The sequence below is a fragment of the Mesorhizobium sp. B4-1-3 genome (genome assembly GCF_006439355.1).
Lineage (GTDB): Bacteria > Pseudomonadota > Alphaproteobacteria > Rhizobiales > Rhizobiaceae > Mesorhizobium.
The window spans coordinates 1-56,013 of sequence record NZ_VFTG01000009.1 but is presented as its reverse complement, the minus strand read 5'-3'; the positions used below and the strand labels follow the sequence as shown (position 1 = coordinate 56,013).

General features: G+C 65.3%; 53 protein-coding genes, 1 tRNA gene and 1 pseudogene (1 of these 55 only partly in view). 16 read left to right on the top strand and 39 right to left on the bottom strand.

The annotated features are described in order from the left end of the window. Window positions 1-10 carry the 5' portion of a hypothetical protein gene (locus FJW06_RS14035; protein ID WP_246674608.1) on the bottom strand. 428 nt of this gene lie to the left of the window's left edge, so only the first 10 of its 438 coding nucleotides appear in the window; it begins with the start codon at window positions 8-10; the stop codon falls past the left edge of the window. Window positions 11-229: 219 nt separating this feature from the next. Here FJW06_RS14035 and FJW06_RS14030 point away from each other — a divergent pair, with 219 nt between their 5' ends. Both FJW06_RS14030 and FJW06_RS14025 read left to right on the top strand, forming a co-directional pair. After that, window positions 230-670 carry a hypothetical protein gene (locus tag FJW06_RS14030; RefSeq protein ID WP_140752610.1) on the top strand — a complete coding sequence of 147 codons (441 nt, stop codon included), beginning with the start codon at window positions 230-232 and terminating at the stop codon, window positions 668-670. Continuing rightward, window positions 667-2,829, top strand: a complete 2,163-nt coding sequence (locus FJW06_RS14025) for a phosphatidylserine/phosphatidylglycerophosphate/cardiolipin synthase family protein (protein ID WP_140752608.1) — start codon at window positions 667-669, stop codon at window positions 2,827-2,829. Before FJW06_RS14030 ends, FJW06_RS14025 begins: the two co-directional genes overlap by 4 nt. Window positions 2,830-2,993: 164 nt before the next feature. Here FJW06_RS14025 and FJW06_RS14020 read toward each other — a convergent pair whose 3' ends face one another. The 10 genes from FJW06_RS14020 to rsfS form a co-directional block, all read right to left on the bottom strand. Further along, entirely contained in the window at window positions 2,994-4,340 is a 1,347-nt protein-coding gene (locus tag FJW06_RS14020) for a D-amino acid dehydrogenase (protein WP_348644033.1), read from the bottom strand. Continuing rightward, entirely contained in the window at window positions 4,279-4,809 is a 531-nt protein-coding gene (locus FJW06_RS14015) for a nucleoside-diphosphate kinase (RefSeq protein ID WP_140752604.1), read from the bottom strand. Before FJW06_RS14015 ends, FJW06_RS14020 begins: the two co-directional genes overlap by 62 nt. Then, a complete protein-coding gene (rnk, locus tag FJW06_RS14010) occupies window positions 4,806-5,219 on the bottom strand; it encodes a nucleoside diphosphate kinase regulator (protein ID WP_140752602.1) in 414 nt (137 codons plus the stop codon). The genes FJW06_RS14015 and rnk overlap by 4 nt, the downstream gene beginning before the upstream one ends. A 270-nt stretch (window positions 5,220-5,489) precedes the next feature. Beyond that, window positions 5,490-6,641: an alanine racemase gene (gene alr / locus FJW06_RS14005; RefSeq protein WP_140752600.1), complete on the bottom strand. Its 1,152-nt coding sequence runs from the start codon at window positions 6,639-6,641 to the stop codon at window positions 5,490-5,492. A 229-nt stretch (window positions 6,642-6,870) separates the two neighbouring features. Continuing rightward, window positions 6,871-7,386: an RNA pyrophosphohydrolase gene (locus FJW06_RS14000; RefSeq protein WP_140752598.1), complete on the bottom strand. Its 516-nt coding sequence runs from the start codon at window positions 7,384-7,386 to the stop codon at window positions 6,871-6,873. Window positions 7,387-7,437: 51 nt separating this feature from the next. After that, on the bottom strand, window positions 7,438-8,631 hold the full coding sequence (locus FJW06_RS13995; protein ID WP_140752596.1) for a divergent polysaccharide deacetylase family protein: 1,194 nt from the start codon (window positions 8,629-8,631) through the stop codon (window positions 7,438-7,440). Between the two features lie 248 nt (window positions 8,632-8,879). Then, a complete protein-coding gene (locus FJW06_RS13990; RefSeq protein WP_181178289.1) occupies window positions 8,880-10,211 on the bottom strand; it encodes a S41 family peptidase in 1,332 nt (443 codons plus the stop codon). 1 nt (window position 10,212) lies between these two features. Beyond that, the gene (locus FJW06_RS13985; protein ID WP_140752594.1) at window positions 10,213-11,547 is read right to left on the bottom strand and encodes a murein hydrolase activator EnvC; all 1,335 of its coding nucleotides are present in this window, start codon (window positions 11,545-11,547) and stop codon (window positions 10,213-10,215) included. Between the two features lie 139 nt (window positions 11,548-11,686). Beyond that, window positions 11,687-12,169, bottom strand: coding sequence for a 23S rRNA (pseudouridine(1915)-N(3))-methyltransferase RlmH (gene rlmH, locus FJW06_RS13980; RefSeq protein WP_140752592.1), 483 nt, complete (start codon window positions 12,167-12,169; stop codon window positions 11,687-11,689). A 62-nt stretch (window positions 12,170-12,231) separates the two neighbouring features. Further along, complete coding sequence (gene rsfS, locus FJW06_RS13975) at window positions 12,232-12,609, bottom strand: ribosome silencing factor (protein WP_140752590.1); 378 nt, start codon at window positions 12,607-12,609, stop codon at window positions 12,232-12,234. 245 nt (window positions 12,610-12,854) lie between these two features. On the opposite strand from rsfS, the gene FJW06_RS13970 reads away from it, so the two are divergent. Then, entirely contained in the window at window positions 12,855-13,706 is an 852-nt protein-coding gene (locus FJW06_RS13970; RefSeq protein WP_140752588.1) for a mechanosensitive ion channel domain-containing protein, read from the top strand. A gap of 5 nt (window positions 13,707-13,711) precedes the next feature. Here the strand turns inward: FJW06_RS13970 and FJW06_RS13965 are convergent, their stop codons facing one another. The 5 genes from FJW06_RS13965 to obgE all read right to left on the bottom strand — a co-directional run bounded on the left by FJW06_RS13965 (window position 13,712) and on the right by obgE (window position 19,219). Beyond that, complete coding sequence (locus FJW06_RS13965) at window positions 13,712-14,995, bottom strand: MFS transporter (protein ID WP_140752586.1); 1,284 nt, start codon at window positions 14,993-14,995, stop codon at window positions 13,712-13,714. Window positions 14,996-15,055: 60 nt separating this feature from the next. Next, window positions 15,056-15,643: a nicotinate-nucleotide adenylyltransferase gene (locus tag FJW06_RS13960; RefSeq protein ID WP_140752844.1), complete on the bottom strand. Its 588-nt coding sequence runs from the start codon at window positions 15,641-15,643 to the stop codon at window positions 15,056-15,058. 84 nt (window positions 15,644-15,727) lie between these two features. Beyond that, complete coding sequence (locus tag FJW06_RS13955) at window positions 15,728-17,014, bottom strand: glutamate-5-semialdehyde dehydrogenase (protein ID WP_140752584.1); 1,287 nt, start codon at window positions 17,012-17,014, stop codon at window positions 15,728-15,730. A 31-nt stretch (window positions 17,015-17,045) separates the two neighbouring features. Further along, window positions 17,046-18,185 carry a glutamate 5-kinase gene (proB, locus tag FJW06_RS13950; protein WP_140752582.1) on the bottom strand — a complete coding sequence of 380 codons (1,140 nt, stop codon included), beginning with the start codon at window positions 18,183-18,185 and terminating at the stop codon, window positions 17,046-17,048. A gap of 5 nt (window positions 18,186-18,190) precedes the next feature. Then, entirely contained in the window at window positions 18,191-19,219 is a 1,029-nt protein-coding gene (gene obgE, locus FJW06_RS13945) for a GTPase ObgE (protein ID WP_140752580.1), read from the bottom strand. A gap of 142 nt (window positions 19,220-19,361) precedes the next feature. Here obgE and FJW06_RS13940 point away from each other — a divergent pair, with 142 nt between their 5' ends. Next, window positions 19,362-20,225, top strand: coding sequence for an endonuclease/exonuclease/phosphatase family protein (locus FJW06_RS13940; RefSeq protein WP_140752578.1), 864 nt, complete (start codon window positions 19,362-19,364; stop codon window positions 20,223-20,225). Between the two features lie 183 nt (window positions 20,226-20,408). Here the strand turns inward: FJW06_RS13940 and FJW06_RS13935 are convergent, their stop codons facing one another. From FJW06_RS13935 to FJW06_RS13925, 3 genes are all read right to left on the bottom strand, one after another. After that, the gene (locus tag FJW06_RS13935) at window positions 20,409-20,996 is read right to left on the bottom strand and encodes a GNAT family protein (protein ID WP_140752576.1); all 588 of its coding nucleotides are present in this window, start codon (window positions 20,994-20,996) and stop codon (window positions 20,409-20,411) included. 125 nt (window positions 20,997-21,121) lie between these two features. Continuing rightward, window positions 21,122-21,391 carry a 50S ribosomal protein L27 gene (rpmA, locus tag FJW06_RS13930; RefSeq protein ID WP_140752574.1) on the bottom strand — a complete coding sequence of 90 codons (270 nt, stop codon included), beginning with the start codon at window positions 21,389-21,391 and terminating at the stop codon, window positions 21,122-21,124. A gap of 100 nt (window positions 21,392-21,491) precedes the next feature. Beyond that, entirely contained in the window at window positions 21,492-22,193 is a 702-nt protein-coding gene (locus FJW06_RS13925) for a 50S ribosomal protein L21 (RefSeq protein WP_140752572.1), read from the bottom strand. A gap of 328 nt (window positions 22,194-22,521) precedes the next feature. Between FJW06_RS13925 and FJW06_RS13920 the strand changes: the two genes are divergently transcribed. Together FJW06_RS13920 and FJW06_RS13915 are read left to right on the top strand one after the other, a co-directional pair. Then, window positions 22,522-22,611, top strand: a tRNA-Ser gene (locus FJW06_RS13920). Window positions 22,612-22,773: 162 nt separating this feature from the next. Next, window positions 22,774-23,226 carry a hypothetical protein gene (locus FJW06_RS13915; protein ID WP_140752570.1) on the top strand — a complete coding sequence of 151 codons (453 nt, stop codon included), beginning with the start codon at window positions 22,774-22,776 and terminating at the stop codon, window positions 23,224-23,226. A gap of 27 nt (window positions 23,227-23,253) precedes the next feature. Here FJW06_RS13915 and FJW06_RS13910 read toward each other — a convergent pair whose 3' ends face one another. Genes FJW06_RS13910 through FJW06_RS13895 form a run of 4 tightly spaced genes read right to left on the bottom strand, consistent with a single transcriptional unit; the run spans window position 23,254 to window position 27,787 of the window. Next, the gene (locus FJW06_RS13910; protein WP_140752568.1) at window positions 23,254-24,135 is read right to left on the bottom strand and encodes an HlyD family secretion protein; all 882 of its coding nucleotides are present in this window, start codon (window positions 24,133-24,135) and stop codon (window positions 23,254-23,256) included. Next, window positions 24,132-24,341 carry a DUF1656 domain-containing protein gene (locus tag FJW06_RS13905; RefSeq protein ID WP_140752566.1) on the bottom strand — a complete coding sequence of 70 codons (210 nt, stop codon included), beginning with the start codon at window positions 24,339-24,341 and terminating at the stop codon, window positions 24,132-24,134. Before FJW06_RS13905 ends, FJW06_RS13910 begins: the two co-directional genes overlap by 4 nt. Before the next feature lie 5 nt (window positions 24,342-24,346). Then, entirely contained in the window at window positions 24,347-26,392 is a 2,046-nt protein-coding gene (locus FJW06_RS13900; RefSeq protein ID WP_140752564.1) for an FUSC family protein, read from the bottom strand. Between the two features lie 48 nt (window positions 26,393-26,440). Then, window positions 26,441-27,787, bottom strand: a complete 1,347-nt coding sequence (locus FJW06_RS13895; RefSeq protein ID WP_140752562.1) for an MFS transporter — start codon at window positions 27,785-27,787, stop codon at window positions 26,441-26,443. 268 nt (window positions 27,788-28,055) lie between these two features. On the opposite strand from FJW06_RS13895, the gene FJW06_RS13890 reads away from it, so the two are divergent. After that, window positions 28,056-28,394, top strand: coding sequence for a MarR family transcriptional regulator (locus FJW06_RS13890; protein WP_246674607.1), 339 nt, complete (start codon window positions 28,056-28,058; stop codon window positions 28,392-28,394). A 333-nt stretch (window positions 28,395-28,727) separates the two neighbouring features. Here the strand turns inward: FJW06_RS13890 and recQ are convergent, their stop codons facing one another. Next, window positions 28,728-30,572, bottom strand: coding sequence for a DNA helicase RecQ (gene recQ, locus FJW06_RS13880; protein WP_140752556.1), 1,845 nt, complete (start codon window positions 30,570-30,572; stop codon window positions 28,728-28,730). Between the two features lie 309 nt (window positions 30,573-30,881). On the opposite strand from recQ, the pseudogene FJW06_RS13875 reads away from it, so the two are divergent. Further along, window positions 30,882-31,504: pseudogene (locus FJW06_RS13875) on the top strand (LysE family translocator). A 6-nt stretch (window positions 31,505-31,510) separates the two neighbouring features. Here FJW06_RS13875 and FJW06_RS13870 read toward each other — a convergent pair. The 4 genes from FJW06_RS13870 to uxaC all read right to left on the bottom strand — a co-directional run bounded on the left by FJW06_RS13870 (window position 31,511) and on the right by uxaC (window position 35,100). Then, window positions 31,511-32,188 (bottom strand): sulfotransferase, encoded by a 678-nt coding sequence (locus FJW06_RS13870; RefSeq protein WP_348644036.1) that lies wholly within the window; start codon window positions 32,186-32,188, stop codon window positions 31,511-31,513. 305 nt (window positions 32,189-32,493) lie between these two features. After that, window positions 32,494-32,826: a cupin domain-containing protein gene (locus FJW06_RS13865; protein ID WP_140752552.1), complete on the bottom strand. Its 333-nt coding sequence runs from the start codon at window positions 32,824-32,826 to the stop codon at window positions 32,494-32,496. A 35-nt stretch (window positions 32,827-32,861) separates the two neighbouring features. Next, on the bottom strand, window positions 32,862-33,629 hold the full coding sequence (kduD, locus tag FJW06_RS13860) for a 2-dehydro-3-deoxy-D-gluconate 5-dehydrogenase KduD (protein ID WP_140752550.1): 768 nt from the start codon (window positions 33,627-33,629) through the stop codon (window positions 32,862-32,864). A 61-nt stretch (window positions 33,630-33,690) separates the two neighbouring features. Then, on the bottom strand, window positions 33,691-35,100 hold the full coding sequence (gene uxaC / locus FJW06_RS13855; protein WP_181178287.1) for a glucuronate isomerase: 1,410 nt from the start codon (window positions 35,098-35,100) through the stop codon (window positions 33,691-33,693). A gap of 182 nt (window positions 35,101-35,282) precedes the next feature. On the opposite strand from uxaC, the gene FJW06_RS13850 reads away from it, so the two are divergent. Beyond that, complete coding sequence (locus FJW06_RS13850; RefSeq protein WP_140752546.1) at window positions 35,283-36,770, top strand: mannitol dehydrogenase family protein; 1,488 nt, start codon at window positions 35,283-35,285, stop codon at window positions 36,768-36,770. Window positions 36,771-36,889: 119 nt separating this feature from the next. On the opposite strand, the gene FJW06_RS13845 is transcribed toward FJW06_RS13850, so the two are convergent. From FJW06_RS13845 to FJW06_RS13810, 8 genes are all read right to left on the bottom strand, one after another. After that, the gene (locus FJW06_RS13845) at window positions 36,890-37,297 is read right to left on the bottom strand and encodes a F0F1 ATP synthase subunit epsilon (protein WP_140634255.1); all 408 of its coding nucleotides are present in this window, start codon (window positions 37,295-37,297) and stop codon (window positions 36,890-36,892) included. Between the two features lie 109 nt (window positions 37,298-37,406). After that, entirely contained in the window at window positions 37,407-38,984 is a 1,578-nt protein-coding gene (atpD, locus tag FJW06_RS13840) for a F0F1 ATP synthase subunit beta (protein ID WP_140752544.1), read from the bottom strand. A gap of 68 nt (window positions 38,985-39,052) precedes the next feature. Continuing rightward, window positions 39,053-39,940 carry a F0F1 ATP synthase subunit gamma gene (locus FJW06_RS13835; RefSeq protein WP_140752542.1) on the bottom strand — a complete coding sequence of 296 codons (888 nt, stop codon included), beginning with the start codon at window positions 39,938-39,940 and terminating at the stop codon, window positions 39,053-39,055. A 29-nt stretch (window positions 39,941-39,969) separates the two neighbouring features. Further along, complete coding sequence (gene atpA / locus FJW06_RS13830) at window positions 39,970-41,499, bottom strand: F0F1 ATP synthase subunit alpha (RefSeq protein ID WP_140752540.1); 1,530 nt, start codon at window positions 41,497-41,499, stop codon at window positions 39,970-39,972. Beyond that, window positions 41,499-42,059, bottom strand: coding sequence for a F0F1 ATP synthase subunit delta (locus FJW06_RS13825; protein ID WP_140752538.1), 561 nt, complete (start codon window positions 42,057-42,059; stop codon window positions 41,499-41,501). Before FJW06_RS13825 ends, atpA begins: the two co-directional genes overlap by 1 nt. A 247-nt stretch (window positions 42,060-42,306) precedes the next feature. Further along, complete coding sequence (locus FJW06_RS13820) at window positions 42,307-42,702, bottom strand: DUF4345 family protein (protein ID WP_140752536.1); 396 nt, start codon at window positions 42,700-42,702, stop codon at window positions 42,307-42,309. 110 nt (window positions 42,703-42,812) lie between these two features. Further along, entirely contained in the window at window positions 42,813-43,508 is a 696-nt protein-coding gene (locus tag FJW06_RS13815) for an aspartate/glutamate racemase family protein (protein WP_140752534.1), read from the bottom strand. A gap of 32 nt (window positions 43,509-43,540) precedes the next feature. Further along, entirely contained in the window at window positions 43,541-45,724 is a 2,184-nt protein-coding gene (locus tag FJW06_RS13810; protein ID WP_140752532.1) for a primosomal protein N', read from the bottom strand. Between the two features lie 90 nt (window positions 45,725-45,814). Between FJW06_RS13810 and fsa the strand changes: the two genes are divergently transcribed. Beyond that, window positions 45,815-46,471: a fructose-6-phosphate aldolase gene (gene fsa, locus FJW06_RS13805; protein WP_041011097.1), complete on the top strand. Its 657-nt coding sequence runs from the start codon at window positions 45,815-45,817 to the stop codon at window positions 46,469-46,471. A 209-nt stretch (window positions 46,472-46,680) separates the two neighbouring features. On the opposite strand, the gene lptE is transcribed toward fsa, so the two are convergent. Next, window positions 46,681-47,262 (bottom strand): LPS assembly lipoprotein LptE, encoded by a 582-nt coding sequence (gene lptE / locus FJW06_RS13800; RefSeq protein WP_140752530.1) that lies wholly within the window; start codon window positions 47,260-47,262, stop codon window positions 46,681-46,683. Then, window positions 47,249-49,876 (bottom strand): leucine--tRNA ligase, encoded by a 2,628-nt coding sequence (gene leuS / locus FJW06_RS13795; protein ID WP_140752528.1) that lies wholly within the window; start codon window positions 49,874-49,876, stop codon window positions 47,249-47,251. Before leuS ends, lptE begins: the two co-directional genes overlap by 14 nt. 291 nt (window positions 49,877-50,167) lie before the next feature. On the opposite strand from leuS, the gene FJW06_RS13790 reads away from it, so the two are divergent. The 4 genes from FJW06_RS13790 (at window position 50,168) to FJW06_RS13775 (ending at window position 52,745) form a co-directional block, all read left to right on the top strand. Continuing rightward, window positions 50,168-50,830: a YggS family pyridoxal phosphate-dependent enzyme gene (locus FJW06_RS13790; RefSeq protein WP_140752526.1), complete on the top strand. Its 663-nt coding sequence runs from the start codon at window positions 50,168-50,170 to the stop codon at window positions 50,828-50,830. A gap of 86 nt (window positions 50,831-50,916) precedes the next feature. Further along, complete coding sequence (locus tag FJW06_RS13785) at window positions 50,917-51,171, top strand: type II toxin-antitoxin system Phd/YefM family antitoxin (RefSeq protein ID WP_140752524.1); 255 nt, start codon at window positions 50,917-50,919, stop codon at window positions 51,169-51,171. Further along, window positions 51,171-51,572: a type II toxin-antitoxin system VapC family toxin gene (locus tag FJW06_RS13780; RefSeq protein WP_140752521.1), complete on the top strand. Its 402-nt coding sequence runs from the start codon at window positions 51,171-51,173 to the stop codon at window positions 51,570-51,572. The genes FJW06_RS13785 and FJW06_RS13780 overlap by 1 nt, the downstream gene beginning before the upstream one ends. 123 nt (window positions 51,573-51,695) lie before the next feature. After that, window positions 51,696-52,745, top strand: a complete 1,050-nt coding sequence (locus FJW06_RS13775; RefSeq protein ID WP_140752519.1) for an aldo/keto reductase — start codon at window positions 51,696-51,698, stop codon at window positions 52,743-52,745. A gap of 51 nt (window positions 52,746-52,796) precedes the next feature. Here the strand turns inward: FJW06_RS13775 and FJW06_RS13770 are convergent, their stop codons facing one another. Beyond that, a complete protein-coding gene (locus FJW06_RS13770; protein WP_140752517.1) occupies window positions 52,797-53,702 on the bottom strand; it encodes a LysR family transcriptional regulator in 906 nt (301 codons plus the stop codon). A 179-nt stretch (window positions 53,703-53,881) separates the two neighbouring features. On the opposite strand from FJW06_RS13770, the gene FJW06_RS13765 reads away from it, so the two are divergent. Both FJW06_RS13765 and FJW06_RS13760 read left to right on the top strand, forming a co-directional pair. After that, the gene (locus tag FJW06_RS13765) at window positions 53,882-55,069 is read left to right on the top strand and encodes an MFS transporter (RefSeq protein ID WP_140752515.1); all 1,188 of its coding nucleotides are present in this window, start codon (window positions 53,882-53,884) and stop codon (window positions 55,067-55,069) included. 36 nt (window positions 55,070-55,105) lie between these two features. Next, the coding region (locus FJW06_RS13760; RefSeq protein ID WP_140752513.1) for an aldo/keto reductase at window positions 55,106-56,013 on the top strand (908 nt) is incomplete at its 3' end.

Genomic DNA, 56,013 nt, shown 5'->3' with positions numbered 1-56,013 from the left:
AAAGGAGCATTCGAAGGTCCCTCGCTGCCGCCGATCCTATCACAGGCAGTTGGTCGTCGCCGCCTTGCCTCCGCCACAAATTCAGCCACTGTGGCACCAGCGCGCCTGGCCATGTCGTGACCGGGCGCCAGAGCAATTCTAGGAATTGCGTCAGAACAAAGAGATAGAGCGGTTCGCCGTGAAACGGTGAAACGCTCTGGGGGACAATCTTCGGAACGCCGGCGGAGAAATGCGAGCCGTTCTTGCCATTCTGCCGCTGCTTTTCCTGTCGGACTGCGCCAATCCCTGGGCGAAGGTTCCGGAAGCGGAGCTGCCGAAGCCGATCCGCTATGCCATGTCGCGCCCGTCACCTTTCGTCATCGGCAATTATTGCGGCCCGGGCACGCGCACCGGCGATCTGTCGGCAAGGCCGGTCGACCGTCTCGATGCCGCGTGCCGGCTCCATGATGCCTGTTACATTGCAAGGCACGATCATTGCGACTGCGACGGCGCGCTTGTCGCCTCCGCCAGGAAGATCCGCGACGACCGGACGGCGCCGCGCAAAATGCGCAGCGAGGCCGAGTTGCTGATCGCCACTTTCGCGTTTCCCGTCTGCAGGATCTTTCCGCAGGGCTTCCTGCCGCCGCGCGATCCTGCCCAGCTCAAGGCCATGAACGGGGCGGCCGGATGAGCTTCAGACCGGCCCTCGCCAAGGCATTGCTTGGACTGGCGCTGGCGGCATTTGCCGGTTGCGCCGGCATGCCGGGGCATTCGGCCTGCGCCTTCTTCCCAAGCGACGAAGCTTGCGGCCATCTGCCCGTCTCGGCGGACAGCAGCGGCGCGGAGATCGCCGGAGCCCACTACGTCGCGAGCGACGGCGACAGCGCCTACGAGAAACAGTTCCAGGCGCTGCTCGCCCAAAGCCGCCTCGATGCGCTCGACCGCGCCAACGGCACCGGCCGCTTCGGCCGCGACTGGCGCGATGTCCAGAACAGCGGCTTTCATGCGACCTATCCGGCGCTGCAACGCTTGGCCAGACTGCTCGACGACACTGAATTCGCGCCGACACAAGGCAAGCCGGGCGAAGGCCGGTTCGCCGGCCGCTGGCGCATGTCGCGGCAGACGCTCTATCTCGATGCCGCCGCGCGGCCCTTGGCGCCCAAGACCTTCAGCTTCTCCGGCCTTGAGGCGCGCTCGGTCGAGATCGTGCTGCGCCAGGCCGGCCGACAGCCCGTCGACATCGCCGGCGCCTGCAACGGCCCGCTCGCGATCCGCGCATCGGGCCGATCCACCACGCTCGCCAAGGCCGCGCCATTCCATTTCAGCCTGCCGGCCGCCGAAACCTCGGTCAGCCTGTTTCCGGACCAAGCGCTGACCCGCTGCGATCTTCGCATCACCTCGACCCTGGCCCCGGCAGGCGCGCCGCTGACGCTGCTGCGGGAGGAGAGCGCCGATCCCTGGATAGCGTGGCTCGACAGCCGCTACGACCGCTGCCCGGTGCCCGACCCGGCGGGTATGGAGGAGCTCGACCGCGCCTTCTATGCCGGCCGCTGGCTGTCGCAGACCTGCGCGCTGCCATTGGGATCGCCGACCCTGCTGCGCAAATCGCGCGACGGCTTCAACGCGAAGGTCGAAGCCCTACTCGGCAAGACGCTGCCGGACAGCGCCTTCGACAAGGCTGATCCCGAGCTGCCGCTCGATTTCTCCAACGCGCCGAAACTCAGACTGATCTATCTGTCGTCGCTCGAGTTCAAGGCGGACTTCTCCGGCCGCATCATGGAGCGGCTGATCCGCCACCATGCGGCGCAGGGCGCCAAGGTGCGCATCCTGGTCACCGACGTGCTGGAGCGGGAGAAGGACGACGCCATGCTGCACCGGCTGGCGGCGGAATTCCCCAATGTCGAGTTGCAGGAATATCGCTGGCAGGCCGATCACGGCGCGCCGATCGACGAGCAGCTATCACAGCTGCACAAGACCCATCACATCAAGATGCTGGCGACGCTGGCCGAACAGCCCGGTCGCTCGCGCGTCATCATCGGCGGCCGCAACATCCATGACGGTTTTCTGTTCCACAAGCCGGTCGACCTGACCCGCTATCCGGAGCTTGAACAATACGGCAAGACCGACGGCTTCTCGCTGAACTACTATTCCAACTGGAGCGACTTCGACATCGAGATCGCCGACCCGGCGACCGTCGAGACGCTGGCCGCGCATCTGTCGACCATCTGGCTGCGCGATGCCGACACCAATCTGTCGCGGCCGTTCTCCATTCCGGTTCGCTCCATAGCTGCCCCGCGCGGCGTGGCGCGGCATTTCATTTCCGTGCCCTACGAGGACGGGCACGCGCTGGAGGCCTATTTCGTCGAACTGATCGACACCGCCGAGCAGCGCATCGAAATCGTCAATCCCTACCTCAACCTAACGCCCGACATCGCTCGGGCCTTCGACCGGGCGCTGGCCAGGGGCGTGAAGATCGATGTCGTCGGCCGCATCGACCTCAAAGGTGATATTGGCGGCCGGTTCCTCACCGCGCTCAACAAGCTGTTCGTCGAGAAATATGGCGACCGCATCAACATCCGCGAGTTCAAGGCGCCGGATGTCGTGCTGCATTCCAAGATCATGATGATCGACGAAAGGCTGGTCGCCATCTCGTCGGTCAACCTTAACAACCGCAGCTTCTTCCACGACTCGGAGAACGGCATGGTCGTGCTCGATCCGGCCTTCTATCGCCGCATGAAGCCGGTCTATGACGATTACCTCGCCCATTCGCGCCCGGTCGCCACCAATGTCACGATCGGCTGGGCCTACCGGCTGCTGTTCAGCGACAGCTGGGTCCGGGAGGCGTTCTGAACGCCGCCGCCCGACATAAATTAAGGTGTGTTGAGATTCAGGTCAGGCCGAGCCGAAAATGACGATCTGCGAGAACCGGAGCGGAGCGTACTTGAAATACGTGAGCACCGGAAGCGCAGGAGATCGGCATTTGCAGGCCGGCCTCACCTGAATATCAGCGCACCTTAAATGGGCTTCAGATACCGCTCCGGGCTCAGATCGCGCGCGTTGATCTCGGGCACCCGGTTGGACATGATGTCGGCCAGCACCTTGGCCGAGCCGCAGGCCATGGTCCAGCCGAGCGTGCCGTGACCGGTGTTGAGGTAGAGGTTGGCGACCTCGCTCAGTCCGACCAAGGGCGGCCCGTCCGGCGTCATCGGCCGCAAGCCGCACCAGAAGCTCGCCGCCTTGAGATCGCCGCCGCCGGGAAAGAGATCGCCGACCGAGTGTTCGAGCGTGCGGCGGCGCGATTCATGCAGGCGAAGGTCATAGCCCGAAATCTCCGCCGTGCCGCCGACGCGGATACGATCGCCGAGCCTGGTGATCGCCACCTTGTAGGTCTCGTCCATGACGGTCGACACCGGCGCGGCGTCGGCATTGGTGATCGGCACGGTGATCGAATAGCCCTTGACCGGATAGACCGGAATCGGCCGCCCCAGCGTGCGCATGAATTGCGCCGAATAGCTGCCCATTGCCATCACGAACGCGTCCGCGGTTTTCCATCCGGTATCGGTGAGCACATTGGTGAGGCGGTTGCGGTTCCTGACAATGCGCCGGATGGTCGAGCCATATTCGAAGGTGACGCCGCGCGCCACGCAGAGTTCGGCGAGCTTGTTGGTGAACATCTTGCAGTCGCCGGTCTCGTCGCCCGGAAGCCTGAGGCCGCCGACGAACTTGTCGCGCACCGCCGCAAGCGCCGGCTCGGCGGCGACACAGCCGTCGCGGTCGAGGATCTCGTAGGGCACGCCGTATTTCTTCAGCACCTCGACATCGCCGCCGGTGCCGTCGAGCTGCTTCTGTTTGCGGAAGAGCTGCAGCGTGCCCTTGGCCCGTTCGTCATAGGTGATGCCGGTCGCCTCGCGCAGCGCCTTCAGCGTGTCGCGACTGTATTCGGCCAAGGGCACCATGCGCGACTTGTTGAGCGCATAGCGCTCGGCCGTGCAGTTGCGCAGCATCTTGAGGAGCCAGGTCCACATATGCGGGTCGAAGGCCGGTCGCACGACAAGCGGGCCGTATTTCATCAGCAGCCATTTCACGGCCTTGACCGGGATGCCCGGCCCGGCCCAGGGCGAGGCATAACCCGGCGACACCTCGCCGGCATTGGCGAAGCTGGTTTCGAGCGCCGGCCCGGGCTGGCGATCGTAGACGGTCACTTCATGACCGGCCTCGGTGAGGAAGTATGCGGTGGTGACCCCGATCACGCCGCCGCCCAGCACGATGACTTTCATTCTATGCTCCCTCAAAGGCCGATCATGCCGCCGAAGGGCCCGGATCGTCCCCCTCTGTCTGCCGGATTTTGCCGCGCCCGCCAAGGGACCAGTCAGCGGCGGGCGCGCTGTGGACCAGCTTGAGGATATGGCGTTCGGCGGCGCGGTCCTTTGCTTCCCGCCGCGCGGCCTCCGGCTGATAAGCCACATCCTCGAGAAGGACCTCCTCGGCAGGGCCGCCGGGCCGCTCGACCAGCGCCGATTGACCTGCCTTCATGCCAAGCAGGCAGAGGCCGTGCCATGTGGCGACCGGCAGGCCGGAGCCGACAGGAGCGGATGCTTCGGCCTGCACCAGGGTCCGTGTTTGCGATGAGCCGCCGCCGACGCGGAAAATCACCCGGCTGTTGAGCGTGGCAAGGTCGGGCTCGACGGCCCCCGTCGCAATGACGCGGCTTTCGGCGAGCTTGCGTTCGAGCATCGGCGCGATCGGATCGGCAAACGCGCGACGGCGCATCAGCATCGCCTCGATCACCGCGAAGTCCTTGGCGGTGAGACGGTAGACGGTCCTGGTCATGGCGCCCTCCGCGTTTGTTCGACGGCGCCGATCGTTGCCGAGAGGACCCGGCTGTCGCGGCTGCGCCAGGAAACCGTACGTCCGGCCCGCGCGCCGATCAGCGCGGTTCCAAGCGGCGTCAGCACCGATATGCGTCTTTCGGCGATGTCGGCCTCCGCCGGATAGACCAGCGTCACCGTCTGAGTGCCTCCCTCCGGATCCTGAAGCGTCACGGTCGAGCCCATCCGCACCACGTCGGCGGGCATTGCCGCCTCGTTTGCGACCCTGGCGCGATCCATCTCGGCAAGCAGGTCCTCGGCCATATCGGGCGTACGGTCGAGAAAAGCCCTGGCGAGACTGCTCAGCCGGTCGTGATCCGCCGTGCTGACAAGGATGGTGTTTCGCGAACGCGATTGCGTTGCCGCATGCATGGCACACCTCATGTGCTGGCGCATCGGTTCCGGATGCGCGCAAGCCGCCACGATTAAGGCGGCGAACAAAGCCTGGCCGCAAGGACCGCAGGCTCGATGAAAATGTCAGGAATTAAACGCCCCGGTTCACGCGGCCGCCGGCATTGGCGGCCACGCCGGGGCTACGCTCCCGCGATGGGGCAAACCCTGAAGCAGGTTTTGGTATAAGCGAGGTTGCTCATGCCCCGAACCTTGCCGAGAAGCACCGGCTTGTCAAGCAAGGCGCCTGCCTCAACCACCTGTGTAGCGGCGGTGAAAGCGCGCACCCAGGCTGGTCAATATCTCGTAGCCGATCGTGCCGGCGTGGCCTGCCGCATCGTCGACGCTTTGCGAGGGACCGATGAGCTCGACGAGATCGCCCTCGCCGAGCCGGCCGGCGGGAAGCGCCGAGATGTCGAGGATGATCGAGTCCATCGACACGCGGCCGACGAAGGGCAACCGCACGCCCTCGAACCAGGCGGCCGAAGCGGCGCGCCGGTGCCAGCCGTCGCCATATCCCAGCGAGATGGTCGCCAGCCTGAGCGGCCGGTCTGCCCGGTTGGTATGGCCGTAGCCGATGCCCGTGCCGGCGCCGATCTCGCGCGTTTGCGCCACCTTGGCATCCAGCCGTATCGCCGGCAGCATCGGGTTGGGTGCGTAGGGCGTCGGGTTGACGCCGTAAAGCGCAGCCCCCGGGCGAGCAAGCTCGTGGTGATATTCCGGTCCGAGGAAGATGCCGGACGAGTTGGCTAAGGATGCGGGCGCTGCAGGCAGCATCTTGCGCAACCGCTCGAATTCGCGCCGCTGCTCCTCGTTGGCCGCCTGCTGCGGCTCGTCGGCGCGGGCGAGATGGCTCATCACGAAGCGGACGTCGATGCCGTTAAAGGCACCCGCTTCGCCGGCGAGCGCCTCGACGTCCGCCGGCGCCATGCCGAGCCGTGCCATGCCGCTGTCGACCTGGATGGCGGCAGGCAGGTTCCGGGCTGCATCCCGCGCCGTCCCGCGCCAGGCCTTCAGTTGAACGGGACTGTTGATGACCGGGCAAAGCCCGGCCGCCAGCGCTTCCGGCTCCGAACCCGGAGGCAGTCCGTTCAGCACGAAGATATCCGGCCCCGGCCCGATCGCCTTGCGCAGCGCGATGCCCTCGCCGAGCAGCGCGACGAAGAAGATGTCGCAGCCTTCTTTCGCCAGCGCCGAAGCCACTTGGGCGGCGCCGAGTCCATAGCCGTCGGCCTTGAGCACGCCGGCGCAGCGGACGCCGTTCAGCCGCGCCTTCAGCCGGCGGTAGTTTTCACGGATGGCGCCAAGCTCGATCGTCAGGATCGCGCCCGCGGCCGCCTCGCTGACCGGCTGGCCGCCGATCGCGTCGTATCTCGTCAAAGCACGGCTGGCGTCATCATCCATGGCGACTTCCCATCTTTACGTCGACAATCAGTAGAATTCTAACATTGACGCAGCAACTGCCCTGAAGCTGTCGAGATTCAGGTCAGGCCGAGTCGGAGTCGAAGACGGGCGCGAAGCGACCAAAGTGGGTGGCTTCGAGAACCGGAGCGGAGCGTATTTGAAGTACGTGAGCACCGGAGGCGCAGGAAGCCGGCATTTGCAGGCCGGCCTCACCTGAATATCGACGGTCTCAGGCAGCCAGATGCTCGAACGCCGCGACAACCTGCTCATAGACCTTGCGCTTGAACGGTATGATCAGTTCGGGCAGCTCTCGCATCGGCCGCCAGGCCCATTCGTCGAATTCGGCCGTGTGGCCGCCGGGCGGCGGATTGATCGCGATCTCGCTTTCGTCACCCTCGAAGCGGTAGGCGAACCATTTCTGCGTCTGGCCGCGATAGCGGCCCTTGAAGGCGACGCCGACCAGATGCGGCGGCAGGTCGTAATTGATCCAATGCGGCGCCTCGGCAAGCAGCGACACGCTGCGCATACCGGTTTCCTCGTAGAGCTCGCGCCCGGCAGCCTCGATCGGCTCTTCGCCTTTGTCGATGCCGCCTTGCGGCATCTGCCAAAGCTGCGTGGCGCCGGCAAACTCGCTGTCCGGCTCGGCGATGCGGTGCCCGACCCAGACCAGGCCTGCCCTGTTGAGGATCATCAGCCCGACGCAGGGGCGGTAAGGCAGCGTTTCGGGATCGATCTTCTTGGCCATGGGTCAGCGTTCCAGCGGTCGTGGGGATTGATTGCGGCTAGGCGGGCAGGGTTAGCCCTTTTGCGGATCGATGGCCACCGCCGAGATCGGCACGATCTCGATGCCGCGCTTCTTCGCTTCGGCAATCCACGACGTCACCGTGTCGACGGTGATGTCGAAGGCCGAACCGATGCCGACCGCCGAGCCCTTGGCCCGCGCCGTGGCTTCGAGGCTGTCCAGCTTCTTGAGGATTTCGCCGCGATCCTGCACGGCATCGATCGCCATGTCGCCGGCGACGAAAGGCACGCCGTCCTTCAGGGCAAGCTCAGGCGCAACGCTGCGCGCGGAAGACCCGTCGTCGATGTAGGCGAGCCCCCGCTTGCCGAGCTCGGCCATGAATGGCTCCATCGCGTTCGCGTCGGCCGAAAAGCGCGCGCCCATATAGTTCATGACCGCGGTATAGTTCGTGGTCCTGGACAGCGCCCAGTCCAGGCTCTTCAGGTTCTCGTCCGGGCTGGCCGACACCGTCAGCGTGTTGCGGCCGGGGTTGACGTTGGGATAGTCGAACGGCTCGAGCGGCACCTGCATGACGATCTCGTGCCCGCTCTGCCTTGCCGCCTGCATCCAGCGGCCGATGCTGTTGCCTTGCGGCGCGAAGGCCAGCGTCACTTCGGCCGGCAATTTGGCGATCGCCGCTTGCGTGCCCGTCTGCGAAACGGCGAGCCCGCCGATGACGATCGCCACGCGAGCCCCGCGCGCCCCCGACCACGGCCGCGCATAGACGTCGAAGGGCCGCCGGCCATCGGCGGAGCGGATCGGCAGCGGGCCGGCGTCGCTGGCCTCGATCAGGGCCCTGTCCGGAATGTGGGCGGCCTTGAGGTTCTGGCCGAGCGTCGATGGATCGCGGATGACGATGGCCGCTTTCGGCGGGCTGTCGCCCTCCTCGGTCTGGACGTGGATGATCTGCGGCCCGCCGCTCTTCATCGGCGTGCTGGCCTGCGGCGTCGCCGCGGCGATGGGGGTCGGCACGGGTGTGGCGGGAGCAGGTGTGGCGGGAGCAGCGACGACCTTCGGCGTCGAAACCGCCACCTCTTCCGGCTTGCGGAACGGCTTCTCCCGCAATGCAATCGCACCGGAGACGCCTATCACCGCAAGCACGACGACTGCTGCGACAAGCGTGCCGCCGCCGATGCTGCGCTGCGCGGGCCGCTTGGGCGGAAGCGACTGTCCAAGCGGGCGTTCGATGTCTTTGCCGATGTCTGCCAAGTTCAGTTCCCAGCACGCCGCCCCGTGAATGTCACGTTAAACGTGAAATCCTGCGCAATCTTCGGCGCTATACCCCAGACGCGTGGCGCCCCAGCCTCGGTGCCCGAATCAAACTGCCGGAACCTCGCGGTCCCGGCAGCATTGCATTGCTTCGCTTGATCGGCCAGAGCCTGGCCTAGTGCATGTCGCCCAAAAGTGCGTCGCGGTTTTGGGACAACGACATGCACATATTCAAAGACCGAGCCGCATTACTGGTTCAGCACGGCCTTGTCCGGGTTCGGCGGGAACGACGGATCGGTCTTTTGGCCGCGCAGCAGCTGCTCGGCATAGATCAGCTGCAGATCGTCCTTGGGTTCCGGCGGCACGTAGGCGGCCGAGCCCGAGCCGGTGGCGCTCTCGTCGGCGCCCTTGATGTGGCCCTTGAGGTCGGATTCGCCACGGGTCAGGTCGCGACCTTGGAGGTCCGGCGGCAGCGGCTGGTCGACCTTGATGTCGGGCGTGATGCCCTTGCCCTGGATCGACTTGCCCGATGGCGTGTAATAGAGCGCCGTGGTGAGCCTTAGCGCGCCGTTCTCGCCGAGCGGGATGATGGTCTGCACCGAGCCCTTGCCGAAGGACTGCGTGCCGACCACGGTGGCGCGGCGCAGGTCCTGCAGCGCGCCGGCGACGATTTCGGAGGCGCTCGCGGAACCGCCATTGACCAGCACGATCAGCGGCTTGCCGTTGATGTCGTCATTCTGCTTCGGCTTGGCGTCGAAGCGGGTCACGTCCTTCGGATCGCGGCCGCGCGTCGAGACGATCTCGCCGCGCTTGAGGAAGGCGTCCGACACGCTCACCGCCTGGTCGAGCAGGCCGCCCGGATTGAGGCGCAGATCGAGCACATAGCCCTTCAGCTTGTCGTTCGGCACCTGCTTCTTGATGTTCTCGATGGCGTTCTCGAGATCGTCATAGGTCTTTTCGGTGAAGGAGGTGATCTTCATGTAGCCGACGTCGTTCTCGACCCGGTACTTCACCGCCTTGACCTTGATGATATCGCGCACCACCGTCAGTTCGATCGGCTTGTCGGCGCCCTGGCGCAGGATGGTGAGCTTGATCGGCGTGTTGACCGGTCCGCGCATCTTCTCGACCGCGTCGTTGAGGGTGAGGCCGCGAACCTCTTCGCCGTCGATCTTGGCGATGTAGTCGCCGGCAAGCACGCCCGCCTTGGCGGCCGGCGTGTCGTCGATCGGCGTGATCACCTTGACGAGGTCGTTCTCCATGGTGACCTCGATGCCGAGGCCGCCGAACTCGCCCTTGGTCTGCACGCGCATATCCTGCGCCTGCTCGGCGTTCATATAGGAGGAGTGCGGGTCGAGCGAGGACAGCATGCCATTGATGGCGTTCTCGACGAGCGACTTGTCGTCCGGCGGCGTCACGTAATTCGCGCGCACGCGCTCGAAGATGTCGCCGAAGATCGCCAGCTGCTTATAGGTTTCCGAGCCTGCAGCGTTCGCCGCCGAACCCGGTGCGCCGTAGACCAGGCTCATTGCCGATGCGCCCATCAGCGCGCCGGCAAACAGAAGCGACAGTTTCCGCATCATTTCACGTCCTTCCAGAGAATCGGTCCGCCCACCATGGGGCCGGATCGACGGGTTTTCCATCCTTGCGGAACTCAACATAGAGTTCCGGCGTCGCATTTCCATTCCGCGAGGCCGAGGCGCTTGCCACCCGGGCCTCTCCCATCGCGCCGATCGGCTCTCCTGCGAGCACCGACTGTCCCGTCGCGACGCTGATTCTGCTCATCCCCGCCAGGACGACATGATACCCGTCGCCTGCGTTGAGGATCAAGAGTTGACCATAGGAGCGAAACGGCCCCGCATAAAGCACGTTTCCATCCGCCGGCGCGGTGACGATGGCCCCCGATTGTGTCGCAACCATGTCGCCCTGCATCGCCGCGCCATTGCCGTCGTCGGTGCCGAAACGCCGTTTGATCTTGCCGATCACCGGCAGCGCGATCTGGCCTTGCAAGGCCGAGAACGGCGCCGATCCCGTCAGGCGGTTGGCCTCCGGCACCGGCAGCGGGGCGAGGTCGGTGGTCGAGGCCGTCGTATCGGCGTCGGTCGATTTGCGCTCGCCCGCCTTGACCTGGTCCTGGGCCTTGCGCGCCTTGTCGGCTTCGAGCGAGGCGATCAGGTCCTTGAGGCTGCTCGCCTTCGCCGCCAGCTGCTGCGAATGCTGCTGCTCGGCCACGATCGCCGTCTGGGTATCGGCCTGCAGCTTCTTCTTGGCCTCGAGCAGCATGGTGAGCCGCTTCTTCTCCGCCGTCTGGTCCGTGACTGCGGTGGTGAGCCTCGCCCGTTCCGCCTCGATCGAAGCCGTCACGCGCGTCTGCTCCTTGAGATCGGCCAGCAGCCGGTCGGTCTGCTGGCGCAGTTCCGGCACGACGGCGCCCAGCAGGATGGCGCTGCGTACCGACGACAGCGCATCCTCGGGCTTGACCAGGATCGCCGGCGGCGGGTTGAGCCCCATGCGCTGCAGCGCCCCCAGCACTTCGGCCAGCACGTCGCGCCGCGCCATGAGCGAGGTGCGCAGCTTCTTTTCCTCGGTTTTCAGCCCCTCGAGCTTGGCGCCGATGTCCTCGATGTCCTGGCCGAGCTTCTGCTCCGTCATCGCCGACTGGATGAGCGCCGCGGTGATCGAGGCATAGTCCTTCCGCACCGAAGCGATATCGGCGGCGAGCTTGCCCAGCCGCTCCGACGAGAGCGTGATTTCCTTGGAGACCTGCTCGTATTCGGCCCGGCTCTGATCCGGGTCGGGCGCTGTGTCGAGCGTGTTTTCGGTCGCCCAGACCGGCCCGAGCGTGAGCGCAGCGGCGACAAGGGTCAAACCGCAGCGGCTGCGCCAGGTGCGCATGATCGGGTACCAGCCTTCAGACATCAGGCCTCTAACCTATCCGCCGCTTCGTTAACGAACCATCAACCATGTTGGAAGCGCCGAATAACCCGGTTGCCGCGCGATTGAGGCGAAAATCGCGGCGCAGGCCGGCAATCCCCAGCTTTTCGGCCGATGCCGTTATTCACGAGCGATGATACGGGTGGCCCGCTAGGATCGTCGCAATCCGGTAAAGCTGCTCGCCCAGCATCACGCGCACCAGCTGGTGCGGCCAGGTCAGCGCGCCGAAGGATAGCACCAGGTCTGCCTCCTCGCGCAAGAATTTGTGGTGGCCGTCGGCGCCGCCGATGGCGACGACCAGCGCCTTGCGGCCGCCGTCGCGCAACTGGCCGACGCGGGTGGCCAGGTCTTCCGACGAAAGCGACTTGCCGCGTTCGTCGAGCAGGATGAGAACGCTACCGGCCTGCAATTGGGCCTGCAGCTTCTGGGCTTCCTCGCGGCGGCGCTCGTCGGCGCTCTGTCCGCGGCTCTCGGGGATTTCGACGATGCCGGCAAATTCCAGCCCGACCGCAGGCCCGCTTTTGGCGAAGCGCTCGAAATAGCGGTCGGCGAGTTCTCTCTCGGGGCCGGTCTTCATCCGGCCCACGGCATGAACGGTGATCTTCATCCTCGCCCCAGCGAGTTCGCTTCAGCGCATACCGTGACGGTTCACGGCAGGCGGATCAAGGCTCAGTGCAAGGTCTCTTCCTCGAGGTCCGGCGCCTGCCACATCTTTTCGAGATTGTAGAATTCGCGGACTTCGGGGCGGAAGACATGGACGATGATGTCGCCGGAATCGATCAAGACCCAGTCGGCGCTGGCCAGCCCCTCGACGCGCGCGGTGCCGAGACCGGCATCCTTCAGCGCCTTGAGGAGATGATCGGCGACAGCCGAGACATGACGGTGCGATCGGCCCGACGCGATGACCATGTAGTCGCCGAGGCTCGATTTTCCCTGGATGTCGATTGAGACGATGTTTTCGGCCTTGGAGTCTTCCAGACTGGCAAGGACTGTGTCGATGGCGAGGGTCGCGGCGTCGTTTCCGCTGATCCCGGCCGGCGAAGGCATGATGTCAGCCTTCTTCCGCAGTGCTGTTCTCAGTGTGTTTCCTTTCCCAACAAGAACAACCAAATCACCCATTCAAATCAGGTGACCCCTCTTAGATAGGCAGAGTTCCATTGCAGTTTCAAGACGACGGCCCGTTTTGCCTGGGCTGCGCCTGGGTCCGGACCGCTGCTTCAGGAGGACCTAAAAGGCGGGAACTGATCCCGAATGCATGGGTTATCGGCGCACCGACCAACGGGATCCCCGCCATGCCCACCGACCCGCAAAGCGCTCTCATCACCATCCAGGCCGGGCTCGCGCAGCTCAGCACACTGATCGTCTCCTATTCCTTCTCGGCCATCGGCGCCATTATCCTTCTGGTCGTCGGCTATTTCGTTGCCGGGCTTGCCGAGCGATCGATCTCCGCGGGCCTCGGCCACATCCATGGCTTCGACGCCACCTTGCGTCATTTCTTGTCCAAGATCGTCCGCTACGCCATCCTGACCCTGGTCGTCATCATGGTGCTCGGCCAGTTCGGGGTGCAGACGGCTTCCATCATCGCGGCAATAGGCGCCATCGGCCTGGCCATCGGACTGGCGCTGCAGGGCACTCTGCAGAACATCGCAGCCGGCATCATGCTGCTCGCGCTCAGGCCCTTCCGCATCGGCGAATATGCCGAGGTCGGCTCGATTGCCGGCACGATCGAGGAGATCGGCCTCTTCGCCACCAAGCTGCGCTCCGTCGACGGCGTCTATGTGCTGGCTCCCAATTCGACGCTGTGGAACCAGCCGGTGCGTAATTTCACCCGCAATGGCGTGCGCCGCACCGATATCACCCTGAGCATCGGCTCCTGGAACGATATCGACCGCGCGCAAAAGACGCTGCTTGCCACCGCCGCCGCCGAAAAGCGCATCCGGCGCGAACCGGCGCCGATCGCCTTCGTGGCCAGTCTCGGCGACACCACCGTTTCGCTCACCTTGCGCTACTGGACGTCGGCCGCCGACTATTTCTCCACCCAGACCGACATGACCAAGCGCGCCAAGCAGGCTTTTGACAGCGAAGGCATCTCGATCCCGCTGCCGCCGCCGGAAGCGCCGGCGCTGGAGGCGCGCAAGCAATAGCTCGCTCAGCGCTTGGTTGCCGTCTCGTCCGGCGCGAAGGCTAGCTCCACCGGCAAGGGCGTCTGCGCCGACATCGGCGCGAAACTGCCGCTTATGGCCGCGGGTGTCGGCCGGCCGGCCATCACGCGCCACAGCACGAACAGGCAGAAGGCCGATGCAATCACGATACCGACATAGATGAAGGTCGCGGTGCCGAAGACGGCGGAAAGCGCCGTCACGATGCCGGGCACGATGAAGCCGGCCAGCGACCAGGCAAACAGCATCGAGCTCGACAGCGCCAGAAGCTCGTCCTTGGCGGCGCGGTCGGCGGCATGCGCGCTGGACAGAGCGTAAATCGATTCCGCCGCCCCGTCCCAGAGAAGATAGATCACCACCAGCGCCATCAGCGCGCCGCCGTCGAAGACGACGGCGAGCACGCTGGCGACGGCCGCGAGCGCCGCAGCCCCAGCAAGCACGTAGCGCCGGTCGGTGCGGTCCGAAATCCAGCCGAGCGGGATCTGCAGGATCAGCGTCCCGACCGGCATCGCCGACAACAAGAGCGCCACATCGGCCTGGCTGTAGCCCTTGGCGGTGGCATGGATCGGCGCGAAGCCGGAGACGATCATCGACAGCCCGCCGACCGCCAGCATGCCGGCGACGCCGACCGGTGAGATGCGCCAGGCGCGGCGCAACGCCACCGATGCGGCCTGCGGCGCCGGCGGCTGCGCGAGCCGCGTCATGCCGACCGGCAGGATGGAAAGCGCCGTGAAGGTGATGCCGATCAGCGACGCGGCTGCCGTGTGGATGTCGACCGCGGCAAGCGTTGCGTAGCCGACGCCGAGCCCCGCGATATAGGCGACATAGAACACCGCCATGACCCGGCCGCGGATCGAATTCGGCAAGGCGTCGTTCAGCCAGCTCTGCGCGACGATGAACAGGCCGCAAATGGCGAAGCCGTAAAGCGCCCGCGCGGCGATCCATAAAAGCGGGATCGGCCCGGCGCCGATGGCGGCGTTGGAAAGCGCGATCAGCGCCGAAAGCACCATGAAGGCGCGGGCGTGGCCGACGCGTCGAACCAAAGGCCCGGTCAGGATGCAGCCGGCGAGCCCCCCGGCCGAAAGCCCGGTGACGATCAGCCCGGCCCAGGTCGGGTTGAAGCCGTCGGCGCCGAGACGCACCGGGATATAGGCGAACATCAGCCCGTTGCCGATCGCGATCAGCGCCATCGACACGATGACGCTGGCAATGGCGATCAGCGGCGCCGGCTGTTCGGCGCGGACGGCGTCGGTGGTGGGGTTCTGCTTCAGCATGCTTGTGCAGCTTGGCTTACCGGAGTGGGAAAAGCCGCCGTAAAAGCGACATGGCCGGACTTAGCCCTTCGCCGCCTTGCGGATCGCGGTGGAGGAGAGCGACGAACGCGGCCCGTGGATGAAGGTCCAGGCCGGCGCCTGCATGCGGGCAAGCAGCGGTGCGTCGCCCTCGTCGATGCGGGCATAGTCGAACGTCTTGGCGACCACCGACGACAGGAAGGAGAGCGTCGCGCCCGGGCGATCGATGACCGCGATCGGGAAGGTCAGCACGATCTCGCGCCAGCGCTGCCAGCGGTGGAAGTCGCGCAAACTGTCCGCGCCCATGATCCAGGCGAAATCGACGCCCGGATTGCGCGCCTTGACCAGCGCCAGCGTGTCGGCCGTGTAGCGCACATGCTGCGCCGCCTCGAAGGCGGTGACCTTGATCTTCGGATTCTTAGCGATCTTTTCGGACAGCTCGATGCGCTGCGCGAGCGGCGCCAGCTCGCGAGCGCTTTTCAGTGGATTGCCGGGCGTCACCATCCACCACAGCTGGTCGAGTGCCAGCCTTCTCAGCGCGATCTCGGCGACCAGCGCATGGCCGGCATGCGGCGGATTGAACGAGCCGCCGAACAGCCCGACGGTCAGGCCCCTGGCGGCGTGCGGCATGCGAACGTAGCGGGCAGGGACGGGCTGCTCGGCTTGCGAAAGCATTCGCCTTGGCCTCCCCTCAGGCCTGCCGCGCGAAAAGCGTCAAGGCCTCACCTGTCCCGATCCGCGCACGCGGTATTTGAACGAGGTGAGTTGCTCGACGCCGACCGGCCCGCGCGCATGCATCTTGCCGGTGGCGATGCCGATCTCGGCGCCCATGCCGAACTCGCCGCCATCGGCGAACTGCGTCGAGGCATTGTGCAGCAGGATCGCCGAGTCGATCTCGTTGAAGAATTTTTCGACCGCTTGCGCGTCCTCGGCGATGATCGCCTCGGTGTGGTGCGACGAGAAGGTCTCGATATGCTCGATCGCGCCGGCGACGCCGTCGACCAACTTCACCGCGATGATGGCGTCGAGATACTCCGTCACCCAGTCGGCGTCGGTCGCAGGGCTGGCATCGGCGAAGGCTTTCATCACCTCGGCGTCGGCATGGATCTCGCAGCCGGCGGTGCGCAGCGCTTCCAGGATCGGCACCAGATGCGTGGCGGCCACCGCGCGGTCGACCAGCAAGGTCTCGGCGGCGCCGCAAACGCCGGTGCGCCGCATCTTGGCGTTGACCGCGATCTTGACCGCCATGTCGAGATCGGCCGAGCGGTCGATATACAGGTGGCAGATGCCTTCCAGATGCGCGAAGATCGGCACCCGCGCCTCGCTCTGCACGCGCCCGACCAGGCTCTTGCCGCCGCGCGGGACGATGACGTCGAGATTGCCGCTCAAGCCCTTGAGCATCTCCCCGACGGCGGCGCGGTCGGTGGTCGGCACCAGCTGGATGGCATCCTCAGGCAGGCCGGTCGCCTTCAGCCCTTCGACCATGCAGGCATGGATCGCCGATGACGAATTGATCGAATCCGAGCCTCCGCGCAGGATCACCGGATTGCCCGCCTTGAGGCAAAGCGCGCCGGCGTCCGCCGTCACATTCGGCCTGCTCTCATAGATGACGCCGATGACGCCGAGCGGCGTGCGCACGCGCTCGATATTAAGCCCGTTCGGCCGGTCCCATTCGGCGATGACGTCGCCGACCGGATCCTTGAGCTCGGCGATCTCGCGAATGCCGTCGGCCATCGCCTTGATGCGCGAGGGCGTAAGTTTGAGGCGATCCATGAAGGAGCCGGACAAACCGGCCTCCTCGCCATTCGACATGTCGATGGCGTTGGCATCGAGGATCACCTGCTCGTTGCGCAGGACGGCGTCCGCCATGGCGGCAAGCGCGGCATTCTTGGCCTTGGTTGAGGCGACGGCCAACGGTCGGGCGGCCGCACGGGCGCGGCGGCCGATACCGGCCATCAGCGCCACCGTGTCTTCGCCGGATTTTTCATGCAGCTTCAGCATGGTTCATCCTCCGCCCGTCGTCGTTCAATGCTTATTCGTCGGCCAGTACCTGGTCGCCGACAACGCTTACCACAAGGTCGTCGCGATGGATCATCGCCGAACGTGCCTCGTAGCCGAGCACGTTTTCGATCTCGGCCGTCTTCAGCCCCGCGATCCTTACGGCATCGGCGGCATCATAGGCAACCAGCCCGCGCGCGATCTCGCGGCCCTCCGGCGACAGGATCGCCACCGTGTCGCCGCGCGAGAAATTGCCGCTGACCACTTTTACCCCGGCCGGCAGCAGCGACTTTCCGGACTTCAAGGCCCCGATGGCGCCGGCATCGACGGTGAGCCGGCCGGCCGGCTCAAGCTGGCCGGCGATCCAGGTCTTGTAACCCTTCACCGGGTTGGCGCTCGGCTTGAAGAAGGTCGAGCGCTCGCCGCGCTCGATCGCCATCAGCGGCGAAAGCCTGGTACCCGAGGTGATGATCATCGCCGTGCCGGCGGCATTGGCGATCTTGCCGGCGTCGAGCTTGGTGCGCATGCCGCCGCGCGACAATTCGGACGCGGCCGCGCCCGCCATCGCCTCAATGTCGGGCGTGATGCGGTCGACCACGGGAATGAATTTTGCCTGCGGGTCCTTGGCCGGCGGCGCCGTATAGAGCCCATCGATATCGGAAAGCAGCACCAGAAGATCGGCGCCCATCATCGTCGCCACCCGCGCCGCCAGCCGGTCATTGTCGCCGTAGCGGATTTCCGAGGTCGCCACCGTGTCGTTCTCGTTGATGACCGGCACCGCCTTCATCTTGAGCAGCGTCGAGATCGTCGCGCGCGCGTTGAGGTAGCGTCTGCGCTCCTCCGTGTCGCCAAGAGTGAGAAGAATCTGGCCGGACTTCAGCCCGTCCTTGCCGAGCGCGTCCGACCATGCGCCGGCAAGCGCGATCTGGCCAACCGCAGCGGCAGCCTGGCTCTCCTCGAGCTTCAGCGCGCGCTTGCCGAGGCCGAGAACGGTGCGACCGAGCGCGATCGCGCCCGACGAGACGACCAGCACTTCAGCGCCGGCCCCGGCCAGCACCGCGATGTCGTCGGCAAGCGACGTCAGCCAGTCGCGCTTCAGGCCTGTCGCGCGGTCGACGAGCAGCGCAGAGCCGATCTTCACGGTGATGCGCCGATATGATTTCAGCGATTTCATGGGTCTTACCGCCAGCGCGTGTCGACGGGAGCCGGAACGGCATCGCGCGATTCTGCGACCACCGCCATCAGCGCGCGCAGCACAGCCTCGACGCCTTCGCCGGTGACGGCCGACAAAAGCATCGGCGCGCGGCCGGCGGCACGCTTCAGCGAGGCCGCCTTCTTCTTGCGGGCGTCCGCATCGAGGATATCGATCTGGCTGAGCGCCACGATCTCGACCTTGTCGGTCAGCCCATGGCCATAGGCTTCGAGTTCGGCGCGCACCGTCTTATATGCCTTGCCGGGATTTTCCTCCTGCGCGGAAACAAGGTGAAGCAGCACGCGCGTGCGCTCGACATGGCCGAGGAAACGGTCGCCGATGCCCACCCCCTCATGCGCGCCCTCGATCAGGCCGGGAATGTCGGCCAGCACGAATTCGCGGCCGTCGATACGGGCGACGCCGAGGCCGGGATGAAGCGTCGTGAACGGATAGTCGGCGATCTTCGGCTTGGCCGCGGTGACGGCGGCAAGGAAGGTCGACTTGCCGGCATTGGGCATGCCGACCAGGCCGGCGTCGGCGATCAGCTTGAGCCTGAGCCAGATGCTGAGCTCCTCGCCTGGCTGCCCGGGATTGGCGCGTCGCGGCGCCTGGTTGGTCGAGGTCTTGAAGTGCTGGTTGCCGAAGCCGCCATTGCCGCCCTTGGCGAGCAGAAAGCGCTGGCCGACCACGGTCAGGTCGCAGATCAGCGTCTCGTTGTCCTCGGCAAAGATCTGCGTGCCCGCCGGCACCTTCAGCGTCACGTCGGCACCCTTAGCGCCCGTCATGTTGCGGCCCATGCCGTGCATGCCGGTCTTGGCCTTGAAATGCTGCTGATAGCGATAGTCGATCAGCGTATTCAGCCCGTCGACCGCTTCCACCCAGACATCGCCGCCTCGCCCGCCATCGCCGCCGTCCGGGCCGCCGAACTCGACGAATTTTTCGCGCCTGAACGACACCGAACCGGCGCCGCCGTCGCCGGAACGGATGTAAACCTTGGCTTGATCGAGGAATTTCATCGTTTCAAGTTTCTGCTATTGCGCTTGCGGGATTGCTCTAAACCAAGGCAGGGCCGAGGGCGAGGCCGAATTGCGACTAAACCGCCGGATGCCCTTTCGGCGGGCACGCGGTAGCACTGGCGGGGACTGAAGGGGCACGGGAATGAGGATCGTCACCTACAACATCCAGTACGGCATCGGCCTTGACGGCAGATACGACGTCGGCCGCATCGCCGATGCAGTGCGCGGGGCCGATGTCATCGCACTGCAGGAAGTGACCCGCAACAACCCGCGCAACGGCGACCGCGACATGGTGGCCGAGATCAGCGAGGCGCTGCCCGATTATTTCGCCGCCTATGGCAGCAATTTCGAGGTCAATATCGGCTCGCGCCTGGAGAACGGCCGCGCGATCTCGACTTCCTTCCAGCTCGGCAACATGGTGCTGTCGAAGACGCCCATTCATCTGTCGCGCAATCTCCTTCTGCCGCGCAGCCGCAGCCTCGAGACCATGAACTTCCAGCGCGGCGCGCTCGAAGCGCTGATCGAGACGCCGCTCGGCTTCATCCGCTTCTATTCCACCCATCTCGACCACCGCAGCCCGGTCGAGCGCCAGGGTCAGATCCGTTTCCTGCGCCAGCGCCTCCTGAACTACGCGCTGGAAGGCGGCGGCCTGTCGGGCATTCCCGAGATCGGCCTGCCGGACCTGCCCTATCCTGAAGCCTTCATCGTCATGGGTGACTTCAACATGCTGCCGGGCTCGCCCGAATATGTCGAGCTCGCCGGTCGCCCTGACCATGAGTTCGGCATGCCGCTGACCGCCGATCTCGCCGTCGACGTCGCCCAGCGTCTTGCGGTCGCCGACCTCATCACCTGGGTCGATCCCGACCGGCCCGCCGACAAAAGCCGCCACAAATGCATCGACTACATCTTCACCAGCGCCTCGCTCGCCAAATCGCTGAAGCGCCTGTGGTCCGATCGGGACGCCGTCGGCTCCGACCACCTGCCGCTCTGGGCGGAGTTGAACTGAGTTCTGGACTCCCCCTCATCCGGCCGCTACGCGGCCACCTTCTCCCCCAGGGGAGAAGAGATTGACGCCGGCGCTTACCTGCTCCTCTCCCCTCGGGGAGAGGCCGGATTGCCCACGAATTGCCCTTCGCAATTCGGTTGGGAATCCGGTTGAGGGGCGCCGCTCAACCTTCCGAAGCGCCTATCAATAGTGGATCCAGTTACGAAGACTGTTCCACGTCTTCCTGTCCAGCCGGTAGCGCTCGACAGGCACCTGGCCGGCGACGATCGAGTTCAGCATGCCCTGGCCGGCATACTGGAAGCCGCATTTGTGGATGACCCGGCGCGAGGCCGGATTGATCACCCTGGTCGAGGCATGCAGCACCTGGATCGAGGTCCGCTGGAAGGCGAGGTCGACGAGCGCATGCGCGGCTTCCGTGGCATAGCCGCGCTTCCAATAGGGCTCGCCGATCCAGTAGCCCAGCTCCAGGCCGCGATCGGTGGTGTTCAGGCCGGCGCAGCCGACGAAGGTGCCGCCATCCTTGAGCGTCAGCGCGTAGATGATGCCGGCGCGCCGCGACGCCGCCATGGCAAGGAAGGTGCGGCCTTCGGCTTCGCCATAGGGATGCGGCATGCGGGCCAGCATTTCGGCGACATGTCGGTTGTCGGCAAGCGTGACGAGTTGCTCGAGATCGCTTTCGCGCGGCGCGCGCATGACCAGCCGCTCAGTGGCCAGCACCGGGCAATCGATCGCGTAACTTTCGTCTTCCGTGTCTTCCGCTTCGGCAACCATTTTAGTCCTCCAGGGCAAGAAAAAATGAAAAGGAGAGAGGGAAAACCCATCTCTCCTGATCCTTTTCCTGGCCTGGCCAGACACCGGTTCCCGAGATGGGCGCCGGTGTTATGGTGCGGAACCGGCTACTCCGCAGCTTTGGTAACCGGGTTCACCGATACGTAGGTTCGGCCGTTGGCTTTTTTGTTGAAGGTGACTGCGCCGGCTTCGAGCGCAAAAAGGGTGTGGTCCGTGCCCATGCCAACATTGGTGCCCGGATGCCATTGCGTGCCGCGCTGACGGATGATGATGTTGCCGGCGACGACGGCTTCGCCGCCGAACTTCTTCACGCCCAGACGCTTGGAGTGCGAATCGCGACCATTGCGCGACGAACCGCCAGCTTTCTTGTGTGCCATTTGACTAACTCCGATGCGCCCTGAGGCGCTTGAATGGTCTTATGAACGCGTTCGCGTTCCGTTTCAAGTCCTGTAGCGGCGACGATCGCCGCCGGTAAAATTACTTCTTCGCCAGTTCCTTGGCCTGCTCGCGCCAGTCCTTGATCTGGTCGGCGCTGAACGGCATGTGCTCGTCGATCTTGGCGACGTCCTTCTCGGTGAGCTTGGCGAGCTGCGCGAAAGCGACGATGCCCTGCTCGGCGAGGTCCTTCGCCGCGACCGGGCCGATGCCCTTGATGACCGTCAGGTCGTCCGGCTCACCCCTCGGCGCCTTGAAGAGCGGCGCGGGCTTTGCCTCTTCGCCGGCAGCGGCTTCCGCCTTCGGGGCAGCTTCCTTCTTGGCCTTGGGCTCCTTTGGCGCGGCTTCGGCCTTCGCCTCGGCGACGACTTCAGCCTTGGCCTCTGCCTTGGCTTCCGGCTTGGCGGCGGCCTTCTTCGACGGCTTGGCGCCGCCCAGCAGGATCTCGGCGATCCGAACGGTGGTCAGAAGCTGGCGGTGGCCGATCTTGCGACGCGAATTCTGGCGGCGGCGCTTCTTGAAAGCGATGACGGTGCGGTTCTTGCCCTGCTCGACGACTTCCGCCGTGACCATGGCGCCATCGACGAACGGCGCGCCGAAGGTGACATTCTCGCCCTCGCCATGCGCGAGCACATTGCCGATCTCGACGATATCGCCGACCTTGGCTTCGAGTTTCTCGATCTTCAGGAGATCGTTGGCGGCGACGCGATATTGCTTGCCGCCCGTTTTGATGACTGCGAACATTTTTTGCCTTTCGCTGTTCGGTCGGCCTCGATGAACCGCCTCGGGCGGTTCGGCCGTCTTTTTGTCAGTCTGCGGGTTCAAAAAACAAGCGGCGCGGAAGAGCCTCCACGCCGAATGCGGGCTGTCCCTAACCGAAGGTTGCGCCGGAGTCAAGGCAAGCGGGCTCGTTCTGGACGATACCCACGAGCATGCCGCCGGCAAAGGAGACGTCGGCGCAGTCAACGCCGCTTTTTAAAGAAGCTGGAATTCGCTCGAATAGGGCCTTGTAACTCCAGCAGTCAGCCGTTATCTAGTGCGCCGCGCCGGCAACGGCCGACCATGACCTCGCGGAGAGGTGGCAGAGTGGTCGAATGCACCGCACTCGAAATGCGGCATACTCGCAAGGGTATCGGGGGTTCGAATCCCTCCCTCTCCGCCATCCTGCTTCGCGCTGCGCGCTTCGCAGGATCGACGCGATCCTTCGCGCCAAACAGGATGGCATCGGCAGCAGCGTGAAGCAGCACACACCGGCGTGACAAGAATCCGCTATGGTCGGTGGAATATGATCCCAAGGGACTCACCCTGCGGAGGGCCGTTCGACATGCGCTATGGACGGAATGCAACGGTATCAGGTTGGCTGCTGACCGGCCGAACCATAGCGATCGCCCTGGCAATTGCGTCCTCCATTTCGCCCGCGCACGCAGCACAGCATCGTTTGCCGAGCGGCTATAAATGGGGCCGCTGCCTGCTGGTCGTTCACGGCGAGACCCGCATATCCGGAAAATGCTCCTACCAAATAGAGAAGGGCGGCGATTTCAACATCCAGGGTCCCAAGCAGGTTTTCGCCGGCATAGACTATCCCGACACGCATAGTGGAGCGGGCGAGATGTCGAAGGATTACTGGGCCGTCATATACAAGGACGGTGATGCTTTGGCGGGCTATGCGAACGGGGATATTCGCGACACGCATGGCGAGGCAGGCGATTGGGGAGAGCTTCGCCGTGAAGGCGCCTGCTATGTCGGGAAGGACGTCAAGGTCTGCCTTTGGCGTTAGCCGCCGATCCGTTCGGTGACCCCCCTCTCAGTCGTCCCTCGCCCGGTCGATGGTCACCGTCGCCGAGGTTCCGACCACCAGCCCTGCCTTCGTGGCGGCATCGCCGTCCAGCGCGATATGCACTGGAACGCGCTGCGCCAGCCGCACCCAGGTGAAGGTCGGGTTGATGTCCGCCAGCAGCGTCCCGGAGGTGCGTTCGCGGTCCTCGATGCCGGCGGCTATGCTTGCGACATGGCCCGAAAGCGACGATTTCCATCCCATCGGTCGGATCATTGCCCTGGCGCCCACCTCGATGCGCGGCAGTTTCGTCTCCTCGAAATAGCCGTCGATGCGGACGGTATCGGTGTCGACCAGCGCCATCGTGGCCGCGCCCGTCGTGACATAGTCGCCGGGTCGAAGGCTGAGATTGGTGATGATACCATTGACGGGCGCCCTGACTTGCGCGCGGTCGAGGTTGAGCTGCGCCAGGTCGCGCGCAGCACTTGCCTGCAGGCTCTCCGACTCCGCCTCGGCCACGCTCGATTGCGCCTCCTCGATCTGCTGGACGCTGACCGCCGAGGCCGTCAGGCGCTTAAGACGTTCCAGATTTCTCCTCGCCTGGTCAAGCATCGCCTGCCGGCCTTCGACCACTGCCTGCGCCTGCGCGAGAGCGACGGCAAAGCGCTGGCGGTCGACCTCGAACAGCACATCGCCCTTCTTCACCGCTTGGTTGTCCTTGACCAGGACCTCCGCCACGAGGCCTGAAACGTCGGGCGTGACGCCCACGACATCGGCGCGCACATGCGCGTCGCGCGTCCATGGGGCATTCATGTTGTCGTCCCAAAGCTTCCAGGCGGCAACGCAGGCGACGGCGACGACGGCAAGCGTGACGAGGACCCTGCCGGTCAGTCGAAGAAGACGGTATTTCATGAGAACAGCCGATTTGAGAGCGAGGACATTGCCCCGAGGATGAGGATGTAAAGCGCGAGGTTGAAAAGCGCCCGGTGCCAGACGAGCGAATAGAGGCCGGTCCATGACAGAACCTGCCAGACGATCCGGGCCACGACGAAGGCCGCCAGCGTCGTGACCAGAAGCCCCGGCAGATAGATGCCGCCAATGCTGATATCGTTCTGCATGTGAACTACTCCGCTACCAGGAGCATCGGCTCCGGCACTGTCGAATGAACGGGTGGCGCCGCGTTTCGGAACAGCGCGCGCCGCAACCCGACCAGCGCGTCGGCGGATCGGCGAGCCGGCTTGGCCTGACGGCCCGCGACGATGGCAAGCGCGGCGTCGATGCGCTCGCGCAGCCCCGGCGACGCCTGAACGGGCTCGCCGAGCCTGAGGCGTTCCTTGAACAGGTCGGCGATGGCGGACAGCACATCGCCGATCGCCTTGCCCTCGTCGGATGTAAGTCGGCCGCGCAGCCGTTGCAGCTCCACGATGTTGAGGCCCAGCCTGATTTCCGCATAGCCGTCAATGGTCGACAGCTCCTTGTTTTCCATTGCCGCGAGCCGGGGAACGAGCTGCCCTAGGCGATCGAGCATGCGCCCGGCCAGCCTGCGCTGGTCGTCGGCGCGCTCGCCGGCGGCGAGCTGGGCAAGGTCGGACCAGCCGGCATGCACCAGCCGCCGGGCGGCGATCTCGCCGCCGAAGGGCCTGACCACCAGCGTCCACAGAAGCGCGAAACCGACGCCGGCGAGCGCTGCGAGCCCTCCGCCCGCGAAGGAGGTGAAATCGGCGGAGAACCTGTCGCTGAGCGCGATGAACGACGCGGTGTTAACGGTGAGCAGCATCGCCAGCATGTTGAGCTGGGGCCTTGGAATGAGAGTTCCAAGCACAAGGAATGGCGGCGCCAGCACGAGAACCAGCAAGGGAAAGCTCTGGATCGAGGGCAGGATGGCGAATTGATAGGCCGCGGTGACCACCAGGCTCACCGTGCACCAGATGAACATCGACAGGAGAAGCGGCGCTGGCCGGTCGGTCGCCGCGAAGAACGAGCATCCGACCGCCACCATGAGCACGAATCCGGAGCCTTCGGCCCAGCCCGAATAGATCCACAGGGCGCAGGCGATCAGGATGGCGACGATCACCGAAGCGGCATAGAAGAACAGCATTCCATAATCGTGATGGCGGGTGCGCGAGAAGGTGCGCCGCCGCCGGAAGGCGAGCCTTTCGCCGCCGGATTCGCCGCTTGCGATCTGCTTCTTCAGGACGAGGCAATCGTGCCAGGCATCGACGATCTCGCGCAGCCGGGCGAGCGCGCTGTCGAGGATCAGGCTACTCCAGTCGACGGCATAGGCGGGCGGACGCAAATCGGCAATGCGCGAGCGCAGCGCAACGGCGCGCCCTGGATCCGCCACGGCCTGAAGCCATGCACCTATGTCGTCGAGCAGGGCCATGAGATCGTCGCGCAGCACCCGATCCTGCGATCGCAGTTCGTGAAGCCGGTCATCGAGCGACGAGAGCAACGGAAGCAGCAGCATGAGACGCCCGCGCAATTGCCGCGCCTGGCGCGTAAGCCCGTGCGTCTGGTGATCGTATCCAAGCTGGCTGATGAGGATGTCGAACCCGGAAATGTCGGATGCCAGCTTCTGCCGGACGGGAGCTGCCGGCCGGGCCGCGCCCTCGCCTCGCAGGATCTCACTCGCCCAGGCAGCGGCGTCGCCCAGCCAGTTGGAAATGCGCGACGACATCAGCGAAGACAGCCCTATCGGGAACACAAGCTGCGCGACCACGCTGGCGCAGACGATGCCGAGGATGATCTCCTGGCTGCGGGCCGAGGCGATATCGAAGATCGTCTGGGGTGCGTCGACGGCCGGCAGGGCGATCAGCGGCAGCGAATAGCCGGCCAGCATGAAGACGTAGCTGCGCGGCGTGCGATCGAGCATCGAAATGTAGAGCAGCACCCCGGTCCACAGCGCCACGACGATGCTCATCAACAGCGGCGAATTGACGAAGGCCGGCAAAAGGAGGACGGATCCCGCAGCGCCGATCAGCGTGCCGAGCGCGCGGTAGAGCCCCTTGGACGAAGTTGCGCCGGCAAGCGGATTGGCCACGACATAGACGGCCGCCATGGCCCAATAAGGCCGCGGCAGGTCGAAGCACAGCGCTATGTAGAGCGCCAGCATCGAGGCGAGGAACGCCTTGATCGAAAACAGCCAGTCCTGCCAGGAGGGAAGCGTCATGGGTTTGGTTCTCGCGCCCGCCTCCTCGCCGGCGGGCGACACGGTTGGCTAGCGGTTGATGTCGACATCCTTGGTTTCGCGTCCGATCAGCAGGGCAACCAGCGTGAGCATCGCCATGGCCGAGAGGTAGACGCCGACCCAGAAAGGTCCGCCGCCCATGCTCCAGAGCGCCACGGCGATGAAGGGCGCGACCGCAGCGCCGAGGATCGACGACACGTTGTAGGAGATGCCGGAGCCGGTGTAGCGCACATTGGCCGGGAAGAGCTCCGGCAGCAGCGCGCCCATCGGACCGAAGGTCATGCCCATCAGGCTGAAGCCGATGATGAGCCACGCCATGACGCCGGCGCTGCCGGCATGCAGCATCGGCACCCAGGAGAGCCCGAAGATCGCAATGGCGACGGTGATTGAGATCAGCGTGCGGCGCCGGCCCCAGCGGTCCGCCCAGGGGCCCGAGACCATGGTGAAGACGCCGAAGAAGACCACGCCGATGATCATCATCAGCACGAAGGTCGTGTAATCGTAGCCGAGGCCGGGCACGGCGGCCGTAGGCGCTGCGCGGCCGTAGCTCAGTGAAAACGTCGTCATCAGGTAGAACAGGACGTAGGTGGCAAGCATGTAGAAGGTGCCGAGGACGAGCTCCTTCCAATGCGTGCCGACGACCGAGGCCAGCGGCACCTTCCTGACCTTGCCGGCGCGCACGGTGTTGTCGAAGGCGGCGCTCTCGACCAGGTTCAGCCGCACCCATAGGCCGATAGCCACCATGATCAGCGAAAAAAGGAACGGGATGCGCCAGCCCCAGGACAGGAAGGTCAGCGACGGCCGTGACGGATCGTCCGACGGCAGTATGGCGGCGATGATCAGGAACAGGCCGTTGGCGATGATGAAGCCGATCGGCGCGCCCAGCTGCGGGAAAGTGCCGTAGACGGCGCGCTTGCCTTTCGGCGCATTCTCGGTCGCGACCAGCGCCGCGCCGCTCCACTCCCCGCCGAGCGCGAAGCCCTGGGCCAGGCGCAACACGACCAGCAGGGCCGGCGCCAGCCATCCGGCGCTCGCGTAAGTCGGAAGCAGGCCGATCAGGAATGTCGCCAGCCCCATGGTAAGCAGCGCGCCGACCAGCGTGATTTTGCGGCCGCGCCGGTCGCCGAGATGGCCGAAGAAGATCGCGCCCAGCGGGCGCGCGATCATGGCGGCGCCAAACACCGCGAAAGAGGCGAGCAGCGCCGTCGTGTCGTTGCCGGCGGGAAAGAACAAATGCGGGAACACGAGCACCGCCGCCGTGGCATAGACATAGAAATCGTAGAACTCGATGGTGGTGCCGATCAGGCTGGCAAGGATCACCCTTGAACGCGGATTGGCGGGGGAAGCTATTGGCACTGCGTCGAGAGCAACGGACATCGAAAACACCTTCGAGGGAATCGGCCAAGGCCGGCCCCTGGATCGAGAACGGAGACTTGGTGAGAGCCGATCTCTCCGGATACAACGGATCGATCGCGCCACCTCGCCGATATAGATTGCATCCTAATAGATTGTATGCGAATAATTAGCAATGGAAAATGAACGGTCCAGAAGCCGCGAAACCATCGGCCAGATCATAACCAATGTGGCGCGTCTCTGGCGCCGTACCGCCAACGAGCGGCTGGATCGCTGCGGGTTATCCCACGCCATGGCCATGCCTCTCCTGGCACTGTGGCAGTTGGGCGGCGAAGCCCGCCAGGGCGCCGTTGCCGAACAGGCCGGCCTCGAAGGTCCTTCGCTGGTCCGGCTTCTCGATCTCCTGGTGGCGGAAGGCCTGGTCGCCAGGCGGGAGGACCCAAGCGACCGCCGGGCCAAGATCGTGTCGCTGACCAAGGACGGCGAGGCGCGGATGAAGACCATCAACACCGTGCTCGCCGAGCTCCGGCACGAGCTGGTTTCGCTCATCGGCGACGAAGAGCTCGAGACCGCCTCCGCCGTGCTGCGTCAGATCCAGGCGGAACTCGCCAACAAGCTCGGCGAGAGCTGAGCAGCGTGCATCCAATAGTGAAGGCATGCGCCCCTCAGTACTTATCCCAGCAACGTCACACGTTCGAGGAGGCGCCCTTCCCGGCATGCCGCTCCCAGATCGGCTGGAGCCGGCGGCGGAATCCCTGGTGCTGCCCTCTCTTTCGGCAAGCACCGATCTCGACGATGACGAGGATGGGCAAGCCCCATGGCTGGACCGGGCCAGCGCGTCTCCAGCCACCAACCCCTGGCGAGATACGGGCGCAACGATCCGTGCCCTTGTGGAAGCGGCAAGAAATGCTGCCTTGCCAGCTGATGCGAAATGGCCGGCCCGCCGCCAGGCCCCGGCAAGGCCTCAGTCCAACCCGTCGGCCTGATGCGCCGCAATCGCAGCTAAAAACACCTCGCCGAACTCCTTGAGCTTGGCCGCGCCCACGCCGTTCACCTCAGCGAAATCGTCGAGGTCTTGCGGACGGCGCTCGGCCATGTCGATCAGGGTACGGTCGGAGAACACCACATAGGCCGGCACCTGGCGTTCCTTGGCGAGCCGCAGCCTCAGCGTCTTGAGCGTCGCTAGAAGCGATGCATCGACGCCCTCGCCATCCATGGCGGAGCCTTGCGCGGCACGCTTCCTGCCGCGCGCGAGACGGTCCCGGCCCTCGACACGATACTGGAACGCAACCGCGCCACGCCCGAGCGCGCGGCCGCTTTCCGAGATGACGAGGCCGCCATGGCCGTCGGGATCAGGCGTCAGGAAACCGCCGGCGACAAGTTGCCGGACGAGCGACAGCCAGATCGGCTTCCTGTGCATGATGCCGGTCCTGAAGCTTTCGAGCTTCTGATGGCCTCTCGCCAGCACCTTTTCGGTCTCGTGACCAAGCAGGATATCGATGACATGGGCGGCGCCGAAACGCTCGCCGCTCTGCGCGATCGCCGCAAGGATGATGCGCGCCTCGGCGCTGCCGTCGGCGCGCGGCGCCTGATCGAGGCAGTTGTCGCAATTGCCGCAGGCTTGCGCCTCCTCGCCGAAATAACCGAGCAGCACCTGGCGCCGGCACTGCGCCGTCTCGCAATAGCCGATCAGCGTGTCGAGCCGGCGATGCGACCGTCTTTTGTGCTCGGGCGAGGCATCCTCCTCGTCGATGAACATCCGGCGCGTGCGGATGTCGCCGGCGCCGTACAGCATATGCGCTTCCGCCGCCCGGCCGTCGCGCCCGGCGCGGCCGATCTCCTGGTAATAGGCCTCCAGGCTGCCCGGCAGGTCGGTGTGGAAGACATAGGCGACGTCGGGCTTGTCGATACCCATGCCGAAAGCGATCGTCGCCACCATGACGACGCCCGACAGGCTCATGAACGCGTTCTGGTTCGCCTCCCGCGCCTCCTTGCTCATGCCGGCATGGTAAGCAAGCGCCCGCACGCCGTTCTTCTCCAGGAAGGCCGCCATCTCCTCCGTCTTGCGGCGCGACAGGCAATAGATGATGCCGCTCTTGCCCTGGTGGCGCTCGATGAAGCGCAGCAGCTGGCGCTTGCTGTCCTGCTTGGCCTCTATCGTCAGCTTGATGTTGGGCCGGTCGAAGCCCAGCACCAGGGTTTCGGCGCGCCCGGCGAACAGCCGCGCCTCGATATCGGCGCGCGTCGCCTCATCCGCCGTCGCCGTCAGCGCGATGATCGGCACTTGCGGAAAGAGCACGCGCAGCCGCGACAGGTCCTCATATTCGCGCCGGAAGGCCGGCCCCCATTGCGAGATGCAATGCGCCTCGTCGACGGCGATCAGACCGACGTCGAGCCGCGACAGCGCGTCCAGCATCCGCTCCGTCATCAGTCGTTCCGGCGCCAGATAGAGCAGCCGCGTCTGCCCGGACGCCACGCGGCGCCAGGCCGCCACATTGGTCTCGCGGTCGAGCGAGGAATTGATGGTGCCGGCGGCCACGCCGGCAAGGCGCAAGGCGGCGACCTGGTCCTGCATCAGCGCCACCAGCGGCGACACCACGATGGTGAGCCCGCCCTTGACCAGCGCCGGAACCTGATAGCAGAGCGATTTGCCGGCGCCTGTCGGCATCACCGCCAGCACGTGCCGTCCGGAGAGCAGCGCCTCGATCACTGTCGCCTGTCCGGGACGGAAATCGTCGAAGCCGAACACGTCCTTCAGGACGCGCCGCTTGTGGTCCTCGTCCCGGATGCTCGCTGCCTGTGCCGGCATCAGGCAGACACCGGACAGGAATTCGTTTTCGGAATTATGTGAAGACCAGCCAAGTGATTCATCCGTGCGATGCCCTGGAGTAGCGCAGCCGCCATCCGGCGACAACGACGCTTGGAGCAATTCCAGGAAAGTGTGTATCGGTTTTCCGTCCGGAATTGCGCGGAAACAAAGACCAGAGTGGTTCAGCAATCCCGCGGGACGCTGAACCATTCTGGCGGATCGGCCGGGGAGTTCCGACGGCGCATTCCGCGGTGCTATAACGCCAGGCCGCCTGCTGCCGGCGGCGGCCGACGCAAAAGGACCCTTCGCATGATCGATCCCGCCACGCTCATCACCTACGTAGCCGTCGTGTTCGGCTTCGTCTTCATTCCGGGGCCGGCGACGCTGCTCACGGTCGCGCGGGCGACGAGCTCAGGCACGAAGATCGGCATAACCACCGGCGCCGGCGTCGCCGCGGGCGATGTGATCCACACCATCATGGCCATCGTCGGCATCTCGGCCATCATCGCCGCCTCGGCGACGCTGTTCAGCATCGTCAAATACATCGGCGCGGCCTATCTCCTTTACCTCGGCATCCGCGCCATGCTCGAAAAGGCGCCGGCCTGGCGGGCAGGACGCTGCCCATCGCGGCGGGCAAGGCCTTCCGGCAGGCGATCCTGACCGAAGTGCTCAATCCGAAGACCGCTTTGTTCTTCCTGGCCTTCCTGCCGCAATTCGTGCATCCGCAAGGCGGTTTCGTGGTGCTGCAGCTGATGCTGCTCGGCATCATCTTCGTCCTGCTCGGGCTCTTCAGCACCTTCGTCTTCGCCGTCAGCGCGGGCGGCCTGGGTTCCTTCCTGCGCCGCCATCCGGCGGTGCTGAAATGGCAGGGCAAGGTGGTCGGCGGCATCTATTGCGCGCTCGGCATACGCCTGGCGCTGCAGCAGCGCTGAAGTCGTTCAGCCGGATATGTCGGATCGAACCCAGTCAGGCATGCCATAGCCGAATTCGCGACAGAAGGCTTGCATGGGCGCAAGCGCGGCCGGCGACAGCTCTCGTTGAAGATAGGCACGATAGTCTTCGTTGCGCTCCCACTTGCGCAGCGAACGTGAGTGGATGGGGCGCCCGCCGTCCCCGGTCACCGGCACTCTCGGGCGAAGTCCGAACCGGCTTGCGATCCGTTGTTGCACGGCGTCCGGATCGGCGATCGTGTCTTCGTAGCGCAGGTAAAGAATATCCCGCGCCGGCTGCGCCTTTCGCAAGCTCAGCAGGGCGTCGTATTCCAGAACCCAGCGGTCGGCCATGGTATGGAATCGACGCTCCTTCATCGTCTGCGGATGCACGCTGGTGAGCACATCCAAGGGGTGCCGAACGCAATAGATGAGACCGATGTCGGCGGGCAGTTTCGCAAAATGGGCGAAGGCCCGGTAATCGCGCTTGACGACCAGATTGTTTTCCTGGCGATCCAGCAGATAGAACTTCGTGTGCCGCGCCTCGCGCGGCCAGACGAAAGTATCCTCGAAGCTTTCCATGACGCGTTGCGTCAGGGTCGTCCCGCTGCGCGCGCAGCCGGCTATGAATATCTTGTTGGTCCGCGCGGCCCGCGCATTCGGCCTCGACCGCCAGCGAATTTTCACGGCCGTCACAAGGCGATTGAGCTCCCTGCTCGATCGGGTAACCAGAAAACGGACAGCCGCCTGAAGTTTCCGCACAATCCCCCATCCCCCGATCGCACCGGATCACATTGCCGTGACCGCCATTAGCTGATTGGCCGATATGCGGGCGGGTTTCAAGGGTTGGAGACTCAAGGGGACTGTTAAACCTATCTTTACCCTGCTGCGGCACCGTTGCCCTCCTGCGGCGATGTTTGAGTACCGCGGCGGCGCGATGAGCGCCCAGGCAACAAACCCGCGCCCGACGGCGCGGGTTTTCCTTTTGGTACTCAGCCCAGGAAATCGGCCCGGCAAGGCGCGAAGCTGTCGACCAGGCGGCCGGCCTCCAGCGCCTTGACGCCGTGCACGAGATTGGACGGCACGATGAAGCTGCTTCCTGTTTCGAGGATCTCCGATCGGCCGTCGACGGTGACCTCGAAGCGTCCCTCGGCGACGTAGCTTGCCTGGACGTGCGGATGCGAATGCAGCGCCCCAACGCCGCCTTTCTCGAAGGCGAACTCGACCATCATCAGTTCATCGGTGTGCACCAGCACGCGCCGCTTGCTGCCGTCTGCCGTCGGCTCCCAGGCTTTTTTGCCCGCATGGGAAAAGATTTCGGTCATCGTTCAACGTCCGTTCGAAATTGGCGGGAAAACGGTCACCGCGCCAGCCAGCCGCCATCGACCGGCACCGTCGCGCCGTGAATATAGTCCGACGCCCGTGCCAGCAGGAACACGGCTGCGTCGCCGATATCGTCGGCCCGTCCCCAGCGCGCCGCCGGGATGCGTCCGAGGATGGCGGCGCTGCGGTCCGGGTCGGCGCGCAAGGCCTCGGTGTTGTTGGTCTCGACATAGCCCGGCGCGATGCCGTTGACGTTGATGCCTTTCGCCGCCCATTCGCAGGCGAGCAGCCTTGTGAGGCCGAGCACGCCGTGCTTCGAGGCCGTGTAGGAAGCGACGCGGATGCCGCCCTGGAAACTCAGCACCGAGGCGATGTTGACGATCTTGCCGCGCCGTCCGGGCTCCGCCAGCACGCGCCTTGCGAAACCCTGGCAGAGCCGGAACACGGCCTTCAGATTGACGTCCATCACCTCGTCCCAATCAGCTTCGCTGAGGTCGACCGCATCGGCGCGCCGGATGATGCCGGCATTGTTGACGAGGCCGTCGAGCGGGCCGCTCTCGCCCCAGACCCGGTCGAGCATGGCTGCTGCCTCGGCAGGGTCGCCAAGGTCGGTCTTCACCGCTTCGAAGCTGCCGCCCGCGGCCGCGACTTTCCCTGCGGTGTCGTCCATCGCCGAACGGCCGACGCCGACGACCAGGCCGCCGGCCCGCGCGACCGACACGGCGATGCCTTGCCCGATGCCTGTGTTGGCGCCGGTGACCAGGATGCGCTTGCCCGTGAGGCTGAAGGCGGAAAGATCGCTCAAGCTCGTCATGCCTTTCGCTTGCCGCCAATCGAAGGACCGGTCGTTCCGTGGCGCCGCGTCTTCACAGACGATACGATTTCTTGGCAAGTATATAGGCCAACTCCCCGGCCAGCTCATGCGCCTCGTCCTCCCGCAGTCGACGCTCGGCGACGAGGCGCGCCAGGAAGGCGCAGTCGACGCGGCGCGCGACGTCATGGCGCGCCGGGATCGAGGGGAAGGCGCGCGTGTCGTCGTTGAAGCCGACTGTGTTGTAGAAGCCGGCCGTTTCCGTGGTCATCTCGCGGAAGCGGCGCATGCCTTCCGGGCTGTCGTGGAACCACCAGGCCGGTCCGAGCTTCAGCGCCGGATAGACGCCGGCAAGCGGCGCCAGCTCGCGCGCATAGCTCGACTCGTCGAGCGTGAACAGGATGACCGTGAGGTCGCGTTCCAGCCCGACGCAGTCGAGCAGCGGCTTCAGCGCCGTCACATAATCGGTGCGGGTCGGGATGTCGAACCCCTTGTCGCGCCCGAACTTCTGGAAAACGGAAGGCGAATGATTGCGCCATGATCCAGGATGGATCTGCATCACAAGGCCATCGTCACGGCTCATCTTGGCCATTTCGGTCAGCATCTGGGCGCGGAACAGTTTTCGCTCGCGGCCGTCCTCCGAGCCACGGCGGATGCGGTTGAACAGCTCCTCAGCCGCCGCATCGGAGAGATTGGCGGTCTCGGCGGTTGGATGGCCGTGATCGGACGAAGTGGCGCCGAATTCCTTGAAATAGGCGCGCCGCTTTCGGTGCGCCTCGAGATAGCCGGCCCAGCTGGCGGTGTCGCATCCGGTGATTTCGCCGAGCCGATCGAGATTGGAGGCAAACCCCTCGAAATCGGGATCGACCACGGCGTCCGGCCGGTAGGCGGTGACGACGCGGCCGCTCCAGCCGCTGTCGCGGATCGCCCGGTGCCATTTGAGGTCGTCGAGCGCGCCCTCGGTGGTGGCGATCACCTCGATGTTGAACCGCTCGAACAGCGCGCGCGGGCGATAGTCGTCGCGTTGCAGCAGCGTTGCGATCGTATCGTAGGTGCGGTCGGCGCTGGCCGCGGTGAGCGGCTCCTCGATGCCGAACTGATGCTCGAACACATGGTCGAGCCAGAGCCGCGTCGGCGTGCCGCGGAAGAGAAAGTAATGCTCGGCGAAGCGTCGCCAGATCGTCCGGCCGTCGGTCTCGACCGGCGCGCCATCGAGCGTCGCGACGCCGAGTTCCTCCAGCCGCACGCCATGGCTGAGCAGCATGCGGAAAATGTAGTGGTCCGGCACGATCAGCAGCTGCGCGGGATCAGGAAACGGCTCGTTGAGCGCATACCAGCGCGGGTCGGTATGACCATGCGGGCTGACGATGGGCCGGTCTTTCACGCCGGCGTAGAGGGCGCGCGCGAGCGAAAGCAGGCGCCCCTCGGCGGCAAACAGCAGATCCGGATCGGTCAATGCGGCCACGTCGATCCCTCCTCCGGCGACCCACCGGTAGGATCCGGGAGAAATGCTGTCAACACACGAAAAGCTGCGCCCTCGCCTGCCCCGCGGCCATTGTCGGCGGCGGTGACGAGTGCTACGCCGCCATCCCATCTTGCCGTCATCCTTGGCGGCCTGGCCGCAAGCGATTGGAGACTTCACATCCGATGAAGAAGTGCCTGTCGAACCTGACGATTGCGAATGTGCCGGCCGCCATCCCGCGCTATGACCGCCGCGCCGTCACGCCCGGCATCGTCCATCTTGGCGTCGGCGCTTTTCACCGCGCCCATCAGGCGGCCTATGTCGACGCCTGCCTGGCGGACGGCGAAAGCGATTGGGGCATTGTCGGTGTCTCGCTGCGCAGCCCGGACACGCGCGACGCGCTTGAGCCGCAGGATGGGCTCTACACGCTGGCAATCCGGGACAGCGCCGGCGAACAGCTGCAGGTCATCGGCTCGATCCAGTCCTTGCTCGTCGCTCCGGAGGACCCCGGCGCGGTGCTCGCCGCGCTGACCGATCCGCGTACCCGCATCGTCACGCTCACCATCACCGAGAAGGCTTATCTGAGGGCCGCCGACGGCACGCTCGACAGCGCGCATCCCGACATCGTCCACGACCTGGCCAACCCCGGATCGCCGAAGACGGCGCATGGCTTTCTCGCCGAAGCGCTGGCGCGCCGCAGCATTGCCGGCACGCCCTCTTTCACCGTGCTCTGCTGCGACAACTTGCCGGCAAACGGCGCCACGCTGCACCGGCTGCTGATCGAATTCGCGAAGCTGCGCGATGCCGATCTCGCGCGCCACGTCGCCAATGAAGTCGCCTTCCCGTCTTCCATGGTCGACCGGATCGTGCCGGCGACCACCGATGCCGACCGGGCGCGCATCGCCGACGAGCTTGGCCTTGATGACGCCTGGCCGGTGATGACTGAGCCGTTCCGGCAATGGGTGATCGAAGACCGTTTCCCGGCTGGCCGGCCGGCCTGGGAGAAATTCGGCGTCACCATGGTCGAGGATGTCGGCCCCTTCGAGGACATGAAGCTCAGGCTGCTCAATGGCGCGCATTCCGGCATCGCCTATCTCGGCCTGCTAAGCGGCCATGCCACCGTCGACCGCGCCTTCGCCGATCCGGCAATAAGGCAGTTCGTCGATCGGCTTTGGGCCGAGGCCATTCCAACGCTGCCGCAGGATGCCGGGCTCGACCCGTTCCCCTACACGGCCGAACTCGCCCAACGCTTTTCCAACACCGCGCTCGCCCACCGCACCGCGCAGATCGCCAATGACGGCAGCCAGAAGCTGCCGCAGCGTATCGTCGCTTCCGCGCTTGCCCGGCTGGAGACAGGCCTGCTGCCGGAACATCTGTCGCTGGTTGTCGCCGCCTGGATCGCGGCATGCGCCGCGCGCGGCGGGAACTTGCCGCAAGGCCATTTCGCCGATCCGCTCGATGCCGCCCTCGCCGACCTGTTCGGCCGCAATCTGCCGACGGCGACAACAGCCGAGGCCGTGTTCGACCTCGCCGGCTTCGCCATAGGCCACACGGAGCGCCAGAGGCTGATCGGGTTTGTCGCCACGCATCTGGTCCATTTCAAGCAAGGTGGTCCGAAGCTGGCCTTTGCCGCGCTCGGCATCGGCAACGAGCCACCCAGATTGGCTGAGTAACAGCTCGCCCGCCTACCCGCCAGGGATTGCGCCCCCTGCAGCGCGAAACTGTCTCGCAAACGGCAAAACAAAAAAGCGGGGCAAGCCCCGCTTTTTCAACCTTGTGTTCGCAACAACGATCAGGCTGGCAGCAGCGCGCCTTCCAGCGTGGTGAGCTGGCTGAGGAACTGCTCCGCCTTACTGCGGCTCTCGTCGTCCTTGGCGTCGGCGGCATCTTCCTTGGCCTCCTGGATACGGCGAGCCAGATCGGCGCGATCGATATCGTTCACATGCGTCGCCGATTCGGCAAGCAACGTGCAGCCGGAAGGCAGGATGTCGGCGAAACCGCCGAACACGACGAAGCGCTCTTCCTTGCCGCCCGCGGTCTTTATCGTGACGACGCCGGGCTTGATGGTCGTCATGACCGGCGCGTGCTGCGCCATCACCGTCATCTCGCCTTCGGCGCCCGGGATAACGACCGATTCGACCTGCTCGGAAACCAGCAGCTTTTCCGGCGAGACCAGTTCGAATTTGAAAGCTTCAGCCATGTTCAATTTAGCGGGTAGGGAATAGTGAGTAGTCAGTAGTGAAGGGACGCAACCGCCCGAATCACACCGCTACTCACTACTCACTACTCACTACTCCCTATTCGCTTTCTTATGCCGCTTCAGCCGCCAGGCGCTGGGCCTTCTCGACCGCCTCGTCGATGCCGCCGACCATGTAGAAGGCGGCTTCCGGCAGGTGGTCGTAGTCGCCGGCGCAAAGGCCCTTGAAGCCCTTGATGGTGTCGGCGAGGTCGACCAGCTTGCCCGGCGAGCCGGTGAACACTTCGGCGACGAAGAACGGCTGCGACAGGAAGCGCTCGATCTTGCGAGCGCGGGCAACCGTCTGCTTGTCCTCTTCCGACAGCTCGTCCATGCCAAGGATGGCGATGATGTCCTGCAGCGACTTGTAGCGCTGAAGGATCGACTGCACCTGGCGGGCGACCTGGTAGTGCTCCTCGCCGACGACCATCGGGTCGAGCATGCGAGAGGTCGAGTCCAGCGGATCGACGGCCGGGTAGATGCCCTTTTCAGAGATCGCGCGGTTGAGCACGGTCGTGGCGTCGAGGTGGGCGAAGGAGGTCGCCGGCGCCGGATCGGTCAAGTCGTCGGCCGGAACGTAGATCGCCTGCACCGAGGTGATCGAGCCCTTGGTCGTCGTCGTGATGCGCTCTTGCAGCGCGCCCATGTCGGTGGCGAGCGTCGGCTGGTAACCCACGGCCGACGGAATGCGGCCGAGCAGCGCCGACACTTCCGAGCCCGCCTGCGTGAAGCGGAAGATGTTGTCGACGAAGAACAGCACGTCCTGGCCCTGGTCGCGGAAATATTCGGCGACGGTGAGGCCGGTCAGGCCGACGCGGGCGCGGGCGCCCGGCGGCTCGTTCATCTGGCCGTACACGAGCGCTGCCTTCGAGCCCTGGCCGCCGCCCTTCTTGTTGACGCCCGATTCGATGAACTCGTGATAGAGGTCGTTGCCTTCGCGGGTGCGCTCGCCGACGCCGGCGAACACCGAGAAGCCGCCGTGAGCCTTGGCGACGTTGTTGATCAGTTCCTGGATCAGCACGGTCTTGCCGACGCCGGCGCCGCCGAACAGGCCGATCTTGCCGCCGCGGGCGTAAGGTGCGAGCAGGTCGAGAACCTTGATGCCGGTGACCAGGATCTGCGCTTCCGTCGACTGGTCGACATAGGCCGGGGCTGGCTGATGGATGGCGCGCAGCTCGACGGCGTCGACCGGGCCTGCCTCGTCGACCGGCTCGCCGATGACGTTGATGATGCGGCCGAGCATGCCAGGACCCACCGGAACCGAGATCGGCGCGCCGGTGTCAAAGACATCCTGGCCGCGGACCAGGCCTTCGGTCGAATCCATGGCGATGCAGCGCACGGTGTTCTCGCCGAGATGCTGGGCGACCTCGAGCACGAGGCGATTGCCGACATTGTCGGTTTCCAGCGCGTTCAGAATGGCCGGCAGATGATCTTCGAACTGCACGTCGACGACGGCGCCGATGACCTGGCGGACCTTGCCGGCAGCGCCGACGCGCTTGGCCGCAACGCTGGCCGCGGAAGCCGCGGCGTTGGCCGGAGCGGCCGCCTTCTTCGCCGGAGCGGCGGCCTTCGCGGCTGCTGCCGGGGCCTTTGCCGCCTTCGGGGCCGGTGCCTCCTTGGCCGCGGTCTTCGGGGTAGCTGCTTTCGCCATCGTCTTTGCCCTTTTCGTCTATCCGTTGTTCACGCCGCTGCGAGGTCTCGGACCCCGCCCGCGCGTGCCTAGAGCGCCTCGGCGCCCGAAATGATCTCGATCAGTTCCTTGGTGATCTGCGCCTGCCGCTGGCGGTTGTAGGTGATCGACAGCTTGTTGATCATGTCGCCGGCATTGCGCGTCGCATTGTCCATCGCGCTCATCTTGGCGCCCATCTCGCCGGCCGCGTTTTCAAGCAGCGCGCGGAAGATCTGCACCGCGATGTTGCGCGGAATCAGGTCGGAGAGGATCTCGCCCGGCTCCGGCTCGTACTCGTAGACGGCATTGCCGCCGTTGGTCGCCTCGGGAGCGGTCGACCCGGCGGCCCCCGCCGGAATGATCTGCTGCGCCGTCGGAATCTGGCTGATCACCGACTTGAACTGCGAATAGAACAGCGTGCAGATGTCGAAGCCGCCCTCGTTGAAGAGGTGGATGACCTTGCGCGCGATCGCATCGGCATTGACGAAGCCCAGCGTTTTCACTTCGCGGAGGTCGACGCGCTCGAGGATCATCGAAGCATAGTCGCGGCGCAGGATGTCATAACCCTTCTTGCCGACGCAGATGATCTTCACCTGCTTGCCGTCGGCCAGCAGCCGGCGGATGTGGTCGCGGGCGAGACGCGCGATCTGCGAATTGAAGCCGCCGCACAGGCCGCGCTCGGCCGTGCAGACGATGAGCAGATGCACATCGTCCCGGCCAGTGCCCGTCATCAGCGCCGGGGCATCGCCGCCACCGCCGATCGCCTGGGTGATGTTGGCCAGAACCGCGCCCATGCGCTCGGAATAGGGTCTGGCTGCTTCCGCCGCTTCCTGCGCGCGACGCAGCTTCGCCGCGGCGACCATCTGCATCGCCTTGGTGATCTTCTGCGTCGCCTTGACGGAGGCGATACGGTTACGAAGGTCTTTTAACGAAGCCATGCTTCAAACCTGATCCCGTCCAGCTTCGTTCAAGCGAAGGTCTTGGCGAAGGCGTCGATCTCGGCCTTGAGCTTGGCGCGCAAATCGTCCGATAGCGCCTTCTCCTTGCGGATAGCATCGAGCACGTCCTTGCCGGCCGAGCGCATGTGGCTGAGCAGGCCATGCTCGAACTTGCCGACCTGGTTCAGCGGCAGCTTGTCGAGATAGCCGTTGACGCCGGCGAAGATCACCGCGACCTGCTCCTCGACCTTGAGCGGCGAGAATTGCGGCTGCTTGAGCAGCTCCGTCAGGCGCGAACCGCGATTGAGCAGACGCTGCGTTGCCGCGTCGAGGTCGGAGCCGAACTGCGCGAAGGCAGCCATTTCGCGGTACTGCGCGAGCTCGCCCTTGATCGAGCCGGCGACCTGCTTCATCGCCTTGATCTGCGCCGAGGAGCCGACGCGCGACACCGACAGGCCGACGTTCACCGCCGGGCGGATGCCCTGGAAGAACAGGTTGGTTTCGAGGAAGATCTGGCCGTCGGTGATCGAGATCACGTTGGTCGGGATGTAGGCCGACACGTCGTTGGCCTGCGTCTCGATGATCGGCAGCGCGGTCAGCGACCCGTTGCCGTTGTCGTCGTTGAGCTTGGCGGCGCGCTCGAGCAGGCGCGAATGCAGGTAGAAGACGTCGCCCGGATAGGCTTCGCGGCCCGGCGGGCGGCGCAGCAGGAGCGACATCTGGCGGTAGGCGACGGCCTGCTTCGACAGATCGTCGTAGCTGATCAGCGCATGCATGCCGTTGTCACGGAAATATTCGCCCATGGTGCAGGCGGTGAACGGCGCCAGGAACTGCATCGGCGCCGGATCGGACGCGGTGGCGGCGACGATGATCGAATATTCGAGCGCGCCGCGCTCTTCCAGCACCTTGACGAACTGCGCGACGGTCGAGCGCTTCTGGCCGACGGCGACGTAGACGCAGTAGAGCTTTTCCTTCTCGGGGCCGTTGTCGTGCACCGACTTCTGGTTCAGCATCGTGTCGAGGATGATGGCGGTCTTGCCGGTCTGGCGGTCGCCGATGACCAGCTCGCGCTGGCCGCGGCCGACCGGGATCAGCGCGTCGATGGCCTTCAGTCCGGTCGACATCGGCTCATGCACCGACTTGCGCGGGATGATGCCGGGCGCCTTGACGTCGACACGCTTGCGTTCGGTCGCCTTGATCGGGCCCTTGCCGTCGATCGGGTTGCCCAGCGCGTCGACGACGCGGCCGAGCAGGCCCATGCCGACAGGCGCGTCGACGATGGCGCCGGTGCGCTTGACGGTGTCGCCTTCCTTGATGTCGCGGTCGTTGCCGAAGATGACGACGCCGACATTGTCGGCTTCGAGGTTCAGCGCCATGCCGCGGATGCCGCCCGGGAATTCGACCATCTCGCCGGCCTGGACATTGTCGAGGCCGTAGACGCGGGCGATGCCGTCACCGACGGACAGAACCTGGCCTACTTCGGAGACCTCGGCCTCCTTGCCGAAATTCTTGATCTGGTCTTTCAGAATTGCGGAAATTTCCGCGGCGCGGATGTCCATCAGCCGACCTCTTTCAGTGCAAGCTTGAGCGAATTGAGTTTGGTTTTGAGCGACGTATCGATCTGGCGCGAGCCCATCTTGACGATCAGGCCGCCGAGCAGCGATGGATCGACGGTCATGGCGATGGCCACATCCTTGCCGGCGATGCTCTTCAGCGTCGCCTTGAGTTCAGTCTGCTGCTCGGCCGTCAGCGCATGCGCCGAAGTGACCTCGGCGGATGCCTCGCCGCGATGGTCGGCGGCAATCTGGCGGAACGCCTTGATCATGCCGGGCACTGCGAACAGGCGGCGGTTCTTGGCCACGACGCGCAGGAAATTGCCCACCAGGCCGGTGATGTTGGCCTTGTCGGCGATGGCGGCGATGGCCCTGGCCTGGTCCTCGCTGGAAAACACCGGGCTGTTGATCAGCCGCGCAAGATCGTCGCTGCCGTTGAGCATCGCCTCGAAGCTGGCGAGGTCCGCCTCGACCCGGGCGACCGAATTGTCCTGCAGCGCGAGCTCGAACAACGAGCCGGCATAGCGCTCTGCGACAGCTGAGATTGGCGATGACGATTGGGCCACGGACCGTCTTTTCTCTTGTCTGACAGGCCGCAGATTGTTGGCGCGAGCGAAAACTCTGGCTAAATCTTTGACCTTACTGCGATTTTTCCAAGCACGGAGGCGCGGCTTCCGCTATCCCCGGTCGAAAGTCGATTGCCGTCTAGCACAGGCTTTTTAAGACCGCAATGCATCGTCCGGCATGGTTTTCAGGCACTTTTGTCGCATCACCGGGATAAGGCCAAGCTCAAGCCCCGGATTGGTCGCAGATTCACGGCACCAAGCCGAAAGCAAAGGCCAGCGGCAGCGCCGCCAGCGCCAATTCAACCACGATCGAAATCCAGTTGAAAGGGGTGTTGGCGCCGTCCGACATCATCGACAGGAGCCGGCCGAAGGCGGTGAACAGCCAAGAGAAGCCCAGCGCCATGTAGAGCAGCGGCTGCGCCAAGAGAATGCAGCACAGGCTGACGCCGAGGTAGAAGCCCGACATCCGCCCGCGTCCCTCGGCGATCGCCGCCGCCTTCTCCGGCCTCGGCTGCAGGCGCAGCAAGCGAAACGCGAGCCCCGGCGCCAGGAATAGGAACAGGCCGAGAGCCAGCGTCACGACGGCGCTCGACCAGGCCAGCCATTCGCCCTGGCTTGCGGGCCATGGAAACGCGAAGTCCATCTTATCCCCTCGTAAAGTCTTGTTCTGAAAATGCCGGCATTCTAGCGGAGGAAAATGGGCACGCCAGATGGCGGCAGGAACATTAGAAAAGACGCATCAGAGGGCCAGCGTCACGCGAGCGCGAAGTCGACCGCGGCCTCGGCATGGATGCGCGTCGTGTCGAAGACCGGAATGTCGAAATCGCCCTGGCCGATCAGCATGGTGATCTCGGTGCAGCCCATGATGACTCCGTCCACCCCGTCGTCGCGCCGCATCCGGCCGACCTCGTCGAGATAGGCGGATTTCGATTCGGACCTGACGATGCCCTGGCAGAGCTCGTCATAGATCACCTTGTGCACCATGTCGCGGCCGGCCTGGTCCGGCACCACCGGCTGGAGGTCGTATTTGTCGGCAAGCCGGCCCTTGTAGAAATCCTGCTCCATGGTGAAGCGCGTCGCGAGCAGCGCGGGCCGCTTCATGCCCGTGGCGGCGACGGCCTGCCCGGTTGCGTCGGCGATGTGGATGAGCGGGATCGATATCGTCGCCTGCACCGCGTCGGCGAGCTTGTGCATCGTGTTGGTGCAGACCACCAGGCCCTGGGCGCCGCCGGCCTCCAGCTTGCGTGCGGCTGCCACCAGAAGGACGCCGGCGCCTTCCCAATCGCCCGCATGCTGCCGTTCGGCGATCTCGGCGAAATCGAACGACCACAACAACAGCTTCGCCGAATGCAGCCCGCCCAGCCGCTCGCGCACGATCTCGTTGAGAAAGCGATAATAGATCGCGGTCGATTCCCAGCTCATGCCGCCGATCAGGCCGAGGGTTTTCATAGCGCCCACTCCGTTGGGACTGTCTCTCGCGCTTATAGGAAGCTCTGCGGGTCGATGTCGACCTGCACCCGAACCGAGCCGCGCAGCTTCGGCCCATTCGCCAGCATGGTGCGGATGAAGCCCTGCATGTCGGCGCGCCGCTCACCCTGGATGAGCAGGCGGAAGCGGTGACGACCGCCGATCAACGACAGCGGCGCCTCGGCCGGCCCGAGCACGAAGAGATCGGAGGCCTGCGGCGCCGCGCGCCGCAAGCCGCGCGCATGGCTTTCGGCTTCAGCTCGTGTTGCAGCACTCACGATGATGCCGGCGAGCCGGCCGAACGGCGGCAGGGCCGCTCGCTCGCGCTCGGCGATCTCGCGCTCGTAAAACGCTTCCGAATCGCCGGAGACGATTGCCCGCATCACGGGATGGTCGGGCTGGTAGGTCTGCAACAGGCCGAGGCTCTTCTTGCCTGTGCGGCCGGCGCGGCCCGTCACCTGGCTGAGCAGCTGGAACGTGCGCTCGGCGGCGCGCGGGTCGCCGTTGGCGAGGCCAAGGTCGGCGTCGACCACGCCGACCAGCGTCATGCCGGGAAAATTGTGCCCCTTGGCGACGAGCTGCGTGCCGATGACGATGTCGGCCTCGCCATTGGCGACGGCCTCCAGCTCCAGCCGCAGCCGGCGCACGCCGCCCAGGAGGTCCGAGGAAAGCACGATGGTGCGGGCATCCGGGAAATGGGCGACCACTTCCTCGGCGATTCGCTCGACGCCTGGGCCGCAGGCCACCAGATGGTCGAGCGTGCCGCATTCCGGGCAGGCCTCAGGCCGCCGCTCGTTGTGGCCGCAATGATGGCAGACGAGCTGGCCGCGAAAACGGTGCTCGACCAGCCAGGCCGAGCAGACCGGGCAGCCGAAGCGGTGGCCGCAGACCCGGCAGAGCGTCAGCGGCGCATAGCCGCGCCGGTTGAGGAAGAGCAGCGACTGCTCTTTTCTCTCCAGCGTGCGCTGCATCTGTTCCAAGAGCACCGGCGACAGGAAGCCGCCGCGCGCCGGCGGCGAGCGCCGCATGTCGATCGACTTCAGGTCGGGAAGTGCTGCTTCCGCGAAGCGCGACGACAGCACGGCCCGGTCGTAGCGGCCCTGGCTGGCGTTGACCCGGCTTTCCACCGAGGGCGTCGCCGAGGCGAGCACGACGGGAAAGCCGCCGATATGGCCGCGCACCACCGCCATGTCGCGGGCGTTGTAGAAGACGCGGTCTTCCTGCTTGTAGGCGGGATCGTGCTCCTCGTCGACGACGATCAGGCCAAGTTCCTTGAACGGCAGGAACAGCGCCGAGCGCGCGCCGGCGACGACGCGCACGCCGCCTTCGGCCACCTGTCGCCAGACGCGTTCGCGCATCCGGGGCGGCAGGTCGGAATGCCACTCCGCCGGCTTGGCGCCGAACCGGTCCTGGAAGCGTTCGAGGAAAGCATGCGTGAGCGCGATTTCCGGCAACAGGATCAGCACCTGCCTGTCCTTGTCGAGCGCCGCCGCCACCGCCTCGAAATAGACTTCCGTCTTGCCTGAGCCGGTGACGCCGTCGAGCAGCGTCACGTTGAAGGTATCGGCGGCGACAGCGGCGCGCAGCTTGTCCGCCGCCGCTTTCTGGTCCGGCATCAATTCCGGCACGGCGTGAGAGGGGTCGGGCGCTGCCACCACCGGCCGCGGCGGGATCATTACCGTCTCGAACACGCCCTGGGCCCGCAATCCGTCGATGACGGTCGAGGACACGCCCGCCGCATGTGCAAGGCCCGAACGAGTCCAGGCCAGCCCGCCCTTCGCGGTTTCGAGCACCCGCCGCCGCGCATCGGTCAGTCGGTCGGGTTCGGCCAGCGTGCGCTGAAGCCCTTCGATCCACGGCTCGGGGTCGAATGCCTCCGGCGCTCTTAGCAGCATGCGCGCCACCATGCCCGGGGCAGAGAGCGTGTATTGCGCGATCCAGTCGACGAAGCGGCGCATGTCCCGGTCGATCGGCGGGCAGTCGAACACCTCCTCGATCGGCCGCAATTTCTTCGCATCGACCGCCTCGACCGCGCCGTCCCAGACGATGCCAGCCACCTGCCGGGGCCCGAGCGGCACGCGCACGATCGAGCCCGGCACCACGCGCATGCCGGGCGGCACGGCGTAGGTGTAGGGCCGTTCGGCGGGCATCGGCACCAGCACGGGCGCGGCTGCGACGAAGGGCGAATCTTCCATCATCAGGCGTGACCTTGCCTCGACTTTGCTCTAGATCAAAGGGGACCCTCTTACGTGCCTGGCAGTCGCCGGGCGATCCCCAAGGAGACAGCCATGAAGTTTTTCGTCGACACCGCTGACATCAAGGAAATTAAGGAGCTGCACGACCTGGGGCTTCTCGACGGCGTCACCACCAACCCGTCGCTGATCCTGAAATCGGGCGGCAAGATTTCCGAGGTCACCAAGCAGATCTGCGACATCGTCGAAGGCCCGGTTTCGGCCGAAGTCGTGGCGACCGAATACAAGGACATGATGGCCGAGGCCAAGGTGCTGGCCAAGATCGCGCCGAACGTGGCCATCAAGGTGCCGCTGACGCTGGACGGCCTCAAGGCCTGCAAGACCATCCGCACCGAGATGAACCGCATGGTCAACGTCACGCTCTGCTTCTCGGCCAACCAGGCGCTGCTCGCCGCTAAGGCCGGCGCCTCCTTCATCTCGCCCTTTGTCGGCCGCATCGACGATACCGGCTCAGACGGCATGGAGCTGATCTCGGAAATCCGCACCATCTACGACAATTACGATTTCAAGACCGAGATCCTGACCGCTTCGGTGCGCACGGTGAATCACGTCAAGCAGGCCGCGCTGATCGGCGCCGATATCGTCACCGCGCCGCCGGCGACGCTGAAGGCGCTGGTCAATCACCCGCTGACCGACAAGGGCCTCGCCGCCTTCCTCGCCGACTGGGCCAAGACCGGCCAGAAAATCGGCTGAGGTCGAGCCCGCGTGAAACCAAAAAGGCCGGGCGACCGGCCTTTTCTGTAGGCTCAAGCGGCGCGCGGAGGCGTGTTGAGATTCAGGTCAGGGCGAGCTGAAAATGACGGTTTGCGAGAACCGGAGCGGAGCGTACTTAAAGTACGTGAGCACCGGAAGCGCAGGAAACCGGCATTTGCAGGCCGGCCTCACCTGAATATCGACATGCCTCAGGCTTTCTTGCCGTGCTTGGCCAGATCCTGCGCGATCGACAGCCGCAGCAGGTCGGCCAGTTCGCGGGCGGCGCGGTTCTCGGCGTCGATCTGTGCGCGATAGGCCGCGAATTCCTGGCGCGGCCGGTCGAAGGATGAGGGGATCGAGCGCTTGCCGACGGCAATCACCGTGTTGGTCGCGGTGTCTCTCAGCACATAGTTGGCGCTCAGCGTGACCGTGCCCGCCGTCGGCTCGTCTTCCTGGGTCTGCACCTGCACGATAGCCGCCGATTCGACCAGCTCGGTGACGCCGAGATCGAGTGTGTAGGCCGGCGAGGCCGGTTCGCCCGAGCCCTGCCCGAAGGCGAAGATCAGATTGTTGCGCACCTGCTGCGCGTAGCGGGTCTTGACCGGCTTGATCGAGATGGAGGCCAGCTCGGCGGAGGCGCTGAGTTGCGACCCGGGCGACAGCGGCTGGTTGGAATAGAGAGGCCTGACCGTGCACGCCGAGACCAACGCAAGCGCGGCGGCCATGCCGCAGACCGCAAGGCGGCCGCGCAGGCGGGGCGCTTGTGACTTCACCGGATCAGGCAACGACATTGACGATCCTCTGCGGGACGATGATCACCTTGCGCGGAGCTTTACCTTCCAGTGCCTTTTGCACGAAGTCGAGAGCCAGCACCGCTTTTTCGACGGCACCTTGATCCGCGTCGCGGGCAATTGTCAAATCCCCGCGCTTCTTGCCGTTGACCTGCACCGGCAGCACGATCTCGTTGTCGACGACCAGCGCCGGATCGTAGACCGGCCACGGCCGCTCGGCGATCATCTCCGTACCGCCCAGCGCTTCCCAGCATTCCTCCGCCAGATGCGGCATGACCGGCGCGATGATGTGCACCAGGATTTCCACCGCCTCGCGGCAGGCGCTTTTCAGCGCGGTGTCCGCCTTGCCCTCGGAGACATCGTTGAGCGGCGTCGCCAGCGCGTTGGCGAGCTCGTAGATGCGGGCGATGGCGCGGTTGAAGCCGAGCTTCTCGATATCTTCGCCGACCGCCTTCAGGATCTTGTGCGCGGCCTTGGACACGGCGCCCGCCTCGCCATCCTTCGCCGCTGCCGGTTTCACACCGGGCAGCTGCTCGGCCGCGATCTGCACGAGGCGCCAGATGCGCTGCACGAAGCGGTGCGCGCCGGCCGCACCCTCGTCGGTCCATTCGACGTCGCGCTCCGGCGGCGAATCCGAGAGCATGAACCAGCGCGCCGTGTCGGCGCCGTAGCCGTCGGTGATCTCTTCCGGGCTCACCGTGTTCTTCTTCGACTTCGACATCTTCTCCAGCGCGCCGATCGTCGCCTCCTCGCCGGTGGCGATCTCGACAGCGCGGCGCTTGCCGCCTGCGTCCTCGAGCCTGACCTCGCTCGGCGACAGCCAGCGTCCGTTGTTGGATGGGCCCCCGACACGGTAGGTCTCGTGCACGACCATGCCTTGCGTGAACAGGCCCTTGAACGGCTCGGCCAGATTGAGGTGACCGGTCTCGCGCATGGCGCGAGTGAAGAAGCGCGAATAGAGCAGATGCAGGATCGCGTGCTCTATGCCGCCGATATACTGGTCGACCGCCAGCCATTCGTCGGCCGCCTTAGGCTCGGTCGGCTCGTTCGCCCAGGGCGCGGTGAAGCGGGCGAAATACCAGGACGAATCGACGAAGGTGTCCATCGTGTCGGTCTCGCGCCGTGCATCGCGGCCGCATTGCGGACACTTCACATGCCGCCAGGTCGGATGCCGGTCGAGCGGATTGCCCGGGCGGTCGAACTCGATGTCGTCGGGCAGCTTCACCGGCAGGTCGGCCTTCGGCACCGGCACCACGCCGCAGGCCTCGCAATGGATCATCGGGATCGGGCAGCCCCAGTAGCGCTGGCGCGAGATGCCCCAGTCGCGCAGGCGGAAATTCACCTTGCGCTCCGCCATCGGCCGGCCGCCGATCGTCTTTGCTTCGAGCAGCTTCGCCACTTCATTGAAGGCCTTTTCGGGCTTCATGCCGTCGAGGAAGCGCGAATTGATCATCACGCCGTCATCGACATAGGCCTCCTCGGTGATCTGGAAGGTCTTGGCGTCGGCACCTTCCGGCATCACCACCGGGATCACCGGCAGGCCGTATTTGTTAGCGAAGTCGAGGTCGCGCTGATCGCCCGATGGGCAGCCGAAAATGGCGCCGGTGCCGTATTCCATCAGCACGAAATTGGCGACATAGACCGGCAGCGTCCAATTCTCGTCGAACGGATGGACGACGCGGATGCCGGTGTCGAAGCCCTTCTTCTCGGCCGTCTCGAGCGCCGCCACCGAGGTGCCCATGTGGCGGACCTCCTCGATGAACTTCGCCAGCTCGACATTTTGCTCTGCAGCCTTCCGCGCCAGCGGATGGTCGGCGGCGACCGCCATGAAGGAGGCGCCGAAGATAGTGTCTGGCCGGGTCGTATAGACTTCCAGCTCATGTGTGTCGCCGACAGGCTTCGCCAGCGGCCAGCGTATCAGCAGCCCTTCCGAGCGACCGATCCAGTTATGCTGCATCAGCTTGACCTTCTCCGGCCACTCTTCGAGTCCGTCGAGCGAATCCAGCAGGTCCTGCGCGAAGTCGGTGATCTTGAAGAACCACTGCGTCAGTTCGCGCTGCTCGACCAGCGCGCCCGAACGCCAGCCGCGGCCGTCGATGACCTGCTCGTTGGCAAGCACCGTCATGTCCTCCGGGTCCCAGTTGACCTTGGAGGATTTGCGCGTCACCAGGCCCTTCTCGACGAAATCGAGGAACAGCATCTGCTGGCGGTGGTAGTAGTCGACGTCACAGGTCGCGAACTCGCGCGCCCAGTCGAGCGACAGGCCCATCATCTTGAGCTGCTCGCGCATGACCGCGATGTTTTCGTAGGTCCAGTCCTTGGGGTGGACCTTGTTCTGCATGGCGGCGTTTTCGGCAGGCATGCCGAACGCGTCCCAGCCCATCGGATGCAGCACGTTGAAGCCCTTGGCGCGCTTATAGCGCGCCACCACGTCGCCCATCGTGTAGTTGCGGGTGTGGCCGATATGGATCTTGCCCGACGGATAGGGGAACATTTCGAGCACGTAGTATTTCGGCTTCGGGTCGTCGTTGCGGGCCTCGAACAGCTTCTTTTCGGCCCAGGCCTTCTGCCATTTGGGCTCTGACGTGCGCGGATTGTATCGTTCAGTTGCCATCGGATGTTTTTCACTTAAAAGCAGGTGCGCGGTGCTGGATTGAGGCGTGTTGATATTCAGGTCGGGCCGAGCCGAAAATGGCGGGTTCCGAGAACCGGAGCGGAGCGTACTTAAGGTACGTGAGCACCAGAAACGCAGGAAACCGGGCATTTGCAGGCCGGCATCACCTGAATATCGACAGGCCTGGGCCGGCAGCCGAGACAATGTCGTCGCGGTGTTCACCATGGATTGCCGGACCCGTCAACTGCGGCGAGCCGGCCCGGCCATGAAAACTATAGGCAGGATAGTGGCATGACGAACGCCGTAGAGCAGCTTCATGCGGTCAAGGCGAAGATCGCGAGCGCCGAGCGCGAGGCAAGGCGCGAGCCCGGCGCCGTTACGCTTGTCGCCGTGTCGAAGACCTTCACGGCCGAGGACATCCGCCCTGTGATCGAGGCCGGCCAGCGCGTTTTCGGCGAGAACCGTGTGCAGGAAGCCCAGGGCAAATGGCCGGCGCTGAAAGCGGCATTTGCCGATCTGGAACTGCATCTGATCGGTCCGCTTCAATCCAACAAGGCAAAGGAAGCGGTCGCGCTTTTCGATGTTATCGAGACTGTCGACCGCGAGAAGATCGCCGCGGAGCTCTCGAAGGAAATGGCCCGGCAGGGCCGGACGCCAAGACTTTACGTTCAGGTCAACACCGGCTCCGAGCCGCAAAAGGCCGGCATCGAGCCGCGCGAGGCGATCGCCTTCGTCAAGCGCTGCCGCGACGTTCACGGTCTCGCCATCGAAGGCATGATGTGCATACCGCCGGCCGATGAAAACCCCGGCCCGCATTTCGCGCTGCTGGAAAAGCTCGCCCGCGAGGCCGGCGTCGCGAAACTTTCGATGGGCATGTCCGGCGATTACGAGACCGCCATCGCCTTCGGCGCGACCAGCGTCAGGGTGGGGTCGGCGATCTTCGGCAGCCGGTGACGCCGTCACCCGCTACTTTTCGCTGGAGCTGATTGATCACCCGCTGCCGCGGCATTATATCTAGCCAAGCTAGCTAGGAGCTGCGCATGAACTGGCATCTTCAGGACGCAAAGAACAATTTTTCAAAAGTGGTCCAGCGCGCCCGGACCGAAGGGCCGCAGACGGTGACGCTTCGCGGCGAACGGGCTGCGGTCGTGCTTTCCGCCGAGGACTACGACCGCCTTGCGGGGAAGAAGAAATCGCTCGCTGAATATCTTCTTACCGGCCCCGGCTGGGACGATGAGTTTGATAAGGAAATCACCCGCCGCTCGGATACGATGATCAGGGATATTGATCTCTGATGTACCTGCTCGACACGAACGTGGTTTCGGACGTGCAAAGGTGGCTCTCGAAACCAACGGCTTGGCTGGCTTCGGTGGATCCGACCTCGATCAGTCTCAGTGTGATCACCATCGGTGAGATCGAACGTGGAATCGTCAAGCAGCGCAAGGCCGATCCCGACAGGGCAGCGCGGCTTGACGTCTGGCTGCGGGAACTGCGGCGAGACAATGCGGACCGCATCCTGGCGATCACGGAAGAGGTCGCCCTCGCGTGGGGCCGCATCACGGCGGGACGTACGCGAGGGAACGCCGACAGTCTCATTGCGGCGACCGCTCTTGTGCACGACCTGATCCTGGTCACTCGAAACGTGGCCGGCTTCGAAGGCCTGGGCGTGACGGTCGTCGATCCCTGGGACGTTTGACAAGATCCGCTGATTGCAACTTCACGTCAAGTTGACCACCTCCCTTGCGTCAGAACTTGAAACGAAACGGTCCGTTCCTATTTGCCTGGTGTCATTCAATCCTTCTCTCGGGGAAAGCTCACCATGCGCTACAACCAGCTTGGCAATACCGGCCTGTTCGTCTCGGAATTCTGCCTCGGCACCATGACCTTCGGCGCCGCCGGCGAGAACGCCCAATGGGGGCTGATCGCCAGCCTCGACCAGAAGGGCGTCAACGAGATCGTCGGCCGCTCGATCGCCGCCGGCGTCAATTTCTTCGACACGGCCGACGTCTATTCCTTCGGCCAGTCCGAGCAATTGCTGGGACAATCGCTCAAGGATCTCGGCGTCAGACGCTCGGACGTCATCGTCGCCACCAAGGTGCACGGCGCCATGGGCAACGGGCCGAACGATCGCGGCTCCTCGCGCGGCCACATCATGGATTCGGTCGATGGCAGCCTGAAGCGGCTGCAGCTCGACCATATCGATCTCTATCAGCTGCACGGCACCGACACGGTGACGCCGATCGACGAGACGCTGCGCGCGCTCGACGACCTCGTCGCCAGCGGCAAGGTGCGCTATGTGGGCGTCTCCAACTGGCAGGCCTGGCGCATCGCCAAGGCGCTGGGCATTGCGGAGCGCAAGGGCCTTGCCCGTTTCGAGACCGTCCAGTCCTACTACTCGATCGCCGGCCGCGATCTCGAGCGCGAGATCGTGCCCTTGATCAACGAGGAAAAGCTTGGCCTGATGGTCTGGTCGCCGATGGCGGGCGGGCTGCTTTCCGGCAAATACGGCCCCGGCGCGCCGGGCAATGGCGAGGGCCGCCGCGCCTCCTTCAACTTCCCGCCGGTCAATGAGGACCGCGCCTGGGCGGCGGTTGCCGTCATGCGCGAGGTCGCCAAGAAGCACGGCGTCAGCGTCGCCACGGTGGCGCTGGGCTACGTGCTGGCAAAACCCTTCGTCATGAGCGTCATTATCGGCGCCAGCCGCATGGACCAGCTCGAGCAGAACCTCGCCGCCACCGGCTTGCAGCTCGACGCCGACGATCTCGCCAGGCTCGACGAGGTGAGCGCGCTGCCTGCCGAATATCCTGGCTGGATGCTGGAGCGGCAAGGCGCCGGCCGGCGTCCGGCACCGTTCGTGCCGAAGGCGTAATTCCGTTCGAGCAGTGAGCCGCGTGCCACCGGCGCGCGGCTCTTTCCACACTCAGAGACGGACGGTCTCCGCGAGAAAGTCGAGGAAGGCCCGCACGCGGGCCGGCAGATGCTTGCCCTGGCCGACATAGACGGCGTGCGTCGGCTCCTCGTCGCCTGGATTGAATTGCTCGAGCAACGGCACGAGACGCCCCGCGGCGATGTCGGGCTCGACATGCCAGCGCGCCAGCCGCGCTATGCCGGCGCCGGCCAGCGTCGTTCGCCGCATCGCCTCGCCGTCGGTCAGCGACATGTTTCCGACGATCGGCATGATGATCGATTTGCCTGCCGCATCGACGAAGGGCCAGCCTTCGATATGCCTGGCGAAGCCGAAGGCCAACATGTTGTGGCGGACGAGGTCGGACAATGCGCGTGGCGTGCCGCGCGCTTCGAGATAGGCAGGCGACGCGACCAGCACCATCCGGCTCTGGCCGAGCTTGCGCGCAACCAGGCGTGACTCGCGCAGCGGCCCGGCGCGGATGGCGACATCGGCGCGCTCCTCCAGAAGATCGATGACACTGTCGGTCAGCACGGCTTCGACGAAAATCTCGGGATAGCGCTCCAGGAAACGCGGCAGCAATTCCATCAAGCGGTGCTGGCCGAACGGCACATAGGAATTGACCCTCAGCCTGCCGCGCGGCGCCGCGCCCGCCGCGGCTTCCCGTTCGGCCGCGTCGAGATCGGCGAGGATCCGCGCGCCGCTGTCATGGAAGGCCAGGCCTTCCGGCGTCAGTTGCAGCTTGCGCGTCGAGCGGCTGATCAGCCGCGCGCCGAGCCGCGCCTCCAGCCGCGCGATCAGCTTGCTCACCGCCGACGGCGTCATCCGCAGCGCCCGCGCCGCGGCGGAAAAGCTGCCCGCCTCGACGACGCGGATAAACACTTCGATCTCACCGGAGCGGTTGATGTCGGGCCTCGCCATTCATGAATCTATTTCACAGAAAATGTGCCTGGTGCAAGGCTGGTTCACAGCTTGCCCGATCACGATCTTCTCCGCGCATGATCCTGAAAAGTGGAAACCGGTTTTCGGGAGATCATGCGCCAGCAAAGATTTGGGGCGCGGGACTGAGCGTCCTTTCCTGGACCAGACGGACAATTGCCATGCCCCTTGCTCTCTATGCCCTCACCGCCGGCGCCTTCGGCATCGGTGTCACCGAATTCGTCATCATGGGCCTGCTGCTCGATGTCAGCTCCGATCTCGGCGTCTCAATCTCGGCGGCGGGCCTGCTCATTTCCGGCTATGCGCTGGGCGTCGTCGTCGGCGCGCCGCTGCTTGGCGCCTTGACCGGCCGCCTGGCGAAGAAGACCCTGCTGCTTGCGCTCATGGTGGTCTTCACCGTCGGCAACCTGGCCTGCGCGCTGGCGCCCGACTACTGGACGCTGATGGCGGCGCGTGTGCTCACCGCCTTCGCCCACGCCTCCTTCTTCGGCGTCGGCTCCGTCGTCGCCACCAGCCTGGTCGCGCCCAACAGGAAGGCCTCAGCCATCGCGCTGATGTTCACTGGCCTCACCGTCGCCAACATCCTCGGCGTACCCTTCGGCACCTGGCTCGGCCAGGCTTATGGCTGGCGCTCCAGCTTCCTCGCCGTCACGCTGGTCGGCGTCATCGCCTTTGCCGTGATCGCATTGCTGGTGCCCCGCGACGAGCCGGCGACGCGGGACGAGGAGGAAAGCTCCGAAGGCACGCTCGCCGTGCTCGGCCGCCGGGCAGTGCTGCTCGGCCTTCTGACCACGGTGCTGAGCTGGGTCGGCGTCTTTGCCGCCTTCACCTATCTGGCGCCGATTCTGACCCGCGTCACCGGCTTTTCCGAGGGAGCCGTATCGCCGATCCTGCTCGTCTTCGGCGGCGGGCTGGTAGCGGGCAATCTGCTTGGCGGACGCCTCGCCGACCGGCACCTGGTGCCGACGGTCGTCGGCACGCTGATAGGCCTGTCGGCGGTGCTGTTCATCATGGCCGCGGCGATCCACCAGCCGGTCGCAGCGATCGTCGCCGTTGGCCTGTTGGGCGCTGCCGCTTTCGCCACTGTCGCGCCGCTGCAGATGTGGGTGCTGGAGAAGGCCAAGGGCGCCGGCCAGGGCCTGGCCTCCTCCTTCAACATCGCCGCCTTCAATCTCGGCAACGCCATCGGCGCCTGGCTCGGCGGCTTCGTCATCGACCACGGCCCCGGCCTCGGCGCCGTACCCCTGGTCGCGGGCCTGGTGCCGCTCACGGCGCTCGGCGTCGTGCTGATCGCGCTGCGCCTCGAGCGCGGCCGGGCGATCGGCAAGCCGGTCACGGCGCAGTGCTGAGCGCTGACCCCTTCGACATCCAATCAGGAGAAAAAGATGGACTATCGACCTCTCGGCGCTTCCGGCCTGAAAGTGCCGGCGCTTTCCTTCGGCGCCGGAACTTTTGGCGGCTCCGGCCCGCTCTTCGGCCATTGGGGCAACAGCGACGCGAAGGAGGCGCGCCGGCTGGTCGACATCTGCCTCGAGGCAGGCGTCAATCTGTTCGACACGGCCGATGTCTATTCGAACGGCGCCTCGGAGGAGGTGCTTGGGGAGGCCATCAAGGGCCGCCGCAACGTGGTGCTGATCTCGACCAAGACGTCGCTGCCGATGGGCGACGGCCCGGCCGACTGGGGCTCGTCGCGCTCGCGCCTGATCCGCTCCGTCGACGCGGCGCTGAAGCGCCTCGGCACCGATTATATCGACCTGTTTCAGCTCCATGCCTTCGATGCCTCGACGCCCGTCGAGGAGGTGCTGTCGGCGCTCGGTGACCTCGTGCGCTCCGGCAAGCTGCGCTATGTCGGCGTCTCCAACTTCTCCGGCTGGCAGGTGATGAAGTCGCTCGGCCTCGCGGAAAAGCACGGCTACCCGCGCTACGTCGCGCATCAGGTCTATTATTCGCTGGTCGGTCGCGACTATGAGTGGGAGTTGATGCCGCTCGGCCTCGACCAGGGCGTCGGCGCGCTGGTGTGGAGCCCGCTCGGCTGGGGCCGGCTGACCGGCAAGATCCGCCGCGGCCAGCCCTTGCCGGAAAAGAGCCGGCTGCACGGCACCGCCGATTTCGGCCCGCCGGTCGAGCACGAGCATCTTTTCAAGGTGGTCGATGCTCTGGAAGCGGTCGCCGCCGAGACTGGCAAGACCGTGCCGCAGGTCGCCATCAACTGGCTGCTGCAGCGGCCGACCGTCTCATCCGTGATCATCGGCGCGCGCAACGAGGAGCAACTGCGCCAGAACTTAGGGGCCGT

Coding starts and splice junctions, on each gene's coding strand:
- FJW06_RS13940 (WP_140752578.1), top strand. CDS start 19,362: ATGAGGATCGTCACCTACAACATCCAGTACGGCATCGGCCTTGACGGC.
- FJW06_RS13910 (WP_140752568.1), bottom strand. CDS start 24,135: ATGAAATACCGTCTTCTTCGACTGACCGGCAGGGTCCTCGTCACGCTT.
- FJW06_RS13865 (WP_140752552.1), bottom strand. CDS start 32,826: ATGACCGAAATCTTTTCCCATGCGGGCAAAAAAGCCTGGGAGCCGACG.
- FJW06_RS14030 (WP_140752610.1), top strand. CDS start 230: ATGCGAGCCGTTCTTGCCATTCTGCCGCTGCTTTTCCTGTCGGACTGC.
- FJW06_RS14015 (WP_140752604.1), bottom strand. CDS start 4,809: ATGACCAGGACCGTCTACCGTCTCACCGCCAAGGACTTCGCGGTGATC.
- fsa (WP_041011097.1), top strand. CDS start 45,815: ATGAAGTTTTTCGTCGACACCGCTGACATCAAGGAAATTAAGGAGCTG.
- proB (WP_140752582.1), bottom strand. CDS start 18,185: ATGAAATCGCTGAAATCATATCGGCGCATCACCGTGAAGATCGGCTCT.
- FJW06_RS13955 (WP_140752584.1), bottom strand. CDS start 17,014: ATGCTGAAGCTGCATGAAAAATCCGGCGAAGACACGGTGGCGCTGATG.
- FJW06_RS13850 (WP_140752546.1), top strand. CDS start 35,283: ATGAAGAAGTGCCTGTCGAACCTGACGATTGCGAATGTGCCGGCCGCC.
- FJW06_RS13985 (WP_140752594.1), bottom strand. CDS start 11,547: ATGTCTGAAGGCTGGTACCCGATCATGCGCACCTGGCGCAGCCGCTGC.
- leuS (WP_140752528.1), bottom strand. CDS start 49,876: ATGGCAACTGAACGATACAATCCGCGCACGTCAGAGCCCAAATGGCAG.
- FJW06_RS13935 (WP_140752576.1), bottom strand. CDS start 20,996: ATGGTTGCCGAAGCGGAAGACACGGAAGACGAAAGTTACGCGATCGAT.
- recQ (WP_140752556.1), bottom strand. CDS start 30,572: ATGCCGGCACAGGCAGCGAGCATCCGGGACGAGGACCACAAGCGGCGC.
- FJW06_RS13765 (WP_140752515.1), top strand. CDS start 53,882: ATGCCCCTTGCTCTCTATGCCCTCACCGCCGGCGCCTTCGGCATCGGT.
- FJW06_RS13900 (WP_140752564.1), bottom strand. CDS start 26,392: ATGACGCTTCCCTCCTGGCAGGACTGGCTGTTTTCGATCAAGGCGTTC.
- FJW06_RS13925 (WP_140752572.1), bottom strand. CDS start 22,193: ATGTTCGCAGTCATCAAAACGGGCGGCAAGCAATATCGCGTCGCCGCC.
- FJW06_RS13965 (WP_140752586.1), bottom strand. CDS start 14,995: ATGCTGAAGCAGAACCCCACCACCGACGCCGTCCGCGCCGAACAGCCG.
- FJW06_RS13845 (WP_140634255.1), bottom strand. CDS start 37,297: ATGGCTGAAGCTTTCAAATTCGAACTGGTCTCGCCGGAAAAGCTGCTG.
- FJW06_RS13810 (WP_140752532.1), bottom strand. CDS start 45,724: ATGATGGAAGATTCGCCCTTCGTCGCAGCCGCGCCCGTGCTGGTGCCG.
- FJW06_RS13770 (WP_140752517.1), bottom strand. CDS start 53,702: ATGGCGAGGCCCGACATCAACCGCTCCGGTGAGATCGAAGTGTTTATC.
- FJW06_RS13775 (WP_140752519.1), top strand. CDS start 51,696: ATGCGCTACAACCAGCTTGGCAATACCGGCCTGTTCGTCTCGGAATTC.
- FJW06_RS14000 (WP_140752598.1), bottom strand. CDS start 7,386: ATGGCCAAGAAGATCGATCCCGAAACGCTGCCTTACCGCCCCTGCGTC.
- rpmA (WP_140752574.1), bottom strand. CDS start 21,391: ATGGCACACAAGAAAGCTGGCGGTTCGTCGCGCAATGGTCGCGATTCG.
- rlmH (WP_140752592.1), bottom strand. CDS start 12,169: ATGAAGATCACCGTTCATGCCGTGGGCCGGATGAAGACCGGCCCCGAG.
- alr (WP_140752600.1), bottom strand. CDS start 6,641: ATGGATGATGACGCCAGCCGTGCTTTGACGAGATACGACGCGATCGGC.
- atpD (WP_140752544.1), bottom strand. CDS start 38,984: ATGGCGAAAGCAGCTACCCCGAAGACCGCGGCCAAGGAGGCACCGGCC.
- FJW06_RS13895 (WP_140752562.1), bottom strand. CDS start 27,787: ATGTCCGTTGCTCTCGACGCAGTGCCAATAGCTTCCCCCGCCAATCCG.
- FJW06_RS13815 (WP_140752534.1), bottom strand. CDS start 43,508: ATGAAAACCCTCGGCCTGATCGGCGGCATGAGCTGGGAATCGACCGCG.
- FJW06_RS13820 (WP_140752536.1), bottom strand. CDS start 42,702: ATGGACTTCGCGTTTCCATGGCCCGCAAGCCAGGGCGAATGGCTGGCC.
- obgE (WP_140752580.1), bottom strand. CDS start 19,219: ATGAAATTCCTCGATCAAGCCAAGGTTTACATCCGTTCCGGCGACGGC.
- rsfS (WP_140752590.1), bottom strand. CDS start 12,609: ATGCCTTCGCCGGCCGGGATCAGCGGAAACGACGCCGCGACCCTCGCC.
- FJW06_RS13780 (WP_140752521.1), top strand. CDS start 51,171: ATGTACCTGCTCGACACGAACGTGGTTTCGGACGTGCAAAGGTGGCTC.
- FJW06_RS13915 (WP_140752570.1), top strand. CDS start 22,774: ATGCGCTATGGACGGAATGCAACGGTATCAGGTTGGCTGCTGACCGGC.
- FJW06_RS13970 (WP_140752588.1), top strand. CDS start 12,855: ATGCCCACCGACCCGCAAAGCGCTCTCATCACCATCCAGGCCGGGCTC.
- FJW06_RS13785 (WP_140752524.1), top strand. CDS start 50,917: ATGAACTGGCATCTTCAGGACGCAAAGAACAATTTTTCAAAAGTGGTC.
- FJW06_RS13990 (WP_181178289.1), bottom strand. CDS start 10,211: ATGATGCGGAAACTGTCGCTTCTGTTTGCCGGCGCGCTGATGGGCGCA.
- FJW06_RS13790 (WP_140752526.1), top strand. CDS start 50,168: ATGACGAACGCCGTAGAGCAGCTTCATGCGGTCAAGGCGAAGATCGCG.
- FJW06_RS13905 (WP_140752566.1), bottom strand. CDS start 24,341: ATGCAGAACGATATCAGCATTGGCGGCATCTATCTGCCGGGGCTTCTG.
- lptE (WP_140752530.1), bottom strand. CDS start 47,262: ATGTCGTTGCCTGATCCGGTGAAGTCACAAGCGCCCCGCCTGCGCGGC.
- rnk (WP_140752602.1), bottom strand. CDS start 5,219: ATGCATGCGGCAACGCAATCGCGTTCGCGAAACACCATCCTTGTCAGC.
- atpA (WP_140752540.1), bottom strand. CDS start 41,499: ATGGACATCCGCGCCGCGGAAATTTCCGCAATTCTGAAAGACCAGATC.
- FJW06_RS13835 (WP_140752542.1), bottom strand. CDS start 39,940: ATGGCTTCGTTAAAAGACCTTCGTAACCGTATCGCCTCCGTCAAGGCG.
- FJW06_RS13960 (WP_140752844.1), bottom strand. CDS start 15,643: ATGCCGCACGCCGCCAGGGGCCTGACCGTCGGGCTGTTCGGCGGCTCG.
- FJW06_RS14025 (WP_140752608.1), top strand. CDS start 667: ATGAGCTTCAGACCGGCCCTCGCCAAGGCATTGCTTGGACTGGCGCTG.
- FJW06_RS13890 (WP_246674607.1), top strand. CDS start 28,056: ATGGCCATGCCTCTCCTGGCACTGTGGCAGTTGGGCGGCGAAGCCCGC.